General features: G+C 67.1%; 55 protein-coding genes and 6 pseudogenes. 34 read left to right on the top strand and 27 right to left on the bottom strand.

Annotated elements, in window-relative coordinates:
• Positions 1-164: 164 nt before the first annotated feature.
• The gene (locus Q9G87_RS57315) at positions 165-491 is read right to left on the bottom strand and encodes an RIFT barrel domain-containing protein (RefSeq protein ID WP_305925117.1); all 327 of its coding nucleotides are present in this window, start codon (positions 489-491) and stop codon (positions 165-167) included.
• 792 nt (positions 492-1,283) lie between these two features.
• Between Q9G87_RS57315 and Q9G87_RS57310 the strand changes: the two genes are divergently transcribed.
• Positions 1,284-1,700 (top strand): hypothetical protein, encoded by a 417-nt coding sequence (locus Q9G87_RS57310; RefSeq protein ID WP_305925116.1) that lies wholly within the window; start codon positions 1,284-1,286, stop codon positions 1,698-1,700.
• Between the two features lie 129 nt (positions 1,701-1,829).
• On the opposite strand, the gene Q9G87_RS57305 is transcribed toward Q9G87_RS57310, so the two are convergent.
• Complete coding sequence (locus Q9G87_RS57305) at positions 1,830-2,231, bottom strand: STAS domain-containing protein (RefSeq protein WP_305925115.1); 402 nt, start codon at positions 2,229-2,231, stop codon at positions 1,830-1,832.
• A 1,414-nt stretch (positions 2,232-3,645) separates the two neighbouring features.
• On the opposite strand from Q9G87_RS57305, the pseudogene Q9G87_RS57300 reads away from it, so the two are divergent.
• The 3 genes and pseudogenes from Q9G87_RS57300 to Q9G87_RS57290 form a co-directional block, all read left to right on the top strand.
• A pseudogene (locus Q9G87_RS57300) lies at positions 3,646-5,019 on the top strand (IS481 family transposase); the annotation flags it as partial.
• A 655-nt stretch (positions 5,020-5,674) separates the two neighbouring features.
• Positions 5,675-7,048, top strand: a pseudogene (locus tag Q9G87_RS57295) (IS481 family transposase); the annotation flags it as partial.
• A gap of 744 nt (positions 7,049-7,792) precedes the next feature.
• The gene (locus tag Q9G87_RS57290; protein ID WP_305925114.1) at positions 7,793-8,179 is read left to right on the top strand and encodes an STAS domain-containing protein; all 387 of its coding nucleotides are present in this window, start codon (positions 7,793-7,795) and stop codon (positions 8,177-8,179) included.
• A 662-nt stretch (positions 8,180-8,841) separates the two neighbouring features.
• Here Q9G87_RS57290 and Q9G87_RS57285 read toward each other — a convergent pair.
• The 8 genes from Q9G87_RS57285 to Q9G87_RS57250 form a co-directional block, all read right to left on the bottom strand.
• Positions 8,842-9,555 carry an HAD family hydrolase gene (locus Q9G87_RS57285; protein ID WP_305925113.1) on the bottom strand — a complete coding sequence of 238 codons (714 nt, stop codon included), beginning with the start codon at positions 9,553-9,555 and terminating at the stop codon, positions 8,842-8,844.
• A 12-nt stretch (positions 9,556-9,567) separates the two neighbouring features.
• Complete coding sequence (locus Q9G87_RS57280) at positions 9,568-10,221, bottom strand: hypothetical protein (protein ID WP_305925112.1); 654 nt, start codon at positions 10,219-10,221, stop codon at positions 9,568-9,570.
• A gap of 93 nt (positions 10,222-10,314) precedes the next feature.
• The gene (locus tag Q9G87_RS57275) at positions 10,315-10,950 is read right to left on the bottom strand and encodes a hypothetical protein (protein WP_305925111.1); all 636 of its coding nucleotides are present in this window, start codon (positions 10,948-10,950) and stop codon (positions 10,315-10,317) included.
• 82 nt (positions 10,951-11,032) lie between these two features.
• Positions 11,033-12,025 (bottom strand): helix-turn-helix domain-containing protein, encoded by a 993-nt coding sequence (locus Q9G87_RS57270; protein WP_305925110.1) that lies wholly within the window; start codon positions 12,023-12,025, stop codon positions 11,033-11,035.
• Between the two features lie 321 nt (positions 12,026-12,346).
• Positions 12,347-12,769 (bottom strand): AfsR/SARP family transcriptional regulator, encoded by a 423-nt coding sequence (locus tag Q9G87_RS57265; RefSeq protein WP_305925109.1) that lies wholly within the window; start codon positions 12,767-12,769, stop codon positions 12,347-12,349.
• Positions 12,720-13,592 (bottom strand): SAM-dependent methyltransferase, encoded by an 873-nt coding sequence (locus tag Q9G87_RS57260; protein WP_305925108.1) that lies wholly within the window; start codon positions 13,590-13,592, stop codon positions 12,720-12,722. Before Q9G87_RS57260 ends, Q9G87_RS57265 begins: the two co-directional genes overlap by 50 nt.
• A 31-nt stretch (positions 13,593-13,623) precedes the next feature.
• Entirely contained in the window at positions 13,624-15,237 is a 1,614-nt protein-coding gene (locus tag Q9G87_RS57255; RefSeq protein WP_305925107.1) for an FAD-dependent monooxygenase, read from the bottom strand.
• A 95-nt stretch (positions 15,238-15,332) separates the two neighbouring features.
• On the bottom strand, positions 15,333-15,932 hold the full coding sequence (locus Q9G87_RS57250; RefSeq protein ID WP_305925106.1) for a TetR/AcrR family transcriptional regulator: 600 nt from the start codon (positions 15,930-15,932) through the stop codon (positions 15,333-15,335).
• Between the two features lie 107 nt (positions 15,933-16,039).
• Here Q9G87_RS57250 and Q9G87_RS57245 point away from each other — a divergent pair, with 107 nt between their 5' ends.
• The 3 genes and pseudogenes from Q9G87_RS57245 to Q9G87_RS57235 form a co-directional block, all read left to right on the top strand.
• The gene (locus Q9G87_RS57245; protein ID WP_305925105.1) at positions 16,040-16,408 is read left to right on the top strand and encodes a DoxX family protein; all 369 of its coding nucleotides are present in this window, start codon (positions 16,040-16,042) and stop codon (positions 16,406-16,408) included.
• A 225-nt stretch (positions 16,409-16,633) separates the two neighbouring features.
• Positions 16,634-18,373 carry an outer membrane protein assembly factor BamB family protein gene (locus Q9G87_RS57240; protein WP_305925104.1) on the top strand — a complete coding sequence of 580 codons (1,740 nt, stop codon included), beginning with the start codon at positions 16,634-16,636 and terminating at the stop codon, positions 18,371-18,373.
• Between the two features lie 342 nt (positions 18,374-18,715).
• Positions 18,716-18,988: pseudogene (locus Q9G87_RS57235) on the top strand (transposase); the annotation flags it as partial.
• A gap of 637 nt (positions 18,989-19,625) precedes the next feature.
• On the opposite strand, the gene Q9G87_RS57230 reads toward Q9G87_RS57235, so the two are convergent.
• Entirely contained in the window at positions 19,626-20,216 is a 591-nt protein-coding gene (locus Q9G87_RS57230; RefSeq protein ID WP_305925103.1) for a sigma-70 family RNA polymerase sigma factor family protein, read from the bottom strand.
• Positions 20,217-20,343: 127 nt separating this feature from the next.
• On the opposite strand from Q9G87_RS57230, the gene Q9G87_RS57225 reads away from it, so the two are divergent.
• The 4 genes from Q9G87_RS57225 (at position 20,344) to Q9G87_RS57210 (ending at position 22,556) form a co-directional block, all read left to right on the top strand.
• A complete protein-coding gene (locus Q9G87_RS57225) occupies positions 20,344-20,745 on the top strand; it encodes an SLOG cluster 4 domain-containing protein (RefSeq protein WP_371825998.1) in 402 nt (133 codons plus the stop codon).
• A 236-nt stretch (positions 20,746-20,981) separates the two neighbouring features.
• Positions 20,982-21,350, top strand: a complete 369-nt coding sequence (locus Q9G87_RS57220; protein ID WP_305925101.1) for a peptidase inhibitor family I36 protein — start codon at positions 20,982-20,984, stop codon at positions 21,348-21,350.
• Positions 21,351-21,421: 71 nt separating this feature from the next.
• Positions 21,422-22,339 (top strand): hypothetical protein, encoded by a 918-nt coding sequence (locus tag Q9G87_RS57215; protein WP_305925100.1) that lies wholly within the window; start codon positions 21,422-21,424, stop codon positions 22,337-22,339.
• A 49-nt stretch (positions 22,340-22,388) separates the two neighbouring features.
• A complete protein-coding gene (locus tag Q9G87_RS57210; protein WP_305925099.1) occupies positions 22,389-22,556 on the top strand; it encodes a hypothetical protein in 168 nt (55 codons plus the stop codon).
• Positions 22,557-22,682: 126 nt separating this feature from the next.
• Here Q9G87_RS57210 and Q9G87_RS57205 read toward each other — a convergent pair whose 3' ends face one another.
• From Q9G87_RS57205 to Q9G87_RS57195, 3 genes and pseudogenes are all read right to left on the bottom strand, one after another.
• On the bottom strand, positions 22,683-22,892 hold the full coding sequence (locus tag Q9G87_RS57205; protein WP_305925098.1) for an integrase core domain-containing protein: 210 nt from the start codon (positions 22,890-22,892) through the stop codon (positions 22,683-22,685).
• Positions 22,893-22,905: 13 nt separating this feature from the next.
• Positions 22,906-23,067, bottom strand: a complete 162-nt coding sequence (locus tag Q9G87_RS57200) for a hypothetical protein (RefSeq protein WP_305925097.1) — start codon at positions 23,065-23,067, stop codon at positions 22,906-22,908.
• Positions 23,064-23,480: pseudogene (locus Q9G87_RS57195) on the bottom strand (helix-turn-helix domain-containing protein); the annotation flags it as partial. The gene Q9G87_RS57200 and the pseudogene Q9G87_RS57195, both read right to left, overlap by 4 nt.
• Before the next feature lie 449 nt (positions 23,481-23,929).
• Between Q9G87_RS57195 and Q9G87_RS57190 the strand changes: the two are divergent.
• On the top strand, positions 23,930-24,445 hold the full coding sequence (locus Q9G87_RS57190) for an ArsR/SmtB family transcription factor (protein WP_305925096.1): 516 nt from the start codon (positions 23,930-23,932) through the stop codon (positions 24,443-24,445).
• Between the two features lie 190 nt (positions 24,446-24,635).
• The gene (locus tag Q9G87_RS57185) at positions 24,636-25,688 is read left to right on the top strand and encodes an MFS transporter (RefSeq protein WP_371825997.1); all 1,053 of its coding nucleotides are present in this window, start codon (positions 24,636-24,638) and stop codon (positions 25,686-25,688) included.
• 178 nt (positions 25,689-25,866) lie between these two features.
• Here Q9G87_RS57185 and Q9G87_RS57180 read toward each other — a convergent pair whose 3' ends face one another.
• Positions 25,867-26,055 (bottom strand): hypothetical protein, encoded by a 189-nt coding sequence (locus Q9G87_RS57180; protein ID WP_305925095.1) that lies wholly within the window; start codon positions 26,053-26,055, stop codon positions 25,867-25,869.
• A gap of 661 nt (positions 26,056-26,716) precedes the next feature.
• On the bottom strand, positions 26,717-28,297 hold the full coding sequence (locus Q9G87_RS57175; protein WP_305925094.1) for a carboxylesterase/lipase family protein: 1,581 nt from the start codon (positions 28,295-28,297) through the stop codon (positions 26,717-26,719).
• Between the two features lie 93 nt (positions 28,298-28,390).
• Here Q9G87_RS57175 and Q9G87_RS57170 point away from each other — a divergent pair, with 93 nt between their 5' ends.
• Positions 28,391-28,996 carry a TetR/AcrR family transcriptional regulator gene (locus tag Q9G87_RS57170; protein WP_305925093.1) on the top strand — a complete coding sequence of 202 codons (606 nt, stop codon included), beginning with the start codon at positions 28,391-28,393 and terminating at the stop codon, positions 28,994-28,996.
• Positions 28,997-29,423: 427 nt separating this feature from the next.
• On the opposite strand, the gene Q9G87_RS57165 is transcribed toward Q9G87_RS57170, so the two are convergent.
• Together Q9G87_RS57165 and Q9G87_RS57160 are read right to left on the bottom strand one after the other, a co-directional pair.
• Positions 29,424-30,119 (bottom strand): calcium-binding protein, encoded by a 696-nt coding sequence (locus Q9G87_RS57165; protein WP_305925092.1) that lies wholly within the window; start codon positions 30,117-30,119, stop codon positions 29,424-29,426.
• Positions 30,120-30,178: 59 nt separating this feature from the next.
• Entirely contained in the window at positions 30,179-30,709 is a 531-nt protein-coding gene (locus Q9G87_RS57160; protein WP_305925091.1) for a PadR family transcriptional regulator, read from the bottom strand.
• A gap of 97 nt (positions 30,710-30,806) precedes the next feature.
• Here Q9G87_RS57160 and Q9G87_RS57155 point away from each other — a divergent pair, with 97 nt between their 5' ends.
• From Q9G87_RS57155 to Q9G87_RS57110, 12 genes are all read left to right on the top strand, one after another.
• Positions 30,807-31,601 (top strand): SDR family NAD(P)-dependent oxidoreductase, encoded by a 795-nt coding sequence (locus Q9G87_RS57155; RefSeq protein WP_305925090.1) that lies wholly within the window; start codon positions 30,807-30,809, stop codon positions 31,599-31,601.
• Complete coding sequence (locus Q9G87_RS57150; protein ID WP_305925089.1) at positions 31,598-32,428, top strand: SDR family NAD(P)-dependent oxidoreductase; 831 nt, start codon at positions 31,598-31,600, stop codon at positions 32,426-32,428. Before Q9G87_RS57155 ends, Q9G87_RS57150 begins: the two co-directional genes overlap by 4 nt.
• A 343-nt stretch (positions 32,429-32,771) precedes the next feature.
• Positions 32,772-32,963 carry an aromatic-ring hydroxylase C-terminal domain-containing protein gene (locus Q9G87_RS61210; RefSeq protein ID WP_371825996.1) on the top strand — a complete coding sequence of 64 codons (192 nt, stop codon included), beginning with the start codon at positions 32,772-32,774 and terminating at the stop codon, positions 32,961-32,963.
• Between the two features lie 82 nt (positions 32,964-33,045).
• Positions 33,046-35,952: an AfsR/SARP family transcriptional regulator gene (locus Q9G87_RS57145; RefSeq protein ID WP_305925088.1), complete on the top strand. Its 2,907-nt coding sequence runs from the start codon at positions 33,046-33,048 to the stop codon at positions 35,950-35,952.
• Positions 35,953-36,055: 103 nt separating this feature from the next.
• The gene (locus Q9G87_RS57140; RefSeq protein WP_305925087.1) at positions 36,056-36,430 is read left to right on the top strand and encodes a hypothetical protein; all 375 of its coding nucleotides are present in this window, start codon (positions 36,056-36,058) and stop codon (positions 36,428-36,430) included.
• Positions 36,431-36,519: 89 nt separating this feature from the next.
• Positions 36,520-37,140 carry a hypothetical protein gene (locus Q9G87_RS57135; RefSeq protein WP_305925086.1) on the top strand — a complete coding sequence of 207 codons (621 nt, stop codon included), beginning with the start codon at positions 36,520-36,522 and terminating at the stop codon, positions 37,138-37,140.
• A 30-nt stretch (positions 37,141-37,170) separates the two neighbouring features.
• Positions 37,171-37,890: a hypothetical protein gene (locus tag Q9G87_RS57130; RefSeq protein WP_305925085.1), complete on the top strand. Its 720-nt coding sequence runs from the start codon at positions 37,171-37,173 to the stop codon at positions 37,888-37,890.
• A 157-nt stretch (positions 37,891-38,047) separates the two neighbouring features.
• Positions 38,048-38,341: a hypothetical protein gene (locus tag Q9G87_RS57125; RefSeq protein ID WP_305925084.1), complete on the top strand. Its 294-nt coding sequence runs from the start codon at positions 38,048-38,050 to the stop codon at positions 38,339-38,341.
• A gap of 369 nt (positions 38,342-38,710) precedes the next feature.
• Positions 38,711-38,890, top strand: coding sequence for a DUF1266 domain-containing protein (locus Q9G87_RS57120; protein ID WP_305925083.1), 180 nt, complete (start codon positions 38,711-38,713; stop codon positions 38,888-38,890).
• Entirely contained in the window at positions 38,887-39,516 is a 630-nt protein-coding gene (locus tag Q9G87_RS61205; protein ID WP_371825995.1) for a DUF1266 domain-containing protein, read from the top strand. The genes Q9G87_RS57120 and Q9G87_RS61205 overlap by 4 nt, the downstream gene beginning before the upstream one ends.
• A 255-nt stretch (positions 39,517-39,771) precedes the next feature.
• The gene (locus tag Q9G87_RS57115) at positions 39,772-40,098 is read left to right on the top strand and encodes an STAS domain-containing protein (protein ID WP_305925082.1); all 327 of its coding nucleotides are present in this window, start codon (positions 39,772-39,774) and stop codon (positions 40,096-40,098) included.
• A gap of 146 nt (positions 40,099-40,244) precedes the next feature.
• Positions 40,245-40,724 carry a hypothetical protein gene (locus Q9G87_RS57110; RefSeq protein WP_305925081.1) on the top strand — a complete coding sequence of 160 codons (480 nt, stop codon included), beginning with the start codon at positions 40,245-40,247 and terminating at the stop codon, positions 40,722-40,724.
• A gap of 68 nt (positions 40,725-40,792) precedes the next feature.
• Here Q9G87_RS57110 and Q9G87_RS57105 read toward each other — a convergent pair whose 3' ends face one another.
• Both Q9G87_RS57105 and Q9G87_RS57100 read right to left on the bottom strand, forming a co-directional pair.
• The gene (locus Q9G87_RS57105; RefSeq protein ID WP_305925080.1) at positions 40,793-42,715 is read right to left on the bottom strand and encodes a tetratricopeptide repeat protein; all 1,923 of its coding nucleotides are present in this window, start codon (positions 42,713-42,715) and stop codon (positions 40,793-40,795) included.
• Between the two features lie 73 nt (positions 42,716-42,788).
• Entirely contained in the window at positions 42,789-43,550 is a 762-nt protein-coding gene (locus Q9G87_RS57100; protein WP_305925118.1) for an AfsR/SARP family transcriptional regulator, read from the bottom strand.
• Positions 43,551-43,945: 395 nt separating this feature from the next.
• On the opposite strand from Q9G87_RS57100, the pseudogene Q9G87_RS57095 reads away from it, so the two are divergent.
• The 8 genes and pseudogenes from Q9G87_RS57095 to Q9G87_RS61195 form a co-directional block, all read left to right on the top strand.
• Positions 43,946-44,766: pseudogene (locus tag Q9G87_RS57095) on the top strand (transposase); the annotation flags it as partial.
• 320 nt (positions 44,767-45,086) lie between these two features.
• Positions 45,087-45,647 (top strand): hypothetical protein, encoded by a 561-nt coding sequence (locus tag Q9G87_RS57090; protein WP_305925079.1) that lies wholly within the window; start codon positions 45,087-45,089, stop codon positions 45,645-45,647.
• 82 nt (positions 45,648-45,729) lie between these two features.
• Complete coding sequence (locus Q9G87_RS57085) at positions 45,730-46,020, top strand: hypothetical protein (protein WP_305925078.1); 291 nt, start codon at positions 45,730-45,732, stop codon at positions 46,018-46,020.
• A gap of 392 nt (positions 46,021-46,412) precedes the next feature.
• The gene (locus Q9G87_RS57080; protein ID WP_305925077.1) at positions 46,413-47,237 is read left to right on the top strand and encodes a transposase family protein; all 825 of its coding nucleotides are present in this window, start codon (positions 46,413-46,415) and stop codon (positions 47,235-47,237) included.
• A gap of 20 nt (positions 47,238-47,257) precedes the next feature.
• Entirely contained in the window at positions 47,258-47,962 is a 705-nt protein-coding gene (locus Q9G87_RS57075; RefSeq protein WP_305925076.1) for a cytidylate kinase family protein, read from the top strand.
• Positions 47,963-47,980: 18 nt separating this feature from the next.
• Positions 47,981-48,221, top strand: a pseudogene (locus Q9G87_RS57070) (IS1380 family transposase); the annotation flags it as partial.
• A gap of 100 nt (positions 48,222-48,321) precedes the next feature.
• Positions 48,322-48,447 carry a hypothetical protein gene (locus Q9G87_RS61200; RefSeq protein WP_371825994.1) on the top strand — a complete coding sequence of 42 codons (126 nt, stop codon included), beginning with the start codon at positions 48,322-48,324 and terminating at the stop codon, positions 48,445-48,447.
• 1 nt (position 48,448) lies between these two features.
• Positions 48,449-48,781, top strand: a complete 333-nt coding sequence (locus Q9G87_RS61195) for a helix-turn-helix domain-containing protein (protein ID WP_371825993.1) — start codon at positions 48,449-48,451, stop codon at positions 48,779-48,781.
• On the opposite strand, the gene Q9G87_RS57060 is transcribed toward Q9G87_RS61195, so the two are convergent.
• The 7 genes from Q9G87_RS57060 to Q9G87_RS57030 form a co-directional block, all read right to left on the bottom strand.
• Positions 48,714-49,976 carry an MFS transporter gene (locus Q9G87_RS57060; RefSeq protein WP_305925073.1) on the bottom strand — a complete coding sequence of 421 codons (1,263 nt, stop codon included), beginning with the start codon at positions 49,974-49,976 and terminating at the stop codon, positions 48,714-48,716. The two genes, Q9G87_RS61195 and Q9G87_RS57060, sit on opposite strands and share 68 nt — an antisense overlap.
• 205 nt (positions 49,977-50,181) lie before the next feature.
• Positions 50,182-50,805 carry a hypothetical protein gene (locus tag Q9G87_RS57055; RefSeq protein ID WP_305925072.1) on the bottom strand — a complete coding sequence of 208 codons (624 nt, stop codon included), beginning with the start codon at positions 50,803-50,805 and terminating at the stop codon, positions 50,182-50,184.
• Positions 50,806-51,168: 363 nt separating this feature from the next.
• Positions 51,169-51,528 (bottom strand): hypothetical protein, encoded by a 360-nt coding sequence (locus Q9G87_RS57050; protein ID WP_305925071.1) that lies wholly within the window; start codon positions 51,526-51,528, stop codon positions 51,169-51,171.
• A gap of 130 nt (positions 51,529-51,658) precedes the next feature.
• Positions 51,659-52,513 carry an NmrA family NAD(P)-binding protein gene (locus Q9G87_RS57045; protein ID WP_305925070.1) on the bottom strand — a complete coding sequence of 285 codons (855 nt, stop codon included), beginning with the start codon at positions 52,511-52,513 and terminating at the stop codon, positions 51,659-51,661.
• Between the two features lie 71 nt (positions 52,514-52,584).
• Complete coding sequence (locus Q9G87_RS57040; RefSeq protein WP_305925069.1) at positions 52,585-53,292, bottom strand: sulfotransferase family protein; 708 nt, start codon at positions 53,290-53,292, stop codon at positions 52,585-52,587.
• 586 nt (positions 53,293-53,878) lie between these two features.
• Positions 53,879-54,739 carry an SAM-dependent methyltransferase gene (locus tag Q9G87_RS57035; RefSeq protein WP_305925068.1) on the bottom strand — a complete coding sequence of 287 codons (861 nt, stop codon included), beginning with the start codon at positions 54,737-54,739 and terminating at the stop codon, positions 53,879-53,881.
• Positions 54,682-54,936 (bottom strand): hypothetical protein, encoded by a 255-nt coding sequence (locus Q9G87_RS57030; RefSeq protein WP_305925067.1) that lies wholly within the window; start codon positions 54,934-54,936, stop codon positions 54,682-54,684. Before Q9G87_RS57030 ends, Q9G87_RS57035 begins: the two co-directional genes overlap by 58 nt.
• Positions 54,937-55,510 lie beyond the last annotated feature (574 nt).

Here is a 55,510-nt window from a genome sequence, read left to right as displayed (position 1 = left end):
TCCTGCTGAGTGACCACCCCGACGACGAAACCGCGGCACGGGCGCGCGACGCCGTCCCCCTGTGCCCGTCCCGAGCCCTATCCATCCTGGAGGAGTAAGCACAACCCGGAGTGATCAGGGGTCAGGATGGAGGTATACGCTCTGGTACCGGCCTCCTCGGTGATTCACGCCAGCGACCCGGCCTTCGATAGGCGGCGCTTTCTGACCGCCTGCAGCCGGGGGCACCTGTCAGTGCTGCAGGAGCACGATTGACACCGATTCGGCCCTTCCGCGTCGAGGTGGTCCTCATGCTCGGTGATGGTGACGGGTGTGACCGCGGCGGTGGCCGTGCCGGCCTTGAGCGTGTAACCCTCTGCAGGCGTGGGCGCGGCGAGCGCATGGGCGCTCCGCTTCAGCGACCCGTCCGGCCAGAACGCGATGGACCAGCTTTGCACCAGCACTGCCGTGCCGCCACGGTCCACGAGCGCGAACTCCTGGTCCGCGGCGACCACGCCCTCGGGCCTACGGAGTGCCCCAGGTGGATTCGGCAGGACCGCCGGGCGTGCCCTCCAAACACGTCAAATCCACTTCAGGAATGGGCATGGCGTTCTCGGTCAGCGTGTCATCCGTCAAGAGCTCTCCTCTGGTGATCGCAGCCGTGCTGTGATCGACAGTAGCTAAGCCTTCTTCCGGACTCGCCGGGCAGCACCCAGCGCCCGTGCGCGGAAACGGGCACGCGCTCGGCAACGTGTCTGGTCAGGTTGGTTGGCTGTAGCGGGCCCATCGACCGCCGGAGATCGTCGCCCACCGATCGACGGTTCCCGGCACAAGTCCGAGGAGTCGGCCGATGACGGGTAGCGGGAGCTGACGGGCGTAGTCGGGCAGGGCGCTGTTGCGGTCGGGACGGTGATGGCGCTCTGTGAGAGCCAAGAGCGGTGACGGCGGCTACACGTGTGTGGAGTCCCGCTGGACGGCTGGCGCGGGAGTTGGCGGGTCACCTGGGGCGTCGCGGCATCAGCTCGCAGATCTCCGAATGTGAGGGGATCGCGCTGGTGGGGGTGTGGTCGGTGGGATTGACGGTGTGGTGCGGGTGGGGGCCGGACGGATGGCGTTTCCACTGGTCGCTGAGCGATACCAGCGGACCGGGCCCATGGCGCTACACCTCCTGCCCGTGCTTGGCGATGGAGACGGCCGTGGGGCGGATCATGCGCTTGTACACAGAGCGGTACTGGCGGATGTACGGGGCGGCTCCAGAGGAGACACATCACCAACTCACCAGTCCGGCGAATCTCGCGGAGTAGGCCATGAGCGAGGAAGACCCCGGCTATCTGGAAGCACGCCGGGATAGGTTCGGTCCTTTCATCAAGGTCCGTTGGTGGCACATGGAAATGGTGGTGCGTGAGAACGCTTGGCTCACCTTCGTGGATGAGGTGAAGCGCGGCCATTACCTGCCGACGCCGTTGGAAAAGGTGAATGGCAAACGGGGATGGGTGCGTTTCGCGATTGACGAGGGGTTTGCCGAGCGTGAAAGGCCGGTTGCGTGGCGGCCGAAGGTGCTGGACGTGCCTCGGATGGTGTGGGATCGGTTCGTCGATGCGGTCGGCCGATTGGACCTGGCGAATGTGGGCCCCTGCTGGACGGGCGGCCCGCTGCGTGAGCCTCCGGAAGCACGGATACCCGCTGTTCAGGGTGAGGTCCTGGACATTTGTGTCCGGGGATGACCCTGGCTGATGCCGAGTAGTTGCGGCCTGTGCAGTCAGACGGGGGTGGGGTCCTGGTTCGTTGCGTCCGTTGCGCGGTGACGCAGGCGACCGGGGACCCCATGTGATTTGATTGAGCATTGCTGGGTCTCAAGCGGGAGGGAAGAAGGTGTTCAAGCCCTTGCGTTGCAGGAGGCGACGGCATCGACCGTGGACGCTGGCTAGCATGAATTCACCGCCCGAGGCCCGTACGCGCTGCAGGGCGATGATCATGGCGCGTAGGCCGTGATCATCGCAAAAGGCGAGCTTCGACAGTTCCACTACGACTCGGGGGTGTGGGTGCTGGTGAAGTGCGTTGTCTATCTCCTGAGTGAAGATCGCTACCCCTGCGGCGTTGAACTCGCCCTGCAAAAGGAGGAGCACACCGTTAGGTAGCGCCGCAGCAGTAATGCGCAGCATCGTTTGGGGGTGTTGCGGCGTATTCGCTGCAGTCATAGATAGCCACTTCCCTTCAGTTTGTGATCCCCACTGTGGCATGTCCGGCTTGGCCATGGACGATGGCATGAGACGGAGACGGATTAGCAGCCGCTCGAATTTTCGGGCGGTAGATCTCGTCGCTCAGTTGTTTGGGGGTTAGCCGGGAGGGGGAGCGGATGAGCCCCTAGCACGTCATGCAGCCATACGATCCATGCACAGGCAAGATCCGTCATGTCGGCCTCGCTGAGGCCCATTAGATCGTGGAGCTGATGTGAGGCCAGATAGCGAATCCATGGAGCCCATGCCGGACGATTCTGATCACAGGTCAGACACAGCTCGACTATTCCGCAGTTATATCGGGTGAAGTCCACCGCTATAACCATGCGACAACCGCAGCGCGAGCAAAGCGACATTTGCTCACGTCCGCCCCTGCTAAAGTTAAGCAGAGAGCCATCGCTCATGCGCCTATGGTAGGCACTCAGCCCACTCTTGGCCAGAATCCTCTTCCCTGAACCGTGAACGCGCGTAGGCGTTGTCTGGTGATTCCTCACGGGTTGCGGGAGTTCGTGACCCTGCTGGACTCCTTGTCGAGCGCTGGGCAGGGTGCGGAGGAGATTGCCCGCAGTACACTCCTGGAGCGTGAATCGAACCGTTGGAGTATGACGCCTCCTGATCGGGCTCCGACACCGGGGGAAGGGAGCAGACCCGACACGCGCACAGCTCCGTCGTGATCGCTTGGCGGGCGCGGGCTGGCACGGTTCGCCAGGGGGACAGCCCCTGGGCGGTCGGGGCGTCGGCGGGTGCGGGTCGGTTCGGCGGTCCCGGCGAGGGCGTGCCGTCCAGGCGGCGAGGGCGAGCACGGCGCTCCAGCGCCGCGCGCAGTCCCGATGCCGGGGCCGCCTGGGACCGGTGCCGGGGTGTCGGCGCGTACCTGGCTACGGCGCGGGTGGGCCGTGGGGGTTTGGCCGCGAGCGAAGCAATGCGGCCCCGCGCGAGCGAAGCGAGGCGCGTGCGGGGTGGGGGCAAAGGGAAGGGTGCAACCCCTTCCCTTGGCGGGAGGGGACCGGGGAGGGGCACGGCCCCTCCCCGGGAGGCGAGGCCACGCGACGGGTGGGGGGTGCGGGTCGCCTGCCCGCTGAGCTTATGGGGCGGATGGGGCTGTTGTGAACCCTCATGAGAGGGATGCGGACGGCTACGGCGGGCGGGTGAGGGGAGCGGGGGGTGGGCTCCCGCACCCACCCCCCCGGCGAGGATCCCTCTACCCAAGACCAAGATCATTACTGCGGGGGTGTTCACCCGGCTCGGCCGGGCGGGCTTGATCTAGTAGGGAAACTCATCACACGCCGGGCTGGCGGCGGTGTGTCCTGTCCCGGGACATGCTTGACACATCAGTCCCAGGACATGTTTGACAGGTGCTGGCATCGGCCGATCTTTCGTGCGTCGTTTGCGGGTGGCGTGCGTCAGGAGGCCGGGATTGGCCCTGGTGGATATGTCCGTTGTCGAGCAGCGGTATCGGGCTGTGCTGGCGGTGCTGGCCGGTGGTTCGGTGACCGAGGTCGCGCGGGAGGTGGGAGTGGCGCGGCAGACGTTGTCGGGCTGGGTGTCGCGTTATCGGCAGTCCGGATTGGGCGGGTTGGTGGATCGCTCGCGGCGGCCGTATTCGTCTCCGTCGCAGATGAGTGCTCAGGTGGAGGTGCTGGTGTGTGAGCTGCGGCGCCAGCATCCGCGGTGGGGTCCGGTTCGGTTGGCGCACGAGGCGGGGCGGCGCGGGATCGAGCCGGCGCCGTCGCGGATGGGGGTGTATCGGGCGCTGGTGCGTCACGGGCTCATCGAGCCGGGAGCGGGGCGGCGCAAGCGGGTCTTCCGTCGCTGGCAGCGTGAGGCGCCGATGGAGTTATGGCAGCTGGACATCGTCGGCGGGGTGTTGTTGGCCGATGGCCGCGAGGTCAAGGTGGTCACCGGCGTCGATGACCACTCGCGCTTCTGTGTGATCGCCAAGGCGGTGGTGCGGGCCACCGGCCGGGCGGTCTGTCTGGCCTTTGTCGAGGCGTTGCGGGCGTTCGGGGCTCCGGGCGAGGTGCTCACTGACAACGGCAAGCAGTTCACCGCGCGGTTCGGCCATGGCGGTGAGGTGCTGTTCGACCGGATCTGCCGGGACAACGCGATCGTGCATCGGCTCACTCAGCCGCGCTCGCCGACGACCACCGGGAAGGTGGAGCGTTTCCATCAGAGCATGCGCCGTGAGCTGCTGGATGACGCCGGTCCGTTCGAGGACCTGGCCGCGTTCCAGGCCGCGCTGGACGCGTGGGTGGCCCATTACAACACCGCCAGGCCGCATCAGAGCCTGGACATGGCCGTCCCTGCCGACAGGTTCACCCCGGTCGCGCAGGCGGAGCGGGAGCTGCTGCCGCTGCGCCTGCCGACCATCCTGACCGCCCAACCGGATCCGATGCCTGCCGCGGATAGCGTGACGGACGATGCAGCCGCTGACGCCAGTGCTGCGGCGCCGAAGCGCCGGAAAGGCAGCAACGAGGGCACTCAGGTGGCCGGGCGGTCGCCGGTCCCGGCGGCGTCGTGGTCGGGTGGGCCGATCGAGTTCGATCGGGTGGTGCCGGCCAGCGGCAACCTGGGGGTGGCGGGTAAGCAGTTCTGGCTGGGCCCGGCCCGCGCCGGTCAGGTGATCACCTTCTGGGCGGACGTGAACGTGATCCATCTGCTGGTCGGCGGGGTGCGGCTGAAAAGCCTGCGCTCGCACCTGTCCACCAACGACCTGGCCCGCCTGTTCGCCGACGGTGGCCGTCCGGCCGGGCCGTCACCGCTGCCGCAGGCCGAGAACGACGCCGTGGTGGAGATCGAGCGGACAGTGAACAAGTACGGCTCGGTCAGCCTGGCCGGTCGCTACCTGCTGGCCGCTGAGATCCTGGGCGGACGCCGGGTCACCATCCGGATCGAGGAGAACACGCTGATGTTCCTCGATCCCGACACCCGCCAGTTGCTGCGCACTCGGCCGAACCCGCTGATCTGGCAGAAGTGCCTGCAGCTGCGCGGTGCCCGCCCGGCCGGGCCGCCGCCGGTCCCGGAGCGGTCGCCGATCACCGTGCAGCGCCGCGCGAACTCCTTCGGCGTCATCATGGTCACCCGGCAGACCGTCTCCCTCGGCCGCCTGCACGCCGGCCGGGTCGTCACCGTCCACGTCAGCGACACCACGCTGACCATCGACCTGGAGGAGGGGCCGCGCACCGTGCACCGCACCACTGACCTTCCGGTCCGCAACGTCAAAGTGCATCGGCCCTACAAGGTCGACCATGTTTCCTAGATCACCTGTCGCCTATGTCGTGGGACAGAAACGTCAGGCATCTCATGGGACTAGACAGGGCTGGCGGCGGTGTTGTCCTGTCCCGGGACATGCTTGACACATCAGTCCCAGGACATGTTTGACAGGTGCTGGCATCGGCCGATCTTTCGTGCGTCGTTTGCGGGTGGCGTGCGTCAGGAGGCCGGGATTGGCCCTGGTGGATATGTCCGTTGTCGAGCAGCGGTATCGGGCTGTGCTGGCGGTGCTGGCCGGTGGTTCGGTGACCGAGGTCGCGCGGGAGGTGGGAGTGGCGCGGCAGACGTTGTCGGGCTGGGTGTCGCGTTATCGGCAGTCCGGATTGGGCGGGTTGGTGGATCGCTCGCGGCGGCCGTATTCGTCTCCGTCGCAGATGAGTGCTCAGGTGGAGGTGCTGGTGTGTGAGCTGCGGCGCCAGCATCCGCGGTGGGGTCCGGTTCGGTTGGCGCACGAGGCGGGGCGGCGCGGGATCGAGCCGGCGCCGTCGCGGATGGGGGTGTATCGGGCGCTGGTGCGTCACGGGCTCATCGAGCCGGGAGCGGGGCGGCGCAAGCGGGTCTTCCGTCGCTGGCAGCGTGAGGCGCCGATGGAGTTATGGCAGCTGGACATCGTCGGCGGGGTGTTGTTGGCCGATGGCCGCGAGGTCAAGGTGGTCACCGGCGTCGATGACCACTCGCGCTTCTGTGTGATCGCCAAGGCGGTGGTGCGGGCCACCGGCCGGGCGGTCTGTCTGGCCTTTGTCGAGGCGTTGCGGGCGTTCGGGGCTCCGGGCGAGGTGCTCACTGACAACGGCAAGCAGTTCACCGCGCGGTTCGGCCATGGCGGTGAGGTGCTGTTCGACCGGATCTGCCGGGACAACGCGATCGTGCATCGGCTCACTCAGCCGCGCTCGCCGACGACCACCGGGAAGGTGGAGCGTTTCCATCAGAGCATGCGCCGTGAGCTGCTGGATGACGCCGGTCCGTTCGAGGACCTGGCCGCGTTCCAGGCCGCGCTGGACGCGTGGGTGGCCCATTACAACACCGCCAGGCCGCATCAGAGCCTGGACATGGCCGTCCCTGCCGACAGGTTCACCCCGGTCGCGCAGGCGGAGCGGGAGCTGCTGCCGCTGCGCCTGCCGACCATCCTGACCGCCCAACCGGATCCGATGCCTGCCGCGGATAGCGTGACGGACGATGCAGCCGCTGACGCCAGTGCTGCGGCGCCGAAGCGCCGGAAAGGCAGCAACGAGGGCACTCAGGTGGCCGGGCGGTCGCCGGTCCCGGCGGCGTCGTGGTCGGGTGGGCCGATCGAGTTCGATCGGGTGGTGCCGGCCAGCGGCAACCTGGGGGTGGCGGGTAAGCAGTTCTGGCTGGGCCCGGCCCGCGCCGGTCAGGTGATCACCTTCTGGGCGGACGTGAACGTGATCCATCTGCTGGTCGGCGGGGTGCGGCTGAAAAGCCTGCGCTCGCACCTGTCCACCAACGACCTGGCCCGCCTGTTCGCCGACGGTGGCCGTCCGGCCGGGCCGTCACCGCTGCCGCAGGCCGAGAACGACGCCGTGGTGGAGATCGAGCGGACAGTGAACAAGTACGGCTCGGTCAGCCTGGCCGGTCGCTACCTGCTGGCCGCTGAGATCCTGGGCGGACGCCGGGTCACCATCCGGATCGAGGAGAACACGCTGATGTTCCTCGATCCCGACACCCGCCAGTTGCTGCGCACTCGGCCGAACCCGCTGATCTGGCAGAAGTGCCTGCAGCTGCGCGGTGCCCGCCCGGCCGGGCCGCCGCCGGTCCCGGAGCGGTCGCCGATCACCGTGCAGCGCCGCGCGAACTCCTTCGGCGTCATCATGGTCACCCGGCAGACCGTCTCCCTCGGCCGCCTGCACGCCGGCCGGGTCGTCACCGTCCACGTCAGCGACACCACGCTGACCATCGACCTGGAGGAGGGGCCGCGCACCGTGCACCGCACCACTGACCTTCCGGTCCGCAACGTCAAAGTGCATCGGCCCTACAAGGTCGACCATGTTTCCTAGATCACCTGTCGCCTATGTCGTGGGACAGAAACGTCAGGCATCTCATGGGACTAGACAGGGCTGGCGGCGGTGCTGGCGGCGGTGCTGCGTGCCCCTGCCCGTGCCGGGGACGGCCCGTCCCCCGAGAGGCGCCCCGGCTGACCCACGCCTCGGGTGGTGCGCTGGCGGCAGACACTTGTCTACTTTTGACCTCCGGGGCGGTTATGGAGAGTGAACGTGGTGGAGTACTCGCAGGTCAGGACGTAGCGTTGGGATGGAAGGTAGGGATCGTATACCTCCCGGGTGATTGTGATGAGCCTTTCGGTGCGGGTGATGCAGTACGCCGATTACATCGTTGTAGTCCTGGACGGTGAGCTGGACATGGCCTCGGGTCCACGCCTGGTGGCCGCTGCCACCGAGGCTCTGGCGGGGGAACGCCGCTACCTGCTGGTGGACGCGGCCGGACTGACGTTCTGTGACTCTGATGGGCTGTACGCACTGCTGGAGACGCGGCGCGAGGTCACCGGAGCGGGCGGCACGATGGAACTGGCTCATGTGCGCGCCAGGTTCCGCCACGTTCTGGAGATCACTGGACTGAGCCGCGTCTTTACCATCACATCGGACGCGGCGGATCGCGGGTCCACGTCGCATGCTGGGCAAGGTCCATCAATTCCCCCTAAACGATCCGAAGATCCTTAGGTCGTGGAGATGAGTCGTCCGCGCGGGCCGGGTTTCCGTGCGCGGTGCCGGGGACGGCCCCTCGCGGCCCAGGCCCTTGCAGACGCCCCACCGAGGCCGCTGCCCACCCTGCGACGTTGGAGGTGCTGGGCGATAGCGCCGACGGCACCGGCGAGGTCCGCGCTGCGCTGGCCGATGCCGGGCATACCGTCCTCGTCAAGCTCGCACCGCTGCGTCCGGCCGTGGCGGTCACCGACGAAATCGGCAGCCCCACAGTGACGAAAGTAGGCCCCAGTTGGCAAGAGCTGGGGCCTATTTCTTTCTCACGGCCCGATTGGTTGGGGCTGCCCTCCGCTGGGAGGACGGTAGATGCCTCCGCTTGCAGATCACTTTCGGCTGGCTTGTGTGATTTAACTCATATTTCGGTGCGGGTGCGGTAGCTGGGTCAGGGTGCCAAACCGCAAGGGACCCCTGCCCAGCGTCGAACGCTGTAGGCGGCTGCCCTCCACATTCGCCTACTGCGGCGCGGACGCGGCGCCCTCCAATCGAGCTGGGATACAGGAGTAACAATCACGCCACCCGCTCCGAACCGGTTTGTTGCTCTGGTCAGTGGTCGGTGATGAGAGTGTCCGGGGCGGCGGCCTTGTCAGTTTCGGTGGGCAACTCTGGCGACATCGGATATTTCAACTGTCCGAGTACCCCTGTCTATCGAGTCGATGATGGCGCGTTTCTCCGTCGGGTTCGAGGATGACGCGGGCGATCTCGTCGATGGGTGCTGCGGGGAGATGCCAGGTCGGTGTGAAGTCGTCGGGCAGTGTGGTGCCGACGTAGATCGAGATTCGGGCTGCGCGAAGCATCGGCACGTCACCTGGAGTGTCACCCACGGCCGCGATCTGCTCGGGGGAAAGGTCGAGGGCGTTGGCGTACTCGGCGAGCAGGGTGGGTTTGGTTGCCGGGAAGACGTGGCGGTATCCGCCGCTGCCGTCGGGTTCGGTGCCGAAGTGTGCGTCGACGCCGAGGCGGCCGGCGAAGTAGGCGACGTTCGAGGCGAGTGCGAGGGACGCGATGATCGTGCCGATGCCGGCCGTGCGCAGCGCGGTGATGCCCTCGATCGCGCCGGGTGCCAGCGGGATGGTGGCGAGCGCCGCGTCCATGTCCTCGGTACTGAGGTGCTGGATGTATTCCCAGACACCGAGGCGCGCTGCGGTGAGCTCTTGTTCGGTGCGCGCCTGTTCCCAGACGGACATCTGAGCGGCAAACCCGAACGCGTCGGCGATGGCCTCTAAGCACGTTTGCCCACGTGTAAGGGTGCCATCAAGGTCGAAGGCGACCAGCCGAATCCCGGTCGGGACGTCGACAAGATCCCGTTGATCAGGGCCAGTGCGTTGGTATGACATCGATACTCCGAATCAGGTGTTGTTCCGGCGGCTGGCTTCGGCGGCGTAGGTGGTCCAGTCGCCGCTGCTGGCGCGCTGCCAGGCGACGGCTACCGTGATGTGGATGCCGAGCATGCGGGCCAGGACGGCGGCGGGCAGGTCGGTCGCGAGTTGGAACAGGGCGGTGGAACGGGCCTGGCCAGAGTGGATGCCGAGGTCACGGAGACGTTCGGCGAGCCGGAAGGAGCTGATCGGGCGTCCGGGTTGCCCGCCGGGGAACAGCCAGGGCGAGGTGGCGTGGTCGCCGATGGCGGCGTGGCCGCGGCGCCTGGCCGGCAGGTGCCGGACGAGGTCGTCGAGGGGTTCGGGCAGGATGACCGGTTCGCGTCCGAGGCTCAGCCGTACCTGCTCGTCGTCGACGTGCACGTGGTCGAGGGTGAGGCGGCTGATGGTCGACGGCCACTGGGCGTAGAGAAGCACGAGCAGTCCGGCGACGCGATCTTCGGGGGCGAGGGCATCGTCGTGGAGCAGGCGGCGGGCCTGGCCCCAGCGGGCCTCGGTGTCGATGGTGCCAGACGGGCCGCCCCACCGGGTGGCGGGGAAATCGAGGCTGGTCAGCTTCTGTTTCTTGGCCCAGCGGACGAAATGCCCAGTCTCGCGGCGGCGCGTGGCCTGATCGCTGGTCATCCAGCTGTCCAGGTGGCTCTGCCCGCAGGTCCCCAGGCTGAGGTTGTGGACGGTGAGCCAGTCCAGATCTGGCCGCTCGTCAGGGTGTGGGTGTCAACGGCGCCACTCCACGGGGTCCTCGCGGTAGTTGTCCTGGTCGAACTTCGCGCCGACGATGTCGATACCGGAACGGGCGGCGGCGAGCCGGCAGGTCTCGAAGCTCGCGCCGGCCCTGGCGAAGTCCTTGGGTGCGGACTGCCGCTTGCAGCCGGGCATGCTGCCTGTCACCACGGCGCCCGTGCCCCCGCCGTCCGCGGTCACCGGCTGCAGGAAGGGGGCGGACATGAATGACATGTCGCTGCCGTCGACGTTCTCGATGGTGTAGCGGATGTAGTAGGGCTGGATTCCCTGCGCCCGCTGCCCGAACTGCCGCTCGAACTCGCCTTGGTCACCCTTCTGGACGGCGGTGACGGTGATCCCGATCGAGCCCTTGCGGTGCGGCAGGACCGCCCTGTGGCCGATCTTGAGTTTGGTCCCGGCCGCGGTGGTCTCCTTGCTCGCGGTCGTGGTCGGCTCCGAGGTCTCGGCTGGTTCTGAGGTCTCGGCCGGATTCGAGGTCTCGGCGGGTGGCGCTTCTGACTGGCTGGGAGCCTGGCGGGCCACGTTCTCGGTGGGTCCGATGCTGCCGCAGGCGGAAACCGCGACGGCGGCCGCTCCAAGAACTCCGAGGAGTGCACGTCTCAAGGGCATGGCAAAGGATCTTTGAGCATCGTACGGAAGGAAGTCGATGGCAGACAGTCCACAACCTCTTAACACCACGTCCACGGCGCGCTCAGTGAGGGCCGGAGCGAAGCGCGTCGTGCCTGAAGTCCCTGGGTGAGGTGCCGAACGCCCTGCGGAAGGCGCGGCTGAAGTCCGCCGGGTGGGAGAAGCCCCACCTGTCGGCGATGCCGTGGATGGGGATGTCGCGCAGGACGGGGTCGGCCAGGTCGCGGCGGGCGCGTTCGAGGCGCTGGGTCCTGATCCAGGTGGAGACCGTCGTGCCCTGCTCCTGGAAGAGCCGGTGCAGGTAGCTGGGGGAGATGTGGTGCGCGGCTGCGAGCGCGCCGGGGGTGAGGTCGGGCTCGCGCAGGTGCTGCTGGATGAAGGCCTGGACGCGCAGGGTGAGGGTGTGCCGGTGCGCCCCGGCGGCCGGAAAGGAGGGGTCGGTTTCGAAGGCGTGCGCGAACAGCGCGTCGATCAGGCCGAGGAGCGCCATGCCCACGCGCGGGCGGTCGGCGGGGCGGTAGGAGCCCGCGCCGTTGTTGGCCAGGGTGGTGACGAAACCGGTCAGCAGGGCGCCGACCCCGTCGTCACCGGGGATGCTGCGGCCGAGGATCCGGTCCACGTGGCTGGTCGGCAGCGCCAGGAGTGGCTTGGGGATGGTAACGGTGGCGTGCTGGAACGGGGTCCTGCCGTCGGGCGTTAGGAAGTCGCACTGTTGCAGGCGCGAGATGTCGTGGACGAACAGGTCCCCCACGCCGGAGGCGACCTGCCGGTCGTTCCAGGTGGCGTGCAGGGTGCCCCGTAAGGGGATCTGGAGCTGGTACGCCTCGTCGTGCGCGAAGTCACGGGTGGGGGTTGGGTTGCGCCACATGTGCATGGGCGCGAAGGTCTTCTTGGCCACGCGCAGGGCGCCGAATTCCGTCTCGTGGTCGTCGGCGTAGAAGTTCTGTGCGTGATCGCTGGTCATCTCGAAGTCCGACCCGCTGCAGATGCGCTCGCGCCAGCGGTCGAAGCGTTCCTTCGTGGGGATGCCGTCGATCCGGAAACCGTTCTCGATCACATTGTCCTTTCTTGCCCGGGGTGCGGGGGGCAACGGCTCGGCCGTGTCGTCACGACACCGGGGCACACCGCGTACGCCCTGGACCTTCGGCAGCGATGGGGCAGCCGCGATCGTGCGCACCTCGCCCGTGCAGCAGCGCGCGCAACCCTGTCCAACAGCGTCGCGGCGAACAGGGTTCCGGCTCCAACGCTAGGATTCCCGGCCGCCACGGCGGAATCGGGGCAGATGCCGGACAAGCCGGTACCTAGGTTCAGTGACCGGCGTCCGGCTTTCCATCCCCTCCCTCGGCCGAGTAGCGCGCTCCGTACCAACCGGGCACGGTCACTCTGCCGGCTGACCCGGATTCGTCGATCCGGCGCAGGCCGGCAGCGAGATGGACAGCCCCGTCTCCGGCAGCCGCCGCAGCCTGGGCACATACCCCTGAACGGCGTTGCGTGCCGAGGCCGGAGGCTCCTGTTTCCAGAGCGCCCGCATCAGCCGATCGAATGGAACCGTCCGGCCCGGATTCAGCAGCAGCATCGCCAGCACCGAACGCCGCTGCCGGGTGGAGGGGCCGAGGAACCTGCGACCCGCCCGGAACCCCGACGGGGCCCCAACAGACGGAACTCCACGCCGCCCGACCGGTGCGCCTTCGAGGGGCGGCTGCCGCGCGCCGTCATGTCCTCGCGCGCCGCATGACACACCGAGGGTCTTCTTAACGTGGTTCCGGGAGGTGTGCCGTCGCCAGCCAGCCGCGCCCGGCATTGGCGCGGGCGGGGTCGAACGCGGGCGGCGTCGGGCGTTCGCAGGCGGCCGCGGCCTCGGCGATGTCCGTCACGGTCGGCTGCCAGCCGTGCCGGGCGAGCCAGGTGTCCAGGCTTTCGGTGGGGCCGCCCCGCCACAGGCCGACGAGTTCGGCGGAGATGTCCGCGCGGGCGGTGCGCAGCAGGTCGGAGTCCTCTCCGTGGTCGAGGACGAGAGCGCTTCCGGGGGCGGAGGCAGCGGTGATCCGGTCGAGGAGCAGGTCGGCGGCTTCGGCTGGTAGCGCGTACAGGATGCCCTCGGCCAGCCAGGCGGCCGGCCGATCGGGGTCGAAGCCGGACGCTGCCAATGCGCGCGGCCAGTCCTGGCGCAGGTCGGTGGCGACCTCGACGCGGTGGCACGTGGGGGTGGCGTCGTGACGGGCCAGTACGGCGTCCTTGAACGCGAGCACGTCGGCGAAGTCCAGCTCGAAGACCGTGGTGCCGGGCGGCCAGGGGAGCCGGAACGCGCGGGCGTCCATGCCGCACGCCACGAGGACCACCTGGTCGCACCCCTGCGCGGCCGCGTTCAGCAGGGCGTGGTCGAAGAATTGGGTGCGTACGGCGACCTGCTCGGCCATCGCCTGCAGGAAATGCGCGGTTGCGGGCGAGGGGCCGGCGGTCCATGCGGAGGAGGCCGGGTCGGCGGCTTGGAGGAAGTGCCGCGCGTAGGGGTCGTTGAACAGGCGGTCCGGCCGGTCGCTCTCCTGGGCGCGCAGGAGCGCGACTCCCAAGGCGGTGGCGCCGATTCCGGTCAGGCTTTCGGGGATGTTCGGCTCTCGTGTCACGGGGCTTTCCGGCTCCTTCTTGGCAGGGGTTTCACGGGCGGGCGGCCAGGGCGCGGAAGTAGTCGCCGACGGGTGCGAAATCGACGCTGTCGCCGCGGTAGCCGACGTACTTGTCTGGGCGGATCATGTACAGGCTGGGGCGGCGCACGCCGTAGCGGTTGTGCGCCTCGCTGCGCAGATCGGCGAAGATGCCGTCCATGGGGTCGTGCGGCAGGTGGCCGCGGGTGATGACGTGGACCTCGCCGTGCCGGGCCATCGCCTCGCGTGCCGTGGCCTGCCAGGCGGCCAGGGTGGCGGAGTCGGTGGTGTCCGCGGCGAACAGCAGGAGGTGGTGGCCCGGCGTGCGGAGCAGGTGCCGCAGCGCCACCGGGCCCTCGCGGTTCTCGACGTAGGCGTCCCGCACCAGTTCTCCGGCTTCCGGACCGGTACGGGCGATGTCGCTCCACGCCTTGGCTGGCGACTCCTGCCAGCGTTCGAAGACCAGGTCGCTGTCGCGGTAGTGGACGAGGTGCTCGCCGAAGGCGTTCGACAGCCGCTGCTGCACGGGGTTGAGGCCGCCGAAGAGACGCAGCGCGTGCCGTCTGGCCCGGCGGGCGGCCAGTGTGCTGCCGGTGGCGACCTTCGTGGTGGTCGAGGTGGCCTCGACCACGGCCTTGACCACGGGCCAGCGTTCGGCCTGGTAGCTGTCCAGGAGGGATTCGCCGGCGCGGCCGGTGACGACGAGCGCGAGTTTCCAGCCCAGGTTGTAGGCGTCCTGCATGCCGGTGTTCATGCCCTGGCCGCCCACCGGGCTGTGGCTGTGCGCGGCGTCGCCGGCCAGCAGGACCCGGCCTTCACGTAGCCGGTCGGCCAGGCTCTCGCGGGCCACGAAAGACGAGCTCCACTGCAGGTCTCGTACGCGGGAGTCCAGGGGTGTGCGGTCGGCGACGTAGGCGGCGAAGTGGTCCAGCCCGGGATTGTCCGGTGGGTTGTCGTCCGGGGTGCTGGCCAGGATGCGCCAGTAGCCCCCGATCATGGGGAAGACGGCCACCAGGCCGGACCGGTCGAAGTAGACGTGGAAGCGGTCGCGGGTGAGTGGCCAGTCCACGGCGACGTCGCCCAGGATGAAGCCCCGCTTCAGATCGGCCCTTTTCCGGGTGATGCCCGCTGTCTCACGGACGGTGCTGTGGGCGCCGTCGGCGCCGACCAACCAGCCCGTTCGGCACCGCTCGCGGCGCCCGTCTCCGTGCTCGAGTTCCACGCTCACGCCGTATTCGTCGGCCTCCTGCCCGAGCAGGCGGGTGCCCCATTCGACGGTGACCCCGAGTTGCTCGGCATGCTCGCGCAGCAGCGCGACCGTCTGCCACTGCGGGATGCACAAGTCAAGCGGGAACGGTGAGTCCACGGCCGTCACGTCCATCTCGGCCAGGGTTGTCGTGCCCTGGTAGAAGTTCAGCGTGTGCAGCGGCACGCCGCGTTCGATGGCGGCCTGAGCGAGCCCGAGATCGTCCAGCATCTCCAGCGATCTGGCCACGATGGACACGGCCCGGCTCTCCCGGTGGCCGGCGCTTTCGGCGTTGACGACGCGCGGGATCACGCCTCTGCGCGCCAGCTCTATGGCCAGCACCAGGCCGGTCGGTCCCGCGCCGGCGATGAGAACATCCACTTTCGTAGTCAACAAACCCACCCTCTTAGAACGAACGACCGTTCTTTTTAGAACAGCACGACCCCTCGCTCACGTCAAGAGCGAATGTTCGTTCTCTATCGAGCGGATTGCGCGGGCGCCGACATCAGGGCCTGCAGGCCGCTCCTGAAGGCCACCGGATCCGCGTGTCCGTACACCGCACGGAACACCAGAAACCCGTCCACGAGCGCCATCAGGACATCGGCCACGTGCTCGGCCGGGACGTCCGCGGACAGCAACCCGCGCTGCTGATGCCGCGCCACCAGGCCGCCGACCACGCCGCGAGCCTCCTGCATGACTTCCTTCAGCTTCGCGCACAACGACGGCGAACGCAGCGCCTCCGACCACACCTGGACCAGCAACTGGGCGGACTCCCGCGATGCGGACAGCGGTGGCCGATCCACCCCCAGCACCAGATCGACGATGTCGTCCAGATCCGGCAACCTGGCGGTCTCATCCGCCTCGAACGCCGACGCGACCTCGGCCAGAGCCTCGGTGGAGATCGCCGCGATAATGTCGTCCTTGCTCTTGAAGTAGCGATAGACGGCTCCGGCCGACAGCTCCGCCTCGGACAAGACGTCCTGCATGGACGTGGCGTGAAAGCCGTTGCGGATGAAGCACCGCCGGGCGGCGTCCAGGATCTGGCGGCGGCGGGCCTCGAGGTGCTCTTTGGGCATGCGTGCCATGGGACCCCAACATAGAACGAACATTCGTCCTTGACAACGCCTCCCATTTCGCCATAGTGAAAGAACATTCGTTCTCTTTACTTGGAAGGGCCCCTGCCATGTCATTCGCCGCCACCACGCTGAGTGCTCTGGTCGCTCTCGTCTTCCTGCTCGCCGGCGCGCAGAAGCTGCTGCTTCGACCTCAGGTGGCCGCCAACCTGCTCAGACTCGGCGTCGGCTCAGCGACGACCCGGTCCATCGGCGCCCTGGAGATCGCCGGCACCCTCGGGCTCGTAGCCGGCCTCTGGTGGAGACCGCTCGCCGTCGCAGCGGCAGCCGGTCTGACACTGCTGCTGATCGGCGCGATCGGATATCACCTGCGTGCCCGCGACTTCACCCACCGGCGCCACCGCTCACACGCCGTGGTTCCGGTGCTGCTGGCCCTGGTCACCGGGGCGACCACGATGTTGCTGCTGACGCTGTTGTGAATACGGGACGAGCCACGCGAGGATGGCGATTCGGACTGGACCGTCAGGGGACGGCTCACCTGACATTGCAACACCGCACCTTGTGGCGCTGCACCAAGATCTCGGCGTCCTTCGACGCCAGGCTGCGCCCCGGCAACATCAGTCAACCGGCCGGACAGCCGCAGGTTACCAATCTGTCATACCGGCCGTGGAACGCCTTGAAGGCGGTCGCGCGTTTGAGGAGTCATGATCTTTGCTCGTCAATGGTGGGGTTGGTTCGGCGGCGGCCTGGCCCTCGCCGGATCGATGATCACAGGCTGGGCGTACTTCGTCTGGCGGTCGCTGCCCTCCTCGCCCGCCCGGCCTCCCATCCTCACCACAGCGGCGCTCATCCTGGGGGGATCGCTGATCCTTTGGCTGGTCGTCGCCGTCGTCCGGACGGCCCGAAATGCGGCGGGGCGGCAATCGGACGGCGCGCGGCCACCGGCTGATGTTCGCGTCCGAGCGTGGGCGTGCGCCGTGGTGCTGGGGGCGCCTGCCGTATTCGGGTGGATCAAGGTCGGGGACGGCTTCGCGGCGGGTGTGCCGGAGGTGTCCGAGGCCGCGTTCGCAGCGGGGCTGACGGCGGCGGTGGCCGGGTTCGTCGTCATGGCCATCGCGTTCACGCCGGTGAAGAGGGGGATCGCCGGCGCGGTGGGCGGATCCACTGTTGTAGCGGCGATAACCGCGGCGGCTGTGGTCGCCGCCGTGGTGCTGCCCGTCAACGCCAGCACCACGGAGAAAAGCGGACGCTCGGCGGCAGTGCCGGCGTCGGTGAGTAAGGTCGGGTGGCAGTGGAAGACTCCCGATGACAGGCCCGTAGAAGAGGTCGTGATCGCGGGCGACGGGCCGGTGGTGAAGGTCACGGACGGCCTCGTCGCGCTGGACGGCGTCACCGGCAAGGAACGCTGGCACCACCGCAGGCCGGGATCCAGAGCCGGCGATTTCTGGGCATCGCCCGACGGAAACACCGTGATGGTCGAATTCGGGTGGCGGGCGTGGGTGCTGGACGCGCACACCGGCGAGGTCGTCGGCGTCCGCTCGCAAGAGTGGGGCAGCCACCCGGAGGTACGGTTGAGCTCCAGAGGAGTTGTCACCTGGCACTCTGGCAGGCCGGGTCTCACCGGATGGGATCCGGCCACGTCGGAGATCTCCTGGCGGTACGAGGCACCAGGAGGCTGCGTGGAAGGACCCGGCTCCCGGTCGACCAGCCCGCGGGAGATGGCACGCGACGTGTTCGCTCTGGTGATCTTCTGCGCTCCAGGGATCGAGGAGGAGGCCAACAAGGTTGCTTGGAGGCGCGACGAGGGCGGTCAGGAGTACTGGCAGTACAAGCGGAGCCGGTTCACTGTCACGGTGCTCGGGCTCGATCCCGCAACGGGCGCTGAGGTGTGGCGGCACGAGCGGAAGGTGTCGGCCATGCCGTACACCATCGAGATCCACCGGTCGTCGGCTGCGGACGCTCTGTCGGTGATCTGGGGCGAGCGGGAAGGCGTAGTACTGGCGCAGGCGTCCGGAAAGGTCATCGCGGAACAGCGGGTGACCGGCCCGTTCACCGCCAACGGCTCCCTTGTCGCGCCGGAGAGGGTGCCGTCGAAGGTGGACGACTTCGTCTACCGCTGGGAACCGTTCGGAACGGGCGGCCAGAAGCGGGTGTCGCTTTCCCTGGCGGGCCTCGAGCGATCGCACTTCGGGGACCTCACAGCCGTGGATCTACCCCTGGACAGCGCACTGATCACCGCGTACCCATCCTGGAACGGCAACATGACCATGACCGTCACCGCGCTCGTCGCACCGTGGGACACACCTGAGACGGTCCGGATCCCGATCGGTCTGCCTTGGCACGAGCGCACCTCGGACACGAGGCTCCACCTATCGGTGTTGCGGGCCCCCGGCTCAGTGATCGTCTCCCACACAGAGAGCTCGACGATCACCGGCCTGGTCTGATGTATGCATCCCCTCATACAGATTCTGGCTCTGCCAAGATTGTTGTGGTGACGGACTGTAGCGCTCGCGTTTCACCGTTTTCCAAGATCGACGTGCGCGTAGCGAGCGCCGGTTTCCGGGGGCTTCGCTGGTATACCAGGCGGGAACCGGAATGCGGGAGGAGCATCGGCGGTGTCTGTAACACCCTGGTTGAAGGTGATCCGTCGATGCTCCCAGATGGCACGTTACCGTCGCTGGCCGCGCTGCTGGCGGTGTTCCGGTCGTGTTTCACCGCGCCGGGTCATCGTTCGTTCGTCGCTCTTGTGGTGGGGTTGATCGCACAGACGCGGCGGGGCACGGGGCACGGTGTGCGGGATGCTGCTGAGCGCCGGGCTGGAACGGGTGTGGCATCATTGCCGCGCGCACCGCTTCTTCTCCGCGTCTCGCTGGTGCGCCGACGCTCTCGGGCTGGTGTTGTGTGATCTGGTCGTGGCCCGGCTGCTGCCGCCGGGCTCGGCGATCATCGTGGTGGTCGATGACACCCTGTTCAAACGGTCGGGCAAGAAGGTGTTCGGCGTCGCCTGGCATCACGACGGGGCGGCCTGCCCCAGAGCGATGGAGGCCGATGATCGTTGAAATGCGCTTCGTACTCGGCCAGCACACGCCGCAGATAGCAGGGCTGACCCCATGAGTCGATCTTGATGCGGTAGGGGAAGGGGTCACGATCCCGTTACTCGGCGTACGGCGTGCGGGGCGCAGCAGCAGCATCATCGGCGCCATGGCGGAAGAAGAAGACGAGCGCGTGGGTGTAGACCGAGCGTCAAGACACTCTGCAGTACGTGCTAACGACTTCGCCCTTCACCCCGCCTAAGCTCGCTGCCGCATGACACAAGGTCATCGGGCAGAAGCGAAAAGGGGCCATGAGCAATGAAGGTCATGATGCTTGCGACCATCGTCGCAGCGGCGGCAGTTGTCACCCTCACTCCTGGCGCGGCCCACGCCGACCCTCCGCCAAGCGGGTGTACTCACGGATTCGGCTGGCAGGACGACTACACCTGGGCCAATTGCACATCCGGATCGGGATATGTGCGGGCCGTCGCCCACTGCGCCAGCAAGACTGACAAGAAACCGGTAAACGGCCCGTGGAAGCCGGTAGGCACACAGTCGTCTGCCAACTGCCCCAGCACGTACCCCTTGGCCGTCGCCCACGACTACGACATCAAGGGGCCCTGATCAACAGAACGGCGAACACCTCGATGGCGTTCGCAACCCCTCATGATCTGCTGACCGCCGACCATCGTCGCGCCAGGCGGCGATCGCCTGTACGGCCCGCTCGGAGGAGCGGCCCGGGCTCGGGGGTGGCGATCATGGCTGCTGCGGGACCCGGTTCAGGTCGCGTCGCGGGCGCAAGCGCGAACGTCGGCACCAGACGCGGGTCGTTGAACGCCGTGATGCGGGAGATCCGGGCCCCGATCAAGGTCAGGAGCTGGATGCCGTACGCCTCGTACCGGCCGTTGCTCGAGCGCCGGTAGACGACCAGGGCGGGCTGGCCGTTGGCGCGGGTGGGCACCATCCGCCACAGATCCCTGCGTAGCACCCGGCCGGCCAGGAACCCGGCGACGGCCCACTGGCCGGTGAACCAGGTCGGGATCGGCGGCATCTCCATCTCGATGTCGGCCCGCAGCAGGCTCACCAGCGCGTCAGCGTCCGCCTGGGTGAACGCGTCGACGTAGCCGTCGAGCAGCGTTCGACGGGTTGCCTCGTCCGGCTCGGCCAGGTCGTCCTCGACCGGTCCGGCCTCGGCCAGGCTGGCCCGGGCGCGGCGGAGCGCGCTGTCGACGGCCGCGGTCGTCGTGTCCAGCATCTCGGCTCGGCGACCTCGGCCGTCCGGAACGCCAGCACGTCGCGCAACGTGAGCACGGCCCGCTGGACGTCGAACACCAGCATGTTCGTCTTGCCGCCGTTGACTCGGCGGCGCTTGTTGATGACGAGTGGTGCGAGATGGTGATCGCCTTGGGCGACGATGGCCCAGACCATCACAGAAGCGGCCCTGCGCTGGCGGTGCGGCGGGCGCACGCTCGGCGGGCAGGATGGTGGTCAGCATCCTCTCCCGTGCGGACCGCGAGCAGGCCAATCCGGACTTGTCGATCGTGATCCCGACCGGCGTCGGGGAGGCCCGCAATTCCATCATCGTGAGCTCCGGAGACGCCGTGATCGCGGTCGGCGGGTCTTGGGACACGTTGTCCGAGGTGTCATTCGCCATGCGTCGCGGCGACATCCCCGTGGTCCAGCTCGGCGGGTGGCGCCTCCTCGACCAGGACGGCCGCCTGGTGCCGGGGATCCGGTATGCCGCATCGCCGGAGGAGGCGCGGACCGTCACCGGGCTCTGGTGACGGCGCCACGCACCGAGGTGGTGCCGACCTCACTTCTCGTAGACGCAGAGTCAAGGAAGTGTGGACTCTGTGCATAAGTCTGATGTGGCAATGCTGGGTAGCGTGGCGAATGCCTGGCGATAGGGCAACTGACCGGGGGAGTAAAGCCAAGCGAATCACTCGTGGGATCGGCCCCCGTCTTGGGGGTACCGGCACCGACAGGTGCCGTAGTGAATCAATCGATTGGAGCATGACACGTGAAGCGCAAGACCATTCTCGCCATAGGCGCTCTATTGCTGAGTGCCACAACCCTATTCAGCTCGAATGCGACCGCTCAGGCCAGCTCGGCCGCCGCCTCATGTGCTGAGTTCTGCCTGTTCCAGCACGACGAACACAACTTCTGGGGCGGGGAGTGGGTCATGTTCTGGCCGAACGGCACCTGTCAGAACGTGGATGGCCCCATGAACGACAGCGCGAGCTCGATGATAAATTCGACGGACCGGTCCGTAAGGTTGTATAATAGCCGTAATTGTGCGGGCGCGGTGGGCTACACCGCCAAGCCCAACAGCGAGGACGAAGACTTCAGCAATAACGGTTTCGACAATAAGGCGAGCTCCCTCAGATAGTCGCATGGGTGGGGCGGAGTGTGCATCTGGCATCGTCGCCACACTCCGCCCATGTTTCATAGGAGCTCAACGTGTCTGTTCGGCTGACGAGCGCGGTGCTGGCTCTCATCATCGCGGCCGGTGGCTGCTCGGCGGCGACGGCAGAATCCCCCTCTCGACCGGGCGAAACGACAGCGTCTGCCGTGCATGTTCCGTTCCCAGGTGAAGAGGCTCAGCAACTCGCCGTCCCCTTCGACGCGTACAACTTCTCCCCGGCCGAGATCATGACGATCGAGGCCGCGGAGGATCTCCTCATCCGCGACTGCATGCGCGGCCAGGGGATGGAGTGGAAAGTTGTGCCTCTCCCGGCCGAGGAGGATATCGAACCACAGAACCGCCGCCGTTACGGCGTCATCGAGCCGCAGATCGGCCGGCTCTTCGGCTACCACACCCCCCTCGACCGGCCATCGGTGGCGCAGTACAACGCGGCACGGAACGACCGAATGGCGCAACTGTCGCCTGCAGCGCGGCGTGCCGCTCACGGCGATCCCGCCGAGGATGCGGACGGCTGCTCGCAGAAAGCCCGTGAGCATCTTTCGAAGGGCACCCCGAATATCGACACGTCTTTGTTCAACACGCTTATCAGCCAGACGTTTGATGAATCTCAGCGCGACGGAGATGTCGTAGCAGCATTTCGCGCCTGGAGCGCATGCATGAAAGAGAAGGGGTTTCATTACCCAGATCCTCTCGCGGCCGTCACCGACGAGCGGTGGATGAGCGCCGGGAGTCCCTCCCGTCAGGAGACCACGGCGGCGGAGACAGACGTTTGGTGCAAAGAGAAGACCGATCTCGTCTCGATCTGGGCCGCGGCGGAGAAACGCATTCAGCAAGACGCCGTTCGCACGCACGCAGCGTACTTTCGGGCACTTAAGATCAGCAAGGGTCAGCAACTCAAGGCCGCGGCACTCAACTTGAGGATGAAGCCAGCATCAGTTGAGGGGCCACGGTGATTCCGGACAGTGCGCCTGCCGAAAACTACATCCATGCAGTTTAAGCTGCATGCGAGTACTCGCGGAGCACACCGCCAAGCCGGTCTCGTCGGCCTATGTTGAGGTCGACGATTCGCTCTGGATCGATGATCGGGATGGGGACGGTACGCAGTGGCGCTGCCTGGCCAAGGGCTTGGTGGGCTCGGTGTTGGTTGTAGAACTGTTCGTACTCGCGTAGAGCGTGGCGTAGGTGGTTTTCGTTCCAGATCAGGCAGCGGTCCAGAAGTTCGTGGCGGCACGATCGCACCCTGTGGGGCTCAATTGCAGGATTTGGTCCTCTGACCTGCCGGTTCTCGGCGTGGCGTTAGCCGGCGATCTGATACTCGTTGATGAGGCCGCCGAGGACGGCTCTGCGGTGGACTTCGTGGCGGGCGAGGTCGATGGGGGTTGGCGGTCCGGTTTCGGCTTGGGACGGGCACAACTGTCCGATGCCGCGGTGAGGTCGGGCCGTGTTGTAGTGCCCCAGGTAACGGGTGAGGGCTCGGCGCAGATGGTGCTCGTTGAGGATGAGCATGCCGTCCAGGAGTTCATGGCGTAGGGTGCCGATGATCCTTTTCGCAGTGCGCGTTCGCTTTCGGGGCCTGCGGTGGGCTCTCGATGACCCGCAGGCCGGCGTCGGCGAAGACCGCGTCGAAGGCATCGGTGAACTGTCCGCCACGGTCGCGGATCAAGAACTTCAGCTTCGTCATGTCTGTGTCGATGAGGAAGTTACGGGCGGCCTGCGTGGCCCACGGGCCGGTCGGTTGGCGGTGACGCCGAGCAGGTGGGCGCGGCGGCTGCTGTGTTCGAGCATGATCAGGGCGTACAGGCGTGTGAGGTTGGCAGTGTCCACATGCAAGGAGTCGACGGCGACGATGTGCTCGGCCTGAGCGGTCAGGAACTGCTTCCACGTTGGCCCGCCACGGCGCGGAGCGGGGTCGATCCCGGCCTTGTTCAGGATGTTCCACACGGTCGAGGAAGCGATCTTATGGCCGAGGCGGGTAAGTTCGCCATGGATGCGCCGGTGGCCCCACCTCGGGTTCTCCGCGGCCATGCGCAGGATGAGAGACTTGACCGCAGCCGCGGTCGGTGGCCGTCCGGGACGGCGACGGTTGCTGGTAGTCCCACTTCTTCGCCACGAGGTTGCGGTGCCAGGCCAGCAACGTGGCCGGGGTTATCGGGAAGATCCTCCCCCATTGGCGGCGGGGTACCAGGTGCGAGAGCGCCGCCAACCACAGGCGATCGGCCCCCTCGTAACACACCCGCGGGACCTGACGGCGCAGGACCGTGTTCTGATGCCGAGTACCAGCAGTTCCGCCTCCTTGGGGACGCTCCTTCCTAGCAGCAGCGCGGGAAAAGACAGCAGGCGACGGGCGACGGCGTACACCGTAGACAGGATCACGAATCATGATCCCAGGCGACCCAGACCAGCCACTCGGCGCCCCTGAGCCCTTCCGCCCACCGGACGAAGGGCTCTGCGCTGGAAGTGATCCGAGTTCTTGAGCCCCGCAGCAAGGCGCACCCCCAAAAGAATTCTTTGCGCTTTCGCGTCGTGTGATGAACAATGCGGACATGCGCAACCCTGACACCGCACGCCTGCGCGCTTTCGCTCATCCGCTCCGATTGCGGATCCTGTCGCTACTGACCGGCACCAGCATGAGCGCCACAGAACTCGCCCGCGAACTGGGCGATACGCAAGCCAACGTGAGCTACCACCTGCGCATGCTCCACCAGGCAGGGTTGGTCGAGGTAGCCGAAGAGGTTTCGGTTCGAGGGGGAAAGGCCAAGCGTTACAGTCACGATCCGTCCAGCGGCGCCAACATGCCCCTCACGATCGGTGAGGAGCAGGTGCTGATGGCCGTTGCACTGAGCACCGAACTGCGCCGACGAGCAGACAGCTTCAAACCGGGCTCGAGGAACGCCATCGTCGACGCCGACCTGTGGGTCACGCCGGAGTTGTGGTCGGAGATCCGGACGGCGGCACTTGAACTCGCACGCCGATTGCATGCCGGAGCCATGCCGCCTCACGCATCGGGGGCGGTCCGCACCAGCACCACAATGGCCCTCTTCGAGATGGGCGAGCAATGAGCCGCGTCGTGAAGCCTTTGCGGCACAGAAACTTCCGGTGGCTCACCGCAGCGAGGACGATCGACCACCTGGGTAACGGCATGGCCCCGATCGCGTTGGCTTTCGCGGTACTGGATCTGACCGGTTCGGCGGCCGATCTCGGCGTCGTGGTCGGAACGCGTGCGATCGCCAGCGTGGCGCTGATGGGGGGGTGCTTGCCGATCGTCTGCCGCGCAAGCTGCTCCTGGAGGGTGCAGCGCTACTCGCGGCGGTCAGCCAAATGGTCGCCGCGGCCGGCATGCTCGGTGGGTTCGCTTCCATCCCTCTGCTCGCCACGCTGGGTGCGGTCAACGGAGCCGCAACAGCTGTGACGATGCCGGCCGCGTCGGCGATCACGCCGCAGACGGTTCCAACTGATCTGCTCCGCCAGGCCAACGCCCTGGTCAGGACGGGCATGTACAGTGCGATGATCATCGGCGCGTCGGCAGGTGGCCTACTGGTCGCCACAGTTGGCTCCGGCTGGGCATTGGCCATCGACGCGGCAACTTTCGTGGCGACGGCAGGATGCTTCGCAGCCGTACGAGTTCCCTCGACTTCTGGCATGCCGCGCAGCCAACCGCTCGCCGAGCTACGTCAAGGATGGCGAGAGTTCACCGGCCGCAGCTGGGTGATCGCGATCGGCCTGCAGTTCTTGGTTCTCAACGCGGTGTTGTCGGGAGCCATCCAAGTGCTCGGCCCAGTGATCGCCGACGACACGATCGGACGCACGTCGTGGGGGTTGGTGACCGCCGCCCAGATGCTGGGCTCCGTGCTGGGGGGCGTGCTGGCTGCGCACTGGCAGCCGAAAAGGGCCTTACGGTACGGTACGGCGCTCGCCGCAGTCACAGCCGTGCCGATATTCGTGCTCGCGCACCAACCTCACCTCGTCGCATTGTCGGCCGGGATGCTCGCTGGCGGTCTGGCGACCGAGCAGTTCGGGGTGGCATGGGATGTCTCACTGCAGGAGAACATCCCCCAGGAGGTCCTCGCCCGCGTCTATTCCTTCGAAGCCGTGTGTTCATACGCCGCCATCCCACTCGGGCAGATCGTGGCTGGGCCACTCGCCGCAGCCATCGGCATCACCGCAACGCTCGACGGCGCAGCGGGCTTGATCATTCTGGCGACTATCGGGGCCCTCGCAGTGCCCGGCGTCCGACATCTCTCCACACGCACAGGGGCCGAGCCCTCGCCCCGTCCGATCGATCAGGTCAGCGCAAAACAGTGAACCAGTCACGTGGGCGGGGCGGACAAGATCCACGCTGGTGTTCATTGTGTGCCCTGTCTCGGGTCGCGAGGCAGGCACGATATCGCGCATGACCGCCATGACGTCAAAGTCACCGTCCTGGACCGGGACGGATGGTGCGCCGCAGGGCAGGCACTGCCGTCCCGACCGTTCCCACCAGCTACTGCGGACCGTCCCTGCGGGCCCGGATCGCGAGCTCGCGCCAGACGGCGTCGCGGGTGGCGTTGCACAGCCTGCGAGAGGTCAGCAGGTCGCGAAGCTCCGTCAGCAGGATCTGGCGCCGAGGCAGCTCCGGGGAGAGCTCCTTGCCATCGATCATCAGGCCGCCGGTGCGCACCCCGGCCGCCACTGTGGTCTACTTCCCGATCATCGGCTTCGCTCTGGATCAGCATGCACTGTCGAGTTGAACTTGCCACCGTTGGGGCCCGACTACACAAGACGCAGACCCGCCTATGTAGACGCTCTTGAGGGCAAGAGTCGGTGGCTGGGCCAGACCGACGCGGTCGAGGTAGCGAACTTCGCTGTGCAGGCCGCCAAGATCAGAGCCGAGGTCGATGCCGCAAGCGAGGACCAGTCGGACATCCGAAACTGAGCTATCGCCCTGATCATCGGGACTGTGGCGTTCTCCGCCCGCTACCCCTTGCATCCTCTTTAATCTTGGGCTCGTTTCCATTCCCGGATGGAACAGCCCGCGGGCCCCTCTCGGCCGCCTGCACTCAAAGCGACCACGTTATGGACCCGGGTGATGTTCGACGGGACGACGGTTACCGTGACCCGGCGGCTCGCCTTGATCCCTGGTCGCCGGACTCGCCGGTATCCCCTGGCGGACGTGATCGACGCTGATTGGCTGACGGATGCGCCGTTGAAGACCCGGAAGGCCAGGGCTGCCAAGCACGACAGCACGGCGATGAGCACGGCCAGTCGTGCGGGGCTGCCAGTCGGCGGCTGGCTGGAGCCGCTTCGGGGCTCGGGATCATCCGGGCCGCGGGCGTCTGTATCCCGTGGGGTGTTCACCGGCCACCGTCAATGGCTTGAGGCGCTTCGGGCTGCCCGGCCGGGTCCTGCATGGGGGGGAGCAGGAGTCGGCGTTCGCCCCGGGCCGGGTCGCCCAAGGCGGTGGTCAGGGTGTCGAAGCGCATGGTACGGCGATCGGCCGGGGTATACGCCTCCCACGCGGGGACACTCTGAGCGTTGGGATTCCCGGTGCGTACGAACGCGGCCACGGCTCGGCGGAAGGTGCGGCCGATCGGTTCGACGGTAGCCGGGTCGACGCCGTGGAACATGGGGGACGCTGACCATGCGGGGAGGTTGTCGAACAGCAGCGGGATGTCCACGGTGTGGCAGGCGCCCAGGGCCGGGGATCTCCAGTCCATCTGGTAGACGTAGCCGGGATGGCCGTGGCGGGCGCGAGCCTCGGCGACCTGGAGAGCCGGCAGCCTGACCAGACAGTCGGTGGTGATGTCGGCCAGGACCTGGGACGGAGTGGCCCCGGGGCGCCGGTTCGCGTAGTAGTCGTAGATGTCTCCTCCGGCCGTGCCGGGCGCCAGCCGTTCCAAGATCTGCAGGACGGCCTCGCGAGTGATGGCCACGGCGGACGGGTCGATGGCGAGGAAGGGGTTCATCTCCTCGGCGGTGGCGCCGAGGAGAACGTCGATGCCGCTGCCCGCGCCGTTGGCGAGGGCAGAAAGCACGGGCGTGGGCAGGCCCGGGCCGCCGGCGATCGGATGCATCGGCGGAGCCGGGGCGCCGATGCGGCGCCGGCCACCGCCTGCGACGAGCTGCTGGTAGCCGGTGATCAGTTGTTCGGCCGGCAGGTCGCGCAGCCGGTGAGCTGTCGCCGGTGTCAGGCCGAGGATGTGCAGGTATTCCCCTCCGGTCTGTTCGGCTTCGGATGGCGAGGGCATCGGGATACCGATGGGGCCGCTTTGGGCGAAGACCCGGCGAAACAGACCGGATGCCGACGGCGAGGTCAGGAGCGCCACCGAGGTCACCGCGCCGCCGGACTGGCCTGCCACGGTGACACGATCGGAGTCACCGCCAAAGTCGGCGATGTTCTCCCGCACCCAACGCAGGGCAGCCACGGCGTCCAGGAACCCCATGTTGCCCTCGGCGACGCCGGGAACGCGTAGGAAGCCCAGCGGTCCGAGCCGGTAGTTCAGCGTGACGACGACGATGTCTTCGGCCGCCGCCAGATTCCGGCCGTGATAGCCGGGCCAGGAGCTGGCGCCACTGAGCCAGCCGGAGCCATGAATCCACACCAGCACGGCACGAGGCGCGCCGGTGACGCCCGGGGTCCAAATGTTCAGCGTGAGGCAGTTGTCCTCGCCTTGGGCCAGTGACGGCGAGCCGGTCAGCAATTGCATCGCGTCCACCGGCTTATCCGGGTTGGCGGGTGGCTGCGGGGCGGCCGGCCCGAAAGCGGTGGCCGGTCGGATCCCTCGCCAGCGGGCATGGGGTTGCGGAGCGGCGAAGCGCAGGTCGCCAACGGGCGCGGCGGCGAACGGCACGCCGAGGAAGGAGGCCACCCGCCCGTCCCAGCTCCCCTGGAGGCTGCCCAGGCCAGTGGTGACAACAGGGTTCGGATTGTTCATGACCCATCCTTGAGAAGGAACGTTCATTCTCATCACTTCAGCACACCCCTGGCGAAGTTGACAAGAGCGAACGTTCATTCCAAGCTCGGAAGCGTGTCAGCCTCACCGAATGCAGCCAGCGCGCGCCGTCAGCACGTCCTGGCCGCTGCACGCCGCTGTTTTCTCGACAACGGCTTCCACGCGACATCCATGCAGGACATCCTGCACGAAGCGCAGATGTCGGCCGGGAATCTCTACCGCTACTTCCCCAGCAAGGACGCCATCGTGCTGGCCATCGTGGAAGCCACCCTGGTCGAGGTGACCACCGCGTTCGAACGGACGCTCCTCGACGAGCCGCCCACGCTCCTGGAGGCGCTCGCCGAGATCCTGCGCGCCATCGAACGACTGGATACCGAAGACGGGACCCCGCGGCTCGCCATCCAGATCTGGGGCGAAGCCCTGCGCAACCCGGCGACGGCCTCGCTCTTCACCGACGCCATCGCTCCCGTCAAACTGTGGTTCGTCCAGCTCATCGAAGCCCACCAGCACCGCGGTCTCACCCCAGGCGAGGTCTCACCCGAACATCTGGCAGGCGTCCTGCTCGGTAGCATCCACGGCTTCATCGTCCAGCGGGCCCTGCTAGGACTCGATGCCAACAGCTACGCCGAAGGCCTGCGAAGCCTCCTCACGACCACGCCCACAGCCGACCAACCGGCGTAACGCAATCGAATCTTCTTGGCCCCTGTTTCAAGCCCCAAACGGCGTTGATCTTGTACGGAATCGATCGTTAGGTATGTCGTCGGTCACCGCGACCGGCCGGCCGCCCATGTGGCCCTGAGCGCGGGCGGCGTCCAGGCCCAAGCGTGCCTTCTTGGTGTGCAATATCCCGTGAGTTCCCCTGAGCTTGTCCGACCTCTTTAGCCGCAGGACCTGGGAAAAGATTGCGCCACCCGGATAGCCGAACACGCCCTCGGCTTCCGAGATTACGAAGCGACTTGATCAATTGCCGTTTCTGCCCATACCTCGGCTGAACCCGTAATACGCACGTGCCGGGTGGGGGGCGGCACGCGCGTGCGGGGTGTGGGGAGGGGCGGAGCGCCCACAGGAGTTACGGGGAGCGGAGCGCTCGCAGGGTGGCGCCGGAGGGTCAGAGCTCGCAGTTAGTCTCGACGTCCTCGGCACCGCCGTTGCAGGTGTCGGTGTCGGTGTCGCCGCTCAGGGTGTCGACGGCGTTGTCGGACGGGCCGGACAGGGTGTCGTTGCCCGGGCCGCCGTTGATGACGTCGCTGCCGACATTGCCGTTGAGCTTGTCGTCGCCCTTTAGGCCGCTGATCGTGTCGTCGCCGATCCCGCCGTCGATCTGGTTGGCCCTGTCGTCGCCGCGCAGGACGTCGCCGGCCCTGCCGCCCACGATGTTCTCCACGCCGGCGCCGATGTTGTCGCCCTCGTCGGCCACGCCGTCGTTGGCCGCTCCGTCGAGCGAGACGGTCAGGGGGTGGACGCGCGAGCTGTAGTCCACGGCGTCCACGCCGCCCCTGCCGATGAGGGTGTCGGCGCCGTCGGTGAGGACCTCGGCCTGCAGGATATCGTTGCCCTGGCCGCCGTTGAGCGTGTCGTTGCCCGGGCCGCCCATGAAGCGGGAGTTGCCGTCGCCGGCGTCGACGCGGTCGTTGCCGTCGCCGCCGAACACCCGGCTGCTGATGGCGCTGAGGTTGCTGACGACATCGTCCTGGTCACCCAAAGAGATCTGGATGTACTGGACGAAACCATTGCAGCGCACACCGCCGTCGAACGGCTCGCAGAAGGCGCCGTGCTGGACCACGTCACCGGAATCCCTGATCACGACGGCAGGGCAAACCCAAGCTGGCTGCCCTGTGCCGGGAGTCGGCGGAGCAGGTTTTCTTATTCAAGTGACCTTTGATGGGCCTTGGCCCACTCGGCCCACTCGGCGAGTGCGTCATACAGGCGCGCTCCCGCCTCGATGGCCACACGCAGCGACTGCGTCGGCAAACTGTCGCCAAAATCTCCGCGATCCTTGGCTGCGGCGTAATCGCGGTACCGCGCGGCCGTTGTGGAGAAGAACGCCGCCTCCCTGTCCAGATGTGTGGCGAGTTCCTGTGGCGTCATGAGCCAGAAGAAGAACGACCTCAGGATCGACTCCATGCGTACCGTGTGATCGACGTTGGCCCCGGCCAACCAGGAGCGCACCTCGGCCAGGCCGGACTCGGTGATGCGGTAGGCCTTGCGGCCGCGCGGCCCCTGGCTGTCCACCGCGATCAGGTCGTCATCGGCGAGTCTGCGCAGCTCAGCGTAGATCTTCGGGTGCTGAGCGGGCCAGACGGCGCCGAGCACCTCTTCAAACCGCCTGGTCAGGTCGTAGCCGCTGGCCGGACCTTCGGCCAGCAGGCCCAGCAGACCGTACCTGAGTGACATCGTGCCCCCTCCTGTCTGTGAACCATCTTGACATGTCCCGAGGGCCAGGTGTTCTATGTCCATTAGTACATGTCCCGAAGAACATGTGGAGGTTTGTATGCGAGCCGTACTGGTCACCGGCGCGGGAGGCAGCGTCGGCACGGCGCTGACCGCTCGCCTGACGGCGCGCGGGTTCACCGTCTTTCCCACGGCGCGCGGGGGTGCACTCGACCTCGATGTCACCGACGAGACAAGCGTTCAGCACGCGGCCAAGAAGATCGCCGGACAGTTGAACGGTCGCGGACTGCACGCCCTGGTCAACAACGCCGGTGTGATCGTGCAGGGTCCCGTGGAACTCGTGTCCGACGCCGAACTGCGCAGGCAGTTCGAGGTCAATGTGTTCGGCGCGGCCGCTGTGATGCGCGCGTTTCTGCCGCTGCTGCGGCAAGAACGCGGCAGGATTGTCAACATCAGCGCCCCCACCGCCCGCGTAGCCGTGCCGCACCTCGGCCCGATCTCGGCCAGCAAGGCGGCAATGGAGTCGCTGTCGGACGCGGCACGGGTCGAACTGGCCAACTGGGGGATCCCTGTGGTGCTCATCGAGCCAGGGGCGATGAACACCCCCATCTTCGAAAAAGCTGCCGTAGCCGCCACGACTTCCCTGAAGACCGTTCCGCAGGACCTTCTCGATCTTTACGGAAAGCAGCTCACAGGCTTCGGCGACGCCATGAAGAAGCAGCGGCTGAGCCCGGTGGACGCAGTAGCCGACACCATCGTCCACGCCCTGGAAGCCCGACGGCCGCGTCCACGCTACGTCGTGGGCGGTGATGCCCGCGTCCTGCTCATGCTGGCCCACCTGCCCACTCGGCTCCGCGACCGCCTGCTCGGCCAGATGATGGGAATCGCGAAGTGAAGACGGTAGTGCTCACCGGAGCCACTGCCGGCATCGGAAGGGAAGCAGCGATCAGGCTGGCGGCATCGGGTCACAAGCTGGTTCTCGTCGGGCGCAATGCACAACGTGGCGAGGAACTCGCAGTCCGTCTGCACGGCGCTCATTTCGTCCAAGGCGATCTATCGACCTCGGCGGGTGTCGCGCAGGTGGCCGAATCGATCACGGAAGCGCTCGGCACCGTGGACGTGCTCATCAACAACGCCGGCGTTATGGAGCCACGACGCAGGCTCACCGACGAAGGCATGGAACTCAACTTCGCCGTGCACCACCTTGCGCCGTATTCGCTGACCAAGGCCCTTCTCCCACTGCTGAGGACCGATGGTCGGGTGGTCAATGTCAACTCCATCGGACACGCCCGGGCGATGCGCGGAAGCGGGCCCGTCACACTCGACTTCGACGACCTGCAGAGCGAGCGGTCGTATGAGGCGACCTTGGCATACAGCAGAGCCAAGCTGGCCAACCTGCTGTTCAGTTACGAGCTTCAGCGACGATACCCAGCCATGACCGTGGTGGCGCTCCATCCGGGCATGGTTCGAACGGACCTCGGCCGGTCCTTCCCCCGACTGCAGGTCATGGCTGTCACCGCACTGGCGCCCTCGGCCGCCAAGGGCGCCGAACCGCTCTGCGTGCTCGCCACCGATCCCGACGTGGTCAAGGGCGGCTACTACGACCGCAACACGCTGACCAACTCCTCTCCCGCCTCCTACGACACGGAGGCCGCAAGACGCCTGTGGGAGATCACCGAGCAACTTCGCGGACCGTATCCGGCCAGTACCGCATCGCAATAGACGTGTGGGATGCCCCTATGGCCGTCAAGCGGCTTCTGCAAGATCTTTTGCTGGTAAGGCGTCGGTAATCGGGGGGGTCAGAATCTTGTAGAGCTCGCGGGCGATGCATCGCTTGAGGCAGCGGATGATCTCTTTTTTTGGACAGCCTGTCTGCCGTACGTCGCTGCAGGTAGGTGCAGGTGCGTGTGTCGCAGGTCAGGCGGGAGACGCCGTGAGCGGGATCGGCCAGGTCGTCCCCGGGGCACAGAGTGGCGCAGGCCTGGACGAGTTTGGCGCCCCTGCGTCCGGCAAGGTGTTCGCGCAGTTGCGTCGGCGCGGTGATCAACAATGCCTGTAGCGGTTTGTGCTGCTCACTGCAGGCGAAGCCGGACCGGACGCGTGGGCGGACCGGGGACGGCATGTACGCGCTCTCAGGCGGCAACGACCGGAAGCCGCTCTGATCCGCCCCGACGGCTATGTCGCCTGGGCAGGGTCGCGAGCCGGGATCCGATCAGCGCTGTCGGCATGGTGCGGCACCCCGCCGCCAGATATGTGACGATCTGTGCACGCAGCGATGACTACAATGATCCCCATGAGCCGCGAGGAGCCCGCCCTGGTGCCGTGCGGCGTGCGAGGACATGACGGCGCCTGACAGCCGGTCCCCGAAGACGCACCAGCCGGACGACATGGAGTTCCGCCTGCTGGGGCCCGTCGGCATCTGGGCAGGTGACAGGTTCATCGGACCTTCCACCCCGCAACAGCGCTCGGTGCTGGCGATGCTGCTGCTCAACGCCGGCCGGACGGTACCGCTCGATCGGTTGATGCAGGCGGTCTGGGAGCAGGAGCCTCCGGCCTCGGCACGCAACGCCGTTCAGGGATACATATCCAGGCTCCGACGGCTGCTCGCCCGGATGCCCGACGTCGAGTTGTCCACCTCGCCGCCGGGATACCGGCTTACCCTCGACCCGGCACGGGTGGACCTGCTGCGCTTCCGCGAGCTGGTGGCGTGCGCGCACGCGAGCGATCCCACCCCGGCGAGCGACCTGTTACGACAGGCGCTGCGCCTGTGCCACGGACCGCCCCTGGCCGACGTGGCGGGTGACTGGCTGCGCGACACGTACGGCGCGACGCTGGAGGAAGAGTGGCTGAGCACGGTCGAGCAGCGCATCGCGATCGACCTGCGGCTGGGGCGACATCGCCAGGCGCTCGCCGAGCTGCCCTTGCTGATCAGCGAGCATCCGCTGCGGGAGCGGCTGGTCCACCTCGCGATGGTGGCGCTACGCCAGGACGGCAGACGGGCAGCCGCGCTGGCCGCCTACCGTGACCTGCGTGGACGGCTGGTCGAGGAACTGGGGATCGACCCCGGGAGCGAACTGCAGCAGCTACACCAACGCATGTTGAAGGAGGACGACCTCACCGAGGCGGGCGGCGTCCCCGCCACCGTCCTCGATCACGATGGCCGCTCGGCAGCGGAGCCGGAGGGCGTGCCTGTCCCGCTGGTGCCCGCGGAACTGCCCGCCGGCCTGGTCTCCTTCACCGGGCGGGCGGCCGAGCTGGCCCGCGTGTACGAGACCCTGAGCGCGGGCCGGTCAGGCGGGCTGCGGATCTGCCAGATCAGCGGGCTCGGCGGGGTCGGGAAATCGTCGCTGGCCATCCACATCGCGCACGCCGTCGCCGGCGACTTTCCCGATGGCCAGCTGTACATCGACCTGCACGGCGACACACCCCACGCCGGCCCGGTGAAGCCGATGGAGGCCGTACGCCGATTCCTGCGCTCCCTCGGCGTGGCCGACTCGGCCATCCCCACGGGTCTGGAGGAGGCCGCGGGCCGCTTCCGTTCGCTGACCCACGGCAAGCGCATGCTCGTCATCTTGGACAATGCGCGCGACGCCGCGCAGGTTCGCCCGCTCCTTCCCGGCAGCCCCGGGTGCGCGGTGCTGATCACCAGCCGGCGCAGGCTCACCTCCTTCGAGGGCGCCGTACAGATCCCGCTGGACGTGCTGTCTGACGAAGAGGCCCTCGATCTACTGCGTGCCATGGTGGGAGAGACGACGGTCGCCGCCGAGCCCGCTGAGGCGGTCGAGGTGGTACGGCTGTGCGGCGGCCTGCCCCTGGCGTTGTGCCTGGCGGCGGCGCGGCTGAGGGCTCGGCCGGCCTGGTCGCTCGCGGTCCTGGCCAAGCGACTGGAGAACACCCGGCGGCGGTTGGACGAGTTGCGCGCCGACGATCGGGCGGTACGGGCCAGTTTCCAGACCAGCTACCAGGATCTGCACGCAGACCCGCAGGGCCGGGCCGCGGCGCGGATGTTCCGGTTGCTGGGCATACTCGACGGGCCGGACATCAGCCTGTCCGCCGCGGCCGCGCTGGCCGATCTCCCCGAGGAACGAGCGCAGGATCTGCTCGATCACCTGGTCGATGCGCAACTGGTGGACAACTACATCCCGGACCGCTACCGGCTGCACGACCTGCTGCGTTTGTTCGCCCGAGAGCGCGCCGAAGAAGAGGAGAGCCGGCGGGCGCGGCAACTGGCCTTCCGCCGGCTCCTGCATCACTACCTGGCCACCGTCCGCACGATCAGCCGAACGCTGAACAGGGGCAGCACGTGGCGGCTGGAGATCGGTCCGCCCGACCTGATCCACCCGGGTGTGATCTTGGAGACGAGCCAGGAGACAAGGGCGTGGATCGCCGCCGAGGTGGACAACATCCTGGCGGCCATGGACCAGGCGACGCGCACGCCGGTGGCGGACGAGGTGGTGGGCCTGGCTGCGATGTTCGCCGTCCTGCTGCACGAACATGGCCTCTATCTCAAGCAGTTCCACCTCGGCGAACTGGCGCTGGTGGCCGCGAAGCACACGAACGACCTCCTCCACCTGGCCGTCGCGCACGGCGATCTCGGCTGGGCGCACATCTACATGGGACGCCCGGACGACGCCATCCACCACCTGCACAGGTCCCGGACCGCCTTCCGACGAGCCGGGAACACCAGCCGAGAGGCGGCGCTGCTCGATTACATCGGGGTCGCCTACAGGAGCGCGGGCCGCTACGACGAAGCCATCTCCTACCACCTGCGAGCCCTCGCCCGCGTCGGCGAGGCGGGCAACCGCTTGACCCCGGCGACGGTCCTCACGCACCTGGGGCTGGCCTACCAACGGACGGGGCGCTTCGCCGAGGCCATCGCCGCCCACACATGCACGATCGCCATTTACAGAGAGGCCGGTATCTCGGCCTACCTCGGACTCGCCGTCGGTCACCTCGCCGAGGCGCACCGCCTGGCCGGACGCCCGGGGCAAGCCGTGACCTATTACCAGCATGCGCTCGACCTCCACCGGGAAGCGGGCCCTGTCAGCGAGTTCCGGCAGGCCGACATCCTATGGGGGCTGGGGCGTGCGCTCCACGACGCGGGCCGGACCTCTGACGCTCTCCGGTCCTGGCGACGCTCGATCGCCATTATGCAGGACCTCAACCTCATCACAGCCGAGGAAAGGCACGCTCTGGAGAACAACGAAACACCCGCGACACCGCAGGTGATCGAAAGGCAATACTGAGCTTTCAACGCCTTTTCAGTGCCGTTTCAGCGCCACAGGCCAGCATGACTCCCGCAGAAAGGCCGAGAAGAAAGAAAGTATGATGACAAAAAACCTGCGAGTCATGGTGTCGGCAGTGGTGGCTGCGGGCGCGCTCACGACGCTGCCCGGCGGGACCGCTCACGCCGTGGCGCCCGGCATGACGTCGGCACAGTCGGCGCATTCGGTGCGGCAGGCCGCCGTCACTCACAGGGCCAGCATCAAGTGCACCAGCCCCAAGGGGGCCAAGGCCAACTATTCCTGGGGCGACGGGAGCATGACGGTCACCGTCTACTTCAACAATCACTGCAGGCACCGGGTGCCGGCGAAGGTGCACATCAAGAACTCCGTCGGCGGCAGCTACACGGAGTGCCTGGTAACCAACGGGGGGACAAAGGGGCGGAAGAAGTTCCATATCGGGCTGGCCGGCACGCTCACTGAGATCACCAAGGGCTGCTGACCCGTCATCGGGCGGCGCGGCATGGAAGAGACCGGTCCATGGCACGCCGGACCCGGAGCCCCGGCTTGAATCCACACGGAGGAGCCCGCTTGCGCAAGACGTTACAACGGCTCGGCCAGACGGCCGCGGCCCTGGCCCTGGTGGGGTTCAGCAGCACCCCCGCGACCGCCGCGCCGATCACTGACAACATGTACCCGACGCTCAACACGTCCTGGGATTGCCCGAGCAGCGCCGCACTGGTCAGGGCGGGCTTCTGCCAGACTGACAACAGCACCGTCACCTACTTCTACAACACCTCGGGTCTCTCCAGTACGGCGAAGTCGCGGATCGACACCATCGCCGGCCGGTACAACTCGACCGACCTCACCTTCAGCTACAAGTCCACCGTGGTGTGGTCGGGCAGTGGCGAGACGGACATCGTCTACTTCCAGGGCACCATTCCCGACGGCTATGCGGGATTCGCCTGGTGCAACGACCGGGTCGGTTCCAATCCGAACAGATGTGACCAGCACTACGTGCGGTTCAAGAACGCAGCGCCGGGCATCAACACCGTCTGCCACGAGACCGGGCACGCCGTGGGTCTGACGCACGGCAGGAACGCCCATTACCCGCTGTCCAACGACGACACGCGGCTGGGCTGTATGACCAATCCGTCGACGTCATCGTCCCTGGGCGCGCACAACGTCGACATGATCAACGCCACGTACTAGAGCAGGATGACGAGGAAGGTGTCGTGGCACATGCGAGCACGGAAGAGCCTGGTGGCAGTGACCGCGGTCCTGGCTCTGGGGGCGGGCGCGTACTTCTCGGCGGTCTCGGCGCACAGCCCTCCGGCGGCCGATGAGGTGACGATCGCGCACGGCGAGGCGCGCCTGCCGTCCGACCTGCCGGTTAACTGGGTCAGCTACGCCGACCACCTGGCGGAGGTGAAGGTGGTGTCCGAGCAGGAGGTGCCGCCTTCGGCGGAGGAACTGCAGGCCGGGGAGGGGTACATCGGCCGGACCGGCACACTCGAGATCCAGCGGGTGCTGTGGAGCCGGGAGGGCGCGGCGCAGCCGCCCGCCTCTCTGACCATGCACCTGGCCGGGTGGGAGTTCACCGGCGACGTGCGGCGGCGGCTGGCCGGGCACGACACGCCGCGGGTGGAGATCGGCCACACCTACCTGATGGCGATGACCCGTTACAGCGAGGGCTGGGGCCCGCTCGGCCCCGGGGGCACGCTGCCGTACGACAACGGCGTGATCGGGCAGGGCGAGTCGGAAGGCACGCCGCAGACGATCGAGGACGCCAGGACCACGGCGACGGAGGACGATGCCACGGTGCGGGCCAAGGTCGTCGGGCAGCCCGCAGAGGCCCTTGTCGCGCTGCTGAGGGCGACGGCTCCCGACCCGAAGGTGACCGGCCTCGGCGGCCTGCCCGCGGACAAGCGCTGGGAACAGGTGGCCGGCCCCGTCGAGTGACCGGAGTTGGTCATACGCGTTGGAACTAGTCGATAAGGTGCGCCTGCATGGGAATGCCGATCAAGAACGCGGCTAGCTACGGCCATCCTGGGCGCCGCCCACCGACGTCGAGCGCGCGCTGTTCGACGCCAGGTCGCGCGGCGACTGGGACGGCTACGTGACCATCCTGCTGAGCGTCGACACCTTCTCCTACAAGCCGAAGGACAAGGTCGACGCCCGGAAGCTGGTCGTGGACTGGCTGACCGAGCAAGGACCGGAAGGCGAGGACTGCCTGGTCGTCCACACCCGGGGTGAGCTGCCGAAAAGACGGCCCGGCGCCGTCGCCTGTGTGGTCTCGCTGCCCTTCCCGCCAGAGGAATGGTGGGGCGGCAAGTTGCAAGGATTGCTGGTCAACCCGGGCAGCCCATCGGGGACGTACTTCCCCGACGCCAAGCGCAACCGCCGACACTGAAAGTCCCTGAAGAAGAACGTCCTGAAGAAGGGGCACAACGCCGATCGACTGCTCACCAGGTACACCGGGCCGCTGCACGGGCCGCTCGCGCACGGGCTGGCCTGCGGCGCACACCTCGCCGTGCACAACGGGATGATCTGGACCGAGGTCGGCGACGTCTACACCGGCTACGAGGGGGACGTCGAGACGCTCCGCGAGTCCTGAGGCGTCACCGATCGGCCCAAGTGGCAGGTCCAGGTGATGGCGCTGCTGGAGGGACGCAACAGCCCGGCCGAGCCCGAATTCCTGCTGAGGCTGAGGAACGATCTCGCCCGGTAGTACCCAGGCTCGCACCGGGACCCGTCCGTGTGGCAGCGGACCGTGGCGGGCGTGCTCTCCCAGAGGGGCATGAGCCGGCCCGGCATCGACGCCCTGATGCAGCTGATCGGGAAGATCACGCGGTACGAGGAGCGCTTCCGCGCCGACGGCATCCTGCCACCCGAGAGCTTCGTGACCTCGGCCCTCGGCTACGACCTCGGCCGAGCGGTGAACTTCGCACGCTGGGGTTGAGCGCCCACTTCGCGGAGCCTTACGAGGCGGAACAGGCGGCGATCAAGGCGGGTGAGCTGGCCCGGCAGGTGTACCGGACATGGGAGGCTTACTCCGCCGGCTACATCCTGGGCCGGGTGCTGCGCTTCGACGGGGAGGCGTTCGGGTACATGTACGCCTCGTCCGGTTTTCCGAACGCTGCTTTGCCAATGACAGGCTCTGACCTGCGCATCCACGTAACGAACATGTATGTGACGTTGCTGGGTCCCGGGATCCTGGTGCGGTCTGGTGGTTGTGCCGTGGCCGGACTACTGCAGCCTCAATCATTCGAACCTGGCTCCTGCCCCATCCACGACGAGCGGGCGCCGGGTATCCAGTCCTCGCGGAGGTCTTCCAGTGCCTGCCCCGCGTGCTCGACATATCGCCGGAAGGCCCTCATCAACTGCGGGTCCGCCCCCAACTGCTCCGCCTTGAAAGAGCTGTCCCTCAGCGATCGCAGCCGCCCGGCCGCCGGGTTATGCTCGTGCTCCTCATCACTGACCGTCACCTTCCCTTATCTCCCCAGGTCACGAACAGTTCTGTCGGAGTTCCAACCGGGTATCTTTCGGGGGATCACTGTTTGCAATCAGTTGACTACTGGTATGTAGGTGATGTGCGGCTGACTACTGGAGGGGAAGTCAGTCCGTGGGAGACGGCATGGGCGGCCGAATCTTCGCTCACGCGTTTAGGCGTCCATGTCGTCCCGCTTGGCCGGCGCACTGACGTCGAGTGCGCCATCATGGCGATTCACTCATTGTGATCGGACGAATACAGATATGTAAGGGGTGGGGCGGGTTCGGAATTCAGGCGTGATTTCGGTGGAGGACCGCGGCCAGGGCCGACGAGACGGACTGACAATCGGGATGCGGCACTCGCACGTGTGCCCGGTGATCGGCCTGCAGGGCGAATTGCGGGCGATCACCGTCGGCGACTTCTTCGAGCAGATGGGACGTATCCTCGCCGACCGGCCCGACGTGGTCGTGATCGACCTGTCGCGGCTGGAGTTCTGCGATTTCGACGGCGTGGCCGCGCTGGTCGGCGCGTATCGGCGAGCGCGGCAGCTCGGTGCCGAGGTGGTGCTGGCCGGGCCGCATGGCCGATGCGCCCAGGTCCTGCACCGCACCGGCCTGGACCACATCTTCCTGGGCCAAGGGGCCGGGCGGGTTCCGGCTGGAATGGCCGATCACTAACGACCTCGTCAGTTGCGCGCGTGCGCTATGTACGCACCCCCCATCTACGTAGCTATATGGGGATTTATCCCATGTCGTTCGGTGTGATGTGGCGCACATGCTGGAGGTGTGCTCACGCCATCGGGGGAAGGGTCAACGTGGGAGCCATGTGTCAGACGCAACCAACGTCGGGCGGCCTGCCGCCGCCTCCGCCTGCCTGGCGGCTCCGGTCCTGGAACGGGCTGCTGGCTATGGGACATGACCTGGCCGTTCGTGCGGGATGGACGGGCCAGGAGCGGACGGCGGCTTGGACGCTGTCGGCGCGGCCCTCGGCTATGCCTGCCGCGCGTCGGATGGTCGCCGCCCGGCTTTCGGCTTGGCGCCTGCCTGCACCGGCCGAACCTGCCGCGCTGCTGACCGGGGAGCTGATCGCCGACGCCCTGCGGCACAGCGCGGACAAGATCCGGCTCACGCTGTGGGCCGAGGACGGGCTGCTGCGCTGCGAGATCGGACGCGCACACCAGGCCGGCGCCGCGCCGGCGCAGCCGGCTAGACGCCTGCACGCGCTGCTGGAGCGGCTGGCCTGCTGCTGGGGCACCCAGGACGGCGTCATCTGGTTCGAGCTGTGCCTGGAGGCGCGGCCGTGATGGGCTACAGGCCGACAAGCCCCGGCCGAGCGCGGCGGGTCCGCGCGCCGTGCGCAGATCCGGAGCTGTCAGGCCATAAAGCCGCGCCCTCGCCAGAGCCGAGGGGCGGCCATGGCGGGAGCCGTTCTCGGCACCATCCTGTGTGATTCCTCGGCTACCCATCCCAATCTGTGGGCCGCACTAAGCATCGTGGAGCGCGCGGCCCAGCCCCCACAGGATGCCGGCCTCCCGGAACTCGCCGACATAGCCCGCCTCCCTTGTCCGGCCAGGCGGTGCGCCTCGGCGAGGTGCCCGACGGCGCTTCCGAGGTAATCCTTGACGCCAAGCCTCCTGGAGGGCGGCGATCGAGCGGGTGTGTACCACGATGGCCTCGGTGAGGCGCCCCCCGCTCGCTGGCAGGTCAGTCCCAGGTGCGCGAGCATCGCCCCGTAGGCCAGATGGCTGCCCACCTCGTTGACGCGGGCGAGAGCGCGCAGGTGGTAGGCAATGGCCTCGTCGTAGCGGCCGGCGCTCCTGTAGGCGACCCCGATATGATCGAACAGCGCTACCTCGCGGCTGGTGATTCCGGCCTGTTTGAAAGCGGTTCGTGACCTGTGCAGGTGGCGGACGGCGTCGTACGGGCGTCCCATGTAGACGTGCGCCCAGCCGAGATCGCCGTGCGCGACGGCGAGGTGGAGCGTGTCGTTCAAGTGCTCGGCGGCCGACAGCGCCAGCTCGCCGAGGTGGAACTGCTTGGACCAGAGAGCCCGCTCGTGCAGCAAGGCGGCGAACGTGGTGGACAGGCCCACCACCACGTCCGCGACCGGCGTGTGCGCAGCCTGGCCGACGGCCGCCAGGATGTTGTCCGCCTCCGCGGCGATCCACGCCTGCACGTCCTCGCTCGTCTCCAGTGCCACGCCCGCGCATACCAGCTCGGGTGGCCCGATCTCCAGCCGCCACGTGCCGCTGCTGCTGTTCAACATCCGGGTGATCGTGCGGGTGGTGGCGAGGTAATGGTGCAGGAGCCGGCGGAAGGTCAGTTGCCGCGCTCGCCGGCTCTCCTCTTCTTCGGCGCGCTCGCGTGCGAACAGCCGCAGCAGGTCGTGCGGCCGGTAGCGGTCCGGGGCGTAGTTGTCCACCAGTTGCGCGTCGACCAGATGATCGAGCAGGTCCTGCGCTCGTTCCTCGGGCAGATCGGCCAGCGCGGCCGCGGCGGACAGGCTGATGTCCGGCCCGTCGGGCATGCCCAGCAACCGGAACATCCGCGCCGCGGCCCAGCCCTGCGGGTCTGCGTGCAGATCCTGGTAGCCGTTCTGGAAGCTGGCCCGGACTGCCCGGTCGTCGGAGCGCAGCTCGTCCAGCCGGCGCCGGGTGTTCTCCAGTCGCTTGGCCAGGACCGCGAGCGACCAGGCCGGCCGGGCGTCGAGCCGTGCCGCCGCCAGGCACAACGCGAGAGGCAGGCCGCCACACAGCAGTACCACCTCGGCCGCCGCGGCGGGCTCGGCGGCGATCGCCTGCTCGCCCACCCTGGCACGCAGCAGGTCGAGGGCCTCGTCGTCCGGCAGCACGTCCAGCGCTATCTGGACGGGGCCCTCGAAGGAGGTGAGCCTGCGCCTGCTCATGATCAGCACTGCGCATCCGGAGCTGCCCGGAAGGAGCGGCCGCACCTGGGCGGCGTCGCGCGCGTTGTCCAGAATGACGAGCATGCGCTTGCCGTGGGTCATCGACCAAAAGCGGCCCGCGGCCTCCTCCAGATCCCTGGGTATGGCGGGGTCGGCCACGCTGAGGGAGCGCAGGAACCGGCGCACGGCCTCCGTCGGCTCGACCGGGCTGGCGTGGGGGGTGACGCCGTGCAGGTTGATGTAGAGCTGGCCATCGGGATAGTCACCGGCGACGGTGTGCGTGGCATGGATGGCCAGCGACGGCTTCCCGACCCCGCCCGGCCCGCTGATCTGGCAGATCCGGACCCCGACCGATCCGCCTGAATGCAGGATCTCGTACGCGCAGGCCACCTCGGCCCACCGCCCGGTAAAGAGGCCAGGTCGGTGGGCAGCTCCGCAGGCACTGGCGGAGCGGGCGCCCACTCTAACTCCTCCACCGGGTGGCCCTCGTGATCGGGAACGGCGCCGAGCCCGCTTCCCTTCTCGGCGGCGGTGTCCTCCTCCAAGATCCTTGATGCAGCTGCTGCAGCTCGCTCCCGGGGTCGATACCCAACTCCTCGACCAGCCGCTGGCGCAGGTCACGGTAAGCGGCCAGGGCGTCCGCCCGCCTGCCGTCCCGATGCAGCGCCATCATCGTGAGGCCGACCAGCCGTTCCCGCAGCGGATGCTCGCCGATGAGCAGGGGCAGCTCGGCGAGCACCGCGCGATGCCGGCCCAGGCCTATGTCGATCGCGATGCGCTCCTCGACGGCGTTCAGCCGCTCTTCCTCCAGCGTCTCTCCCAACGTGTCACGCAGCCATCCGCCGGAGACGTCCGCCGGTGGTGGCCCGTGCCAAAGGCGCAGCGCCTTCAGTAACAGGTCGCTCGCCTGGTCGGGATCGCTCGCGTGCGCACGGGCCACCAGCTCGCGGAAGCGCAGCAGGTCCACCCGCGCCGGGTCGAGGGCCAGCCGATATCCCGGCGGCGATGTGGACAGCTCGGTCTCGGGCAGCCGGGCGAGCAGCCGCCGCAGCCGGGACACGTACCCTTGAACGGCGTTGCGCGCCGAGGCGGGCTGCTCCTGCTCCCAGACCGCCCTCATCAGACGATCGAGTGGAACCGTCCGGCCCGGGTTGAGCAGCAGCATCGCCAGCACCGAGCGCTGTTGTGGGGCGGAGGGGCCGAGAAATCTGTCACCCGCCCAGATCCCGACGGGCCCAGCAGCCGGAACTCCACCCCGGCAGGCTGGCGTGCCTTCGAGGGCGAGCTATCGCGTGCCGGCATGTCCTCACACACCGCACGACATCGCTGCTGTCTGATCGCGGATCATGCCGTCACTATAGTCACCGCCGCGTGAAAGGATGGTTGCATCGACGCATGAGCCAGGGGACAGAGCACGCCAGTAGTACTCAGCCTTGCACACGCCGGACCACAGAGAGGTCTTCGCGCAGAAGTTCTTCGCCTTGCCGTGCTCGCAGAGGAGCAATGTTTGAGATCTGTCTGTGGATCGGCAGGGAAGGGGTGTACCTTCCCGATGATCGTTTGAGGTCTCACACGCATGGCCGACGCGCCAACGTCGGCTGGGAAGGCTCCCCGTAGTCCCTGACCCCGCCGACGGCGACCGCCGCGCTGATCGACGAACTCGTCCGAGAGGGCGCCCGCCGCATGTTCGCCGAGGCGTTGAAAGCTGAGGTCGACGCCTACATCGCCGCCTTCACCGACGAGCGCGGCGAAAACGGTCGACGCCTGGTGGCGCGCAACGGCCACCACGCCCCGCGCGAGATCCTCACTGCGGCCAGCGCGATCGAGGTCCGTGCCCCACGCATCAACGATGAGCGATCGACGAGGCCACTAGCCAGCGCAAGCGCTTCTCCTTAGCGATCCTGCCGCCGTGGTGCCGCAAGACGCCCAAGGTCAGCGAGGTGCTGCCGCTGCTGTACCTGAACGGCCTGTTGTCGGGTGACTTCACCGCCTCCCTCGGGCAGTTCCTCGGCTCGTCGGCGCGCCTGTCAGCACCGATGATCACCTGGTTGACCGAGCAGTGGAAGGCCGAGCAGCTCGCTTTTGCCGCGCAAGATCTGTCGGGCGTGGATTACGTCTATGCGTGGGCCGACGGCATTCATGTCAACGTCCGACTGGAGGAGCAGCGCCTGTGCCTGCTGGTGATGATCGGCGTGCGTGCCGGCGGCCGCAAGAACTCATCGCCCTGGCCGACGGCTACCGCGAATCGACTGAGCCGTGGGCCGATCTGCTACGCAACTTCGCCCGGCGCGGGATGCGCCACCAGCCGCCGCCGCATCAAGGTGACCAAGGGGCCTGGCTCACGAGCGGCCGGACTGGCCATGGCGTTCAAGCTGCTGGCTCGCTGGCGCACGGTCAACTCCCCGCATCTGGCCGCCCCGGTCCGCGTCGGGACGATCTTCATCGGCAGCAACGAAGCTCGTCGAAAGACCCGGAGCGGCGGCATGAATGGCGAAAGCGAACTGGAGGCGCACACCAGCGCGGTCCTGCCGGAAGCGGGAACGGTCACCCGAATCGAGACCGCCAAGCTCCTGGAGTACGACACGCCGACTGGTGGGGCCACTACTAGTTCAGAAACTTTTCAGTGCCATTTCAGTCTCATGAGCCACTATGGCCCTCAGTCGAGGCAGCGGAAAGGAGATCCCTAAATAAGCCATGGCTTACGCAGCCGATGAATCAGATGTGCATTAGTTGACGCGCCGATCGAATCAAGGAGCAAGAGATGAGCATCAAGAGAAAGCGATTTGGTAAGTTGATGGCGACGTTACTGACTACCGTCTCATCCCTGATTCTGATGATTTCAACACCCACAGCCGGCCAGGCGAGTAGCGCCAGTTCTTGGACTACGCAAAAGCTCAAAGAATTCGGCGCCTCTGCCTTTACGTTCGGCGGTGTCAATAAAGCAGGTACCGCTATCGCCTGTGTTGGAAAGGCAGACGCTCCGCACTGGTCCAGCGGCGCCGACAGCGTGATCTACAAGACGCGCGTCGCCTGCAACGCAACGGTGATAGTTAGAATCGACGGCGCACTCATGTACGTCGCCGGCGGTTCGCTGGGTAAGCCCGCATCGGGCCCTGGGCAGCGTGTGGCGGAATCTGCACAATCGCAATGGGTGTCCGCCGGATCGCCTAGGACCTACTACACCCCAAAGCAAGACAGCGGCGTCCACATTCGCAAGTCGGGTACATATTACGGAGTTTCGCGAGGCCAGATCATAGATTCGTGCTGCAGCTACCTGGACGGGACCGCATCGAGCCGGGTGTACGTGGCCGTGAAGAAATAACAGACGCCCTCGAGGCCCAGGAGTTATCCCTGGGCCTCGAGCTGCGCAGTTATGCGACCTGCTCGGATGATACCATCTCCATATGGCCGAGAAAGAAGACAAATGGACGCCAGACAAACTCACCATTAAGTGGTGCTTCGGAGTCGCTCACGAAGAAAGAGTGAAGGACGCGATCCGTGCGGACGTGGAAATGAGAAGCGCCGGCATCCCGATCGACTCGGACGAGTATTGGGAGCTAGTGGCCGAAGTGGCAATCGAAGCGATCCTCTATGACCTGCTGGCGATGGCCGAACGAGAATGGGGCAGAAAGCCTGGCTGGATGATCCTTTTCCGCGAGAAATCCTTAGGTGCGTCTCGTTCCACGCAAACCTAGAAGCGCCGCCACCTTGTCGCATCGCCGCGACGTTGCCCTGCACATCTGGTCCCGACCCGATCGCGCGCCGTGATACACGCACATCGTGTTCGCGACGATGGTTCTACTCGCCACTTCTTCCGCACCCTGCTCGCCCCCTAGCGACTCGAAAGACCCTCGTGTCTGCCGTGACTGTCACACCGCTACCCTCCAGTCACATCGAGGCCAGCTGACGTGCGGTGCTAAACAGAGACACCGTGAGAGAGGCAGCAATGAGGTAATCCCAGCAGGCATAACGGGCGTTTTCGGTGTGATCGGAGCGCATGTGGAGGGGTCGCTGTTCCCCTGACATGGGCGTGGAGTCCCCGATAGAAGCGGATTGACTACGATCTGCAACATCGGAAGGACTCCACGTGATTCCTTATCGTGCCATCCTCGACGTCCCCAGGGAGCTGGTTTCCCACCTTTCCCGGCTGCTGCGCGCCGAACGTCGGCTGCGTGGCACCCGCAAGGGCACCCGGAAGAGTTCTCCCTGGTGGCAGGCGGTCTACGGGCTGGTGTGGTTCCGCAACGGCGGCGACATCGCCAACCTCGGACGCGGCTTCGGCCTGTCGCGCACGACCTCCTACCGATACCTGAACGAAGTCATCGATGTCCTGGCAGAACAGGCACCCGACCTCAAGGACGCCCTGGATCGCGCCCGGGCCGACGGCCGGCCACACCTGATCCTGGACGGCACCCTGACGAGCATCGACCGAGTCGGCGAGAAGAAGACCAGCGTGAAAGGCAAGGAAATCGACGCCTGGTACTCCGGCAAAGTCCGAGCCTTCGCCGCCAACCTGCAAGGCCTCATGACACCGGGCGGCTTTCCGATATGGATATCCGACGCCCTGCCCGGGTCGACCCATGACATCACCGCCGCGCGAGAACAGGTTCTCGCCACCATCCGCCCTTATCTCAAGGACATGCCGGTACTGGCCGACTCGGGCTACGAAGGCGCAGGCGCCGGCGTCCACGTCCCGGTCAAGCAGCCCGCAGACGGCCGGGAGCTGGACGTTGATACGCGTACCAGAAATGCGCTTCTTCGTTCTCTTCGCTGTCTGGGAGAACGCGGCTTCGCGCTCCTTGAGCAACGCTGGCGCACCCTTCAGCACGTCCACCTCAGCCCCAGCCGAGTCGGTGAGCTCGCCAAAGCGGCGCTCGTTCTCACCCACTTCGAGCACGGAATGATCAGGTGAAAGTCGCTGGGATTACCTCAATGGACCAAGGCACCCGCGGCGAGCTCATCAGTCGGCTGGCCGAGGCGATCAGGTCCGTCACGACCGCGCACCCGCTGCGGGTCGCCATCGACGGGCCGCCCGCCGCAGGCAAGACCACGCTGGCCGACGAGCTCGCCGTCGTCCTGCGCGCGCAGGAGCGCGACGTCATCCGCGCGACCATCGACGACTTCCTCTTCCCTCGTGCACAGCGCTACCGACGCGGCCAGTACTCGGCCGAAGGCTGCTACTTCGACGCCCACGACCACGCCGCGCTGTGCCGGGTCCTGCTCGATCCGCTGGGCCCAGGCGGAGACCGAAGGTTCCAACACGCGGTCTACGACAGAGACACCGACACCCCATCGTCCCCGCCGGCCACGACCGCCCCCGCAGACGCCGTACTGCTCTTCGACGGCGTCTTCCTCCTGCGCCCAGAACTCATCGACCGGTGGGACCTGCGCATCTTCGTGTCCGTCCCATTCGAGCAGACGGTAGATCGCGCCCGGGACCGAGGCACAGCGCTGGCCGGATCCACCGCCGACACCGCCGAAATCGAACGGTCCTGGCGCAACCGCTATATCCCCTCCCAACAGCTCTACTTCGCCACAGCCCGCCCAACCGACCACGCCGACATCATCGTGTACAACGATCAGCTCCAACGGCCGACCTGGGAAGTCCGACCACACTCATCGATACACAGGATTTGACAATTGCTCCACCTCTCGCTGGCACTGTCTCAGCTATCGAAGCGGAAGCACCGCAGGCGGCAGGCACTGATCCGCACCGATTCCGGCGGCGGGACCCACGATTTCCTGTCCTGGCTGAGCTACTCCACCGGGTTCACCATCACCGAGGGTATCCAGCAGGCGATTCTTCGCCTGCTCGACAGCGCCTGGACGCTCGCCTTATGACGCCGACGGCCAGGTCCGGCCCGGCGCCTGGGTCGCCGAGATCACCGGCCGGCTGGATCACGCGCGAGCGGGATCCAGAAGCCGTCGACCGCCGGGCGGTTACCGTTCGAGCCAACCGTGACCGCAACGCGGAACTCTTCAGACTCTTCGCGCCGATGAACGAGCGCATGGACGTGCTGTGCGCTGACTACAGCGAGGCCGAACTCGAGCTGCTCGTCGGTTTCCTCCGGCGGATCATTGGCGCGGGGGGTGAGGCCACGAAAGAGCTCGCCGGAGAGTGAGATGACATCGATCCATGCTGTCCTCGGCCGGCGCTGGGCCTTCCCACGACTCGAACGCGTCGGGTGTGTCTGCACTGCGCTGTGCGCATCCCCGTGCCGACGAGGTCGTGACGCTGGCCGATCACTACTTTCCAGCGAACGAGCCTGGCCCGCTCGTGCTGACCCGCGCCCGGCCCCGCCCCCTACGCCACCCTTCATCAAGATCAGGCGGATCTGGGCGTTCGCGTCCCGTTCGGAGTGGCTGCTGGAAGCCGCACTCAAGTTGTTCACCCAGCACGGGTACGCGGAGACCTCGCTGCGTCGGCTCGCGGAGAAGGTGGGCGTGCGGGAGTAGGGGAGAGGTCCTGTTCGTGTGGCCAGCGGGCCAGCACCGGCAGCATCGTCACGACGCCGGCCAGGCCGCACAGCCCGATGATCATCGGCGGATCGCGCCAGACGTCGGCCATGGCCCCCGCGATCGCTGTCGCGCCTCCCATGGCCACCATCATCCCCGCTACCGCGACGCCGAACGCCCGGCCCCGATGGCTGGGCGGGACGTCTCGTACGAACCGGGCGTTGAGTGCCACCTGGTGGGCTGATCCGTACCCCGCGGCGGCGAGGAAGCCCAGGCTGACGAGCAACGGCGGGTCGGCCAGGACTGGCAGCAGGCTCGCGCACGAGAGCAGGGCCATGGCGGGCAGCAGTCGCCACCGGCGGGCCGGCCTGGTGAAGCGGCCGTAGACGATCGCACCGCACACCGTTCCGGCCGGCATCGCCGCGAGGAGGATGCCCGTCATGGTCGCGCCGCCCTGCAGATGGGACGCATATGCCGTCATCAGGCCCTCGGGGGCGGCGGTGAACGCCGCGCCGATCCAGGCCAATATCACGTAGGCGCGCAGCCTGCGGTCGGTCATGACCAACCGCAGACCACCGGCCGTGTCCTGAAGCAGCGTTGTCTTCCCCGAACGATCCGTCGGCCGCCGACGTGCCAGGAACACCGATAGCAGCGCTGCCGAGAGCGCGAACGTGGCCGCATCGGCGAGCAGCGCGCCACGCGGTGACAGCACGCCAACGAGCAGGCCGCCGCCGGCGAATCCGATCACTTGGGCGAGTTGCCCCGTCACAGCGCTGACGCCGTTGGCGACCACGTAGGCGTCACCGGGCAGGACCTCGGGCATCGTCGCAGAGCGGGCCGCCTGCGCCGGGGGCGCGAAGAGCGAAGCCGCGAACAGCCCCGCCACCTCCATGCCCACCGGCAAGCCGGGCACGGCCAGCATGGCGATCAGCGTCGCCCTGGCGAGATCGCAGGTGATCATCACGCTGCGACGTGGGAACCGGTCGGCCAGCGTGGTCAGCACAGGGCCGATCACCACCCAAGGCAGGTAGCTCACTCCGAACGCGACCGCGGCGAACAAGGCGGAATCGGTGGTTTCGAACACAAGAACCGAGATGGCCACCTTGGACAGCTGATCGCCGAGTTGCGACAGCAAATGAGCGGCAAAGAGCGCCCGGAACTCTCGCACCGCGAACACCTCGCGATAGGTCGCCATATCCCAATATCCTTCCCCCCGGAAAAGCGGCGGGCCCGCCACACCACCTGAGCGAGCCCACCGCGGTATTGCTCTCTCACTCCCAGATGAATCCGCGGTTGTACATATTGGCCACCTCCATTCGCTTGCGTTCGAGGGAATTTCCGACACCTATGAGAGGCGGCGCTTCGAAAATGTGACGTCTACGCCGGGGATGTGTCGCGGATCACTCTTTTCGCCATTCGACCGGGTTGTTGCGGTAATTGTTCTGGTCGTATTTCGCGCCGATGATCTCGACGTCGGAACGGGCGCCGGCCAGGCGACAGGTCTCGAACGTTGCGCCCGCCTCTGTGAAGCCTTTCGGAGCGTTGCGCCGCTCGCAGCCCGGCAGGTTTCCGGTCACGATCGCCCCCGTGGACCTGTCTCCTGCGGTGAGCAGGCTCAGGGACGGTGAGGACATGAACGACAGATCGTCACCTGCGACGTTCTCAATGGTGAAGCGGATGTAGTACGGGACGATGTCCCGGGCGCGCTCTCCGTACTGCTGCAGGAAGGCGTTCCGATCTCCAGGGCTCACGTCGGTCACGGTGATCGCGATGGTGCCCTTTGTGTGAGGCAGGATCGCCCGATCGCCGACCTTGAGCTCAGTACCGGCTGCTGTCGTTTTCGACGTGCGCGGGGCCGCCGACTCCGAAGTGTGGGTGCTCGCCGGATCGGAAGAGTGGGCTGCTGCCGGCTCCGACGTCTCGGCCGCAGGGGGACTGGTTCTGACCTCACCTGCCCCGCACCCGGATACCGCGAGGACGAATCCGGCTGCCGCGATCGCCGATGCGCTTGCTGTCTTGAGCATTCGTGGGACTCCATATGACGTGACTGGCTTACTGCCGAAGGCCTTGCCGGCTGCCCGGCCGCTCAGCGTCAGAACTGGCGGGCGCATACGCACTCCGCGACGCACGCGGCACCGGCAGAGACCTCGATCACTCCGTAGAGCCTCACGGTTCGCAGAGTGTGACCTATGCCTTCAAAATGTGATCAGCGTCATAGAAGCGGCTTGAACGGCGTACGCCTGGCTGGCTCTTGCACGTGCGCCAGAGCTTCCTGATCCCGCACGGCACGCAGGCGGCTTCTCGAGCCTCACTTCCCGCCGCGCAGCGCGCCGTACGTGGTGGCAGGCGCCCGAGCACACCGCGCAGGGCCTGCTGCCTCGATACCGTCATGGCGCGGCGGCGCGCGATCCGCGGCCTTGCGACCAGACCTGCGAGAGCAGCACGATGCTCCCGCCGAACAGCAGCACGCCGAGGGGTACGTGGAGTTCGGGGGCGTGGGCTTCGCCGATCGCCGCTTCGGCCATCGACAGGACGAGCAGGAACGCGCTGTTGATGATGAATCGCGGTGGGCCGCCGCCTGGGCGCCATACCAGGATCGCGACAAGGAGCTGGATTGCTCCGGTGAACACGACCACCAGCGCCGTGAGGCCGTGCAGCATCCGGCCATCGGGTGAGGCCAGCAGGAACCCGGCCGTTATCGACTGGATCAGCAGGGCGAGCGCCTGCAGGGTCACCGTGATCCGCATGGTCGGAAAGAATCGCGGCACGGCGTTCCGGGCGGAGGCGCCGTGTCGTGCGTTGAGCGTGTGGTCCGTTGCCATGATGAGATGTCCTCAGTGGTCGGGGTGAGCAAGTCGGCGCACCCGGTGTTGTGGGTCAGTTCCGGAAGGCGTCGGCGTGGTCGGCCACCCATTCGGACCAGGTGAGCGCGGGACGGCCAAGGATCTTCTCCACCTCGCCGGTGACGAGTGCCGGTTTCCCGGCGCCCAGGGCGTATCTGGCCAGCAGCGCCTCGACGAACCGTTCGGCAAGGCCCTGCCCGACCATGACCTGCCTGACCACCTCCGGCGGGATCTCCTCAAAGCGCAGCGGCCTGCCGAGCACCTCCCCGACGGTCGTGATCAGCTCCGTGTGGGTGAGGGACTGAGGGCCGGTCAGGTTCAGCTTCCGGCCCGGCAGGTCATCGGACAGCAGCGCGCGGACGGCGACCGCAGCCAGATCCCGTTCGTGAATCGGTGCTTCGGAGAAGGTCGCGTACGGCCCGCGGACAACGTCGCCGGCACGGATCTGACCGCCCCATGCCAGGAGGGTGTTGACGGCGAAGGCGCTGGAACGCAGGCTCACCCAGTCCAGGCCGCTCGCCACGGCAGCGGTCTCGACCTCCTTGTTCCTGTCCCCGTTGAACCGGGACGGCTGTTTGTCGAGGTCGTCGTCGACGTTGGTCGCGGACAGCACCGCCACCCGTTGCACCCCGCGTTCCTTGGCGAGCGCCAGCAGTTCCTGGGCGGCGAGCCCGACGGCGCGCGGATGCAGGAACAAGCCGGTGACGCCTTGCAGAGCGGAGGCGAGCGTCTCGGGCCGTGCCGAGTCGCCCTCGACGACCTCGACACCGTCGGGCAGGCCAGCTGCCTGCGGGTTGCGGGTGACGGCGCGGACCTTGACGCCTGCATCGGCGAGCAGGCCGGTCAGAGGGCGTCCAATGATGCCAGTGGCTCCGGTAACCAGAATCATTTTGATCTTCCTTTAAGCGGATTTGGAGAGCTTGTCGGGGCTGGTGACGGCGTAGAGGTTTGTGTACCTGGTCACCGTTCAGGAGCGAATGGGGAGGCGATCATGCCGCCGGAAATCAACTCGTCGAGTTGCCTCTGCATCCCCGCGGCATCATTGAGATGCGGGAATGGCTCATCGGCGGGAGCCTCGACGTCGAGGAATCGGCACAGAGGTTCCCAGCCGTCGCGGACGTCGAAGACCAGCAGCCGATCCGCGGGGAGGCTCTCCTGAACCATGGCGATGTGGCGGTGGAAGGCATCCACGGCGAGGTCTTCGTCGGGCATGCCGTCGCTGAAGCGCCAGCCCTCGCCGAAGACGGACTGCCCGATGTGGTCCATGACCGGGCCGAAGCGTGCGAGTGCCCCGAAGACGGCGGCTGCCCGGTCGGGCAGGCTCGGCGGGAGCTTCCGGCCTGGACCGTTGGCAATCAGGGCCTGCATGCTCGCATACCACCGATGAGGATCACGCACGGTTAGGATGATCTTCGCGTCCGGGTACACCTCGGCCTGCTCGCGCCAGAAATGACTGGCGGGCCAGTCTTGCGTGGACTGGTAGCCGCGGAGCACCTGATCCCAGTCGATCGGTACGCCGGTGGTGACGGGGAGCCACTTGTCCACGTGGCTGGGGTTCATCAGGATCTCGAACATGTGATAACAGGGGCCGAATCCGAGGCGTTCCAGCGCGGCCTTCATCGAGGATGTTCCGGTACGCGGGAATCCCGCGCCGATCACCTTCAGCATGGTGTGCTGCCCTTCGTTGTGACTGACTGCTGCGATGGAGTCGTACAGAGGAGGGTGGAGGGCCAGCGCCGAGTGTCCCGCCCCCGAGGGTCGAGGTGATCGACCGTGGGCCGTTGCGGTTCACTGGAGCCATACCGTCGAGGTCTCCACGAAGATCACCGCTGGCGGGTCTCCGTTGACGTCCCGGTGTGGGGCGGGTGAGGGGCGGCGGTGCTGGACATGTCCGTTGCCAGAAGGTTTCTGGCGCAAGCATCTCCCTGAGCGCGTTGAGGTCACCGACGAACACCGCGGCCACGAAGAGTTCGGCCAATTGCTACTGCACATGGTGATCCACGTGGTCTCGCGGGCGCCCGTCGGGGACATGCTCGCGGGTACGGTGCGCGGCATCGCATCCTCCTCCTTGTCGCGTCGGCCATAAGAGGAGGGTGGGAGGGCGCGGTGTGACGCCTAGCCGGGAAGTGTGAGCTTCATCTCAGCAAGGGCGGGCGAAGCCGTACTGGAGGCCGTCCACCACGGCGGCTGAGCCATCGTGCAGTCCGCACGCACCCCCTCGGAACGTGAGACGACGCGTCAACCTCAACGCGCTTTAAGCGGATTCGTTCTTGCGTGCCGTTACCAGCGCGAATGAGAGGAATTCACCCTGGTCGGCTTCGAGCATGGCGATGACCTGTTCAAGGGTTGCTCGGTCGCTGCCGGCGCCGGCCTCCAGGCTGACACGGCTCCAGAGCAGCCAGTCGTACCAGGCGTCCTGGTGTAGCCGTGCCGAGGTCACCGTGACCAACTCGGTGATGTCCCAGTGGAAACGCCACCACTTCGCGGTGTGCCACGCGATGGCCTCCCACCCGATCACGGCCTTGATGTGGGGAGGGATGGCGCCGAGGTCGCGAATCTCAGAGGTCATGGCGGGAGTCGCGATCCCCAGCTGTCCCCCGGGCTTGAGGAATCGCGTGATGTAGGCCAGGTAGCTGTCGGCCGTGCCGAAGTACTCGAAGGCGTCGATGCTGACGATCGCGTCGAAAGAGTTCTTTTCGAACGGCAGGGCGTGGGCTTCGGCGTTGATTGCCGACACCTGGTCAGTCACCCCGGTCTCGGCGAAGACGGCCTCGGCGACTTCGGCGCCGATCCACAGGTCGGCGGCCACGACCTCTGCGCCGAACTCCCGGGCGAGGAACACCGAGGTCGCCCCCATGCCTGAGCCGAGGTCCAGCACCCGCATGCCGGGCTTTAGATCGAGATCGCGCGACAGGTCCTCCAGCAACCACAACGGGTTCGGGCCCATGTCGAGATTCACCAGCCACGCGGGGTCGTAGGTGGAGGACAACGGGTAAATCTCCGGACGGATGAGATCGTTCAGACCGGGCATGCGCGACTCCCAAGCTGATGGCGTGTTCACCTTTCTCTCGCCACTGCCGTGAGATGGTGGCGACCGCTCGCCGATCGCGACCACACCTGCGCCAGCAGGACGGCGAGCGATAGAACGATCATGAACGTGCCGGTGAGGATGAGCCGCGGCGAGCCGCCTTCCGGATGCCGGACGAGGATCGCGAGGAGGAGCTGGAGCGCGCTCAGAATCACGACCGCCAGCGCGGTCAGGCCGTGCAGCGCGCGTCCGATGACGCCGGTCGCATCGGTTACCAGAATCAATTTGATCTTCCTTTAATGGATTTGGGAGAGTTTGCCGGGGCTGGTGACGGTGTAGATGTCGGGCGCCTGGTCAACGTCCCGGGTCAGGTCGAGGACCAAGACGGCAATGGGCGAGTTCGCCACGGTCAGAACCGCCGGCGGAGAAGGTCTGCGTGACTCGACCTGGTGGAGTCTCGGTCATCAGGGGCAGAAGCCTCCTCCCTGTGCGCGATTGCCCCTAGAGGCGCACAGGCCTGCCCAATGTGACCTCTGCATCGAAATTGTGATCTGGATCTCAACCAGAGCACTGCGAGGCCATACACATGTGGCCCCCATCGACACGGCACGGCCACACTGGCCACAGTGTGTTCGTGGGACCGCGGTGCCCGTGCCTGGCCCTGGCCGACCACCTCGAGCACGAACGCGATGGCGACGCCGCCGCCAGCGCCTCCCAAGGCGCGGGTGCCCTGTCGCTTGCCAGGGAGAAGGGACCACCTGGTTGCCACGAGGAAGGGACCACCTGGTCGTGTAGTCGATCATAGTGATCTCCCTTGGCTCGTCCCCGCCGACACCCCGGTGACCGGCGCGTTCGCGG

The organism is Nonomuraea turcica, assembly GCF_030718205.1.
GTDB lineage: Bacteria > Actinomycetota > Actinomycetes > Streptosporangiales > Streptosporangiaceae > Nonomuraea.
The sequence above is the reverse complement of the archived record's forward strand: the minus strand, read 5'-3'. Positions and strand labels throughout refer to the sequence as shown.

Excerpts from the sequence above, each read along its gene's own strand:
- Q9G87_RS57145 (WP_305925088.1), top strand. The coding sequence starts at position 33,046 with ATGACGGCGCCTGACAGCCGGTCCCCGAAGACGCACCAGCCGGACGAC.
- Q9G87_RS57040 (WP_305925069.1), bottom strand. The coding sequence starts at position 53,292 with ATGCTGAAGGTGATCGGCGCGGGATTCCCGCGTACCGGAACATCCTCG.
- Q9G87_RS57230 (WP_305925103.1), bottom strand. The coding sequence starts at position 20,216 with ATGCTGGACACGACGACCGCGGCCGTCGACAGCGCGCTCCGCCGCGCC.
- Q9G87_RS57140 (WP_305925087.1), top strand. The coding sequence starts at position 36,056 with ATGGTGTCGGCAGTGGTGGCTGCGGGCGCGCTCACGACGCTGCCCGGC.
- Q9G87_RS57265 (WP_305925109.1), bottom strand. The coding sequence starts at position 12,769 with ATGCCGGGCGCGGCTGGCTGGCGACGGCACACCTCCCGGAACCACGTT.
- Q9G87_RS57110 (WP_305925081.1), top strand. The coding sequence starts at position 40,245 with ATGTGTCAGACGCAACCAACGTCGGGCGGCCTGCCGCCGCCTCCGCCT.
- Q9G87_RS57060 (WP_305925073.1), bottom strand. The coding sequence starts at position 49,976 with ATGGCGACCTATCGCGAGGTGTTCGCGGTGCGAGAGTTCCGGGCGCTC.
- Q9G87_RS57045 (WP_305925070.1), bottom strand. The coding sequence starts at position 52,513 with ATGATTCTGGTTACCGGAGCCACTGGCATCATTGGACGCCCTCTGACC.
- Q9G87_RS57240 (WP_305925104.1), top strand. The coding sequence starts at position 16,634 with ATGATCTTTGCTCGTCAATGGTGGGGTTGGTTCGGCGGCGGCCTGGCC.
- Q9G87_RS57155 (WP_305925090.1), top strand. The coding sequence starts at position 30,807 with ATGCGAGCCGTACTGGTCACCGGCGCGGGAGGCAGCGTCGGCACGGCG.
- Q9G87_RS57085 (WP_305925078.1), top strand. The coding sequence starts at position 45,730 with ATGGCCGAGAAAGAAGACAAATGGACGCCAGACAAACTCACCATTAAG.
- Q9G87_RS57050 (WP_305925071.1), bottom strand. The coding sequence starts at position 51,528 with ATGCGGATCACGGTGACCCTGCAGGCGCTCGCCCTGCTGATCCAGTCG.
- Q9G87_RS57210 (WP_305925099.1), top strand. The coding sequence starts at position 22,389 with ATGCGAGTACTCGCGGAGCACACCGCCAAGCCGGTCTCGTCGGCCTAT.
- Q9G87_RS57310 (WP_305925116.1), top strand. The coding sequence starts at position 1,284 with ATGAGCGAGGAAGACCCCGGCTATCTGGAAGCACGCCGGGATAGGTTC.
- Q9G87_RS57175 (WP_305925094.1), bottom strand. The coding sequence starts at position 28,297 with ATGAACAATCCGAACCCTGTTGTCACCACTGGCCTGGGCAGCCTCCAG.
- Q9G87_RS57305 (WP_305925115.1), bottom strand. The coding sequence starts at position 2,231 with ATGGCCAAGCCGGACATGCCACAGTGGGGATCACAAACTGAAGGGAAG.
- Q9G87_RS61195 (WP_371825993.1), top strand. The coding sequence starts at position 48,449 with ATGACATCGATCCATGCTGTCCTCGGCCGGCGCTGGGCCTTCCCACGA.
- Q9G87_RS57275 (WP_305925111.1), bottom strand. The coding sequence starts at position 10,950 with ATGCCCTTGAGACGTGCACTCCTCGGAGTTCTTGGAGCGGCCGCCGTC.
- Q9G87_RS57245 (WP_305925105.1), top strand. The coding sequence starts at position 16,040 with ATGTCATTCGCCGCCACCACGCTGAGTGCTCTGGTCGCTCTCGTCTTC.
- Q9G87_RS57115 (WP_305925082.1), top strand. The coding sequence starts at position 39,772 with ATGCGGCACTCGCACGTGTGCCCGGTGATCGGCCTGCAGGGCGAATTG.
- Q9G87_RS57285 (WP_305925113.1), bottom strand. The coding sequence starts at position 9,555 with ATGTCATACCAACGCACTGGCCCTGATCAACGGGATCTTGTCGACGTC.
- Q9G87_RS61200 (WP_371825994.1), top strand. The coding sequence starts at position 48,322 with ATGAACGAGCGCATGGACGTGCTGTGCGCTGACTACAGCGAGGCCGAA.
- Q9G87_RS57205 (WP_305925098.1), bottom strand. The coding sequence starts at position 22,892 with ATGCTCATCCTCAACGAGCACCATCTGCGCCGAGCCCTCACCCGTTAC.
- Q9G87_RS57160 (WP_305925091.1), bottom strand. The coding sequence starts at position 30,709 with ATGTCACTCAGGTACGGTCTGCTGGGCCTGCTGGCCGAAGGTCCGGCC.
- Q9G87_RS57290 (WP_305925114.1), top strand. The coding sequence starts at position 7,793 with ATGAGCCTTTCGGTGCGGGTGATGCAGTACGCCGATTACATCGTTGTA.
- Q9G87_RS57075 (WP_305925076.1), top strand. The coding sequence starts at position 47,258 with ATGGACCAAGGCACCCGCGGCGAGCTCATCAGTCGGCTGGCCGAGGCG.
- Q9G87_RS57200 (WP_305925097.1), bottom strand. The coding sequence starts at position 23,067 with ATGACGAAGCTGAAGTTCTTGATCCGCGACCGTGGCGGACAGTTCACC.
- Q9G87_RS57190 (WP_305925096.1), top strand. The coding sequence starts at position 23,930 with ATGCGCAACCCTGACACCGCACGCCTGCGCGCTTTCGCTCATCCGCTC.
- Q9G87_RS57280 (WP_305925112.1), bottom strand. The coding sequence starts at position 10,221 with ATGACCAGCGATCAGGCCACGCGCCGCCGCGAGACTGGGCATTTCGTC.
- Q9G87_RS57055 (WP_305925072.1), bottom strand. The coding sequence starts at position 50,805 with ATGCTCAAGACAGCAAGCGCATCGGCGATCGCGGCAGCCGGATTCGTC.
- Q9G87_RS57250 (WP_305925106.1), bottom strand. The coding sequence starts at position 15,932 with ATGCCCAAAGAGCACCTCGAGGCCCGCCGCCGCCAGATCCTGGACGCC.
- Q9G87_RS57090 (WP_305925079.1), top strand. The coding sequence starts at position 45,087 with ATGAGCATCAAGAGAAAGCGATTTGGTAAGTTGATGGCGACGTTACTG.
- Q9G87_RS57130 (WP_305925085.1), top strand. The coding sequence starts at position 37,171 with ATGCGAGCACGGAAGAGCCTGGTGGCAGTGACCGCGGTCCTGGCTCTG.